We start from the raw sequence: 49898 nt of genomic DNA on the forward strand, positions 1-49898 counted from the left end.
TCGATATTTTCGCGCGTCGGATTCACCGGTCGCTGGATAGCTGGCTGCTCGAGCGCCTGGACGCACACCTCCAGCCATTTTTCGCCAGCAATGCCGATCCCGGCCGCCCGATTAACGTTAAGATCGCAGGCGATCTTCGGGCGGCCATGGCCGCGACCTGGGCGATCTGGCATGCGTCGTTCACCGACGACCCGGCACTGCTGAACCATTTCCTGCGCCTGATGATCTGTGCGGTCGACGAGGACGAACATCGCGACGCGGCACAGATTCTCGTCGGCCCCAGCAAATGGCCCGTGATCCTGCGCGGCACCGCGGTCGCTCTTGCCATCGCCGCAGCCTGGGAGGCCACATCGCCGAAAAGCGCCAGGCCGGGCAATCTGGTTCGCCTTCGCGACGGCGACAGCGAATGGGCCGGTCATGGATGCGCGGCCGACATGATCAACGGTGACGAGATGTCATTGTGTGCAGCCTCTTTCATGTGGCAAACCCAGTTCGTCATCCTCGTCGTCAAAAGTGCCATCGAGGTCAGCCGAATCGCCGAACGGCCGTTCGCGCAAATCGACGCCGAGCAGCCAGGGCTCAGCGATACGGATGGCTCTGGTCCGGTGATCATGTCAATCAGTCGCGATTTCATCGACGCGGCTGCGGCGGGGTTGGCCGAGCTACGCACCCTACTGGCAACGGCGGAGGCGCGGCACTTCAAGGCGCTTGAAAAGACGATCATGAAAGGTGCGGCATGACGGATAGTGAGACTCTGTCACCTGGACTGGCTGATTTCGCTGACCGGCTGCGCGACGCGGCACTGAAGCTCGATCTCAAGGTCGAGGATCGGCCCGAATTGGCGAGCGCGACCTTCAACGGCGGATCGGCCAAATCGACGACGCTCAGTCCGACCGATCTGCCGGCGGAGAGCCATGCGATGCGGATCGATCGCTTCAATATCGTGCTGGGCATCCTCCCCGACGTTTCCGCCATGGAAGCGGTGCTCGAGACGCTGCGGCGCTACCGAAATCAATGCGTCGTCGCGCGCTCGTTCCTTGGGACTAATGAGACGCTAGACTTGCAGCTGATGCTACTGGGGCCACGTGCGAGCGAGCGGCGGGAAGCCTGGCGCGCAATGGCGTTGATGGTTGAGCGCGATGATCGCGTCGCACGCAAGCTTGCGTGGCTGCGACCCGAAGATCCGCTGAATGATGAAGAGAGTTTCGCCGACTTCCTCAAGCGAACTTTCCTCGCCCGACCATGGGTTCATGCCGAAGGCCAGTTCGAGGATGTGGCGCTCGATGAGCTGAGCGGCTCCAGTGAGACCACACCGGGTCTACCGCGGACGACGGCGTCCGAATGGGAGCGGATCGCGCTCGACGAAACGAAGACGCCGGATGATATTGTCGCAGCGTTAGTCAAATCCTGGGGTCGGAGGAGTCAGGCATGAGTGAGATCTTCCTTTCCCGAATCGCGATCCAGGATTTCCGGACCTTCGGCGACTTCGCGATCGACATTCCGGCGGCGCCCGGTCTTGTTCTGCTTACCGGCACCAACGGCTTAGGAAAAAGCAGCTTCTTCGATGCGATCGAATGGGGACTGACCAACAAAATCCGCCGGTTCGAACCCTACATCAACAAGGGTCGCAGGAAACTTGTCGAGAAGGATTATCTCACGCGCCGGGGCGCTGAGCCGGGGTCACATAGCGTCGCACTGACCTTCTCCGACGGCGACACTGTCGAGCGCAACGCAACCGGCGGCACGACGATGGCGAACATCGTCGCGCAACTTGCGCGGCCAGACCGCCGCACGATTAACGATCTTGGGACCTATCTCGCCCTCACTCATTTCCTCGGCCAGGCGGCGCAGCAGCGGTTCACCAGCCGCGACCCGCAGGACCAGTGGCAGGCGCTCAAGGGGCCCAGCGGCATCGATCGGCTTGAGCGCATCCGCGCGGGCCTGCGCGGGCGGGCAACCATCGCTGCATTCACGCGCCGCCTCGACGCTGAACAGGGCGTCGTCGCCACGCTCGATCGGGAGATCGCGGACTGGCAAGGATGGATGGGCCGCCTTGAGCGGCTTCGCGCTGCCGCCCGCGCCACCGGCGTGCTGACCGCCGACGAAGTTGCTGCGCGGATCGACCAGATCGAGAATGACCTTCAGCAGCTCGCAGCGGGTCAGCCGCTTTCCGTCACGAGCGAAAGTGTCGGACGGCGCCTTGCCGCGCTCGGCGATCGGATCGGAGAAGCCCTGCGAACGACCGGCGAACAAAAGGCAGCGCTGGAGGGGCTATCGGCGCTTCCGGCGCAGTTCCTAGTTAGCCAGGCCGAAGGTCGGCTCGATCATCCAAGCCTCGTCCGGCTGCGCAACGCGATAATTGATACACGGGCGCGGCTCGATCTGGCGTCACCGCTGGTCGGATCGACCGGCGCAGCAGTAACTGCGCAGACCGCAGCGATAGCCACGATCAACCAGAACATCGCCGTGCTTGACGCCGCGCGTACTGATCTCGCACGCCGTGCCCAGCTTGCTGAGTTGATCTCAACCGAGCAGCAGGATCGTACGTCGCTAACCGAGGCGATCGCGGCGCACCGCACGACAATCGTGGAAGCCGACGCGAAAATTAGCCAGCATGGCGAGGCCAGTGCCGAAGTTGCGAGGTTGCGGAGTCTCGCAACTTCGGCACGTACGCTAAAAGAGGCGATGGCGGAGTGCCTCGATCTCGAAGGCAAGTCCGCGGCTGCCAAGTCCGCGCTGGCGCAGGCACGCGAGGCCGCCGCACACGCCGCATCCGAACTTGTCCCGCTCGAGACGCAGCTAGCCGATCTCGAAAGCAAGATCGCCGAGGCCGAACGCGAACGCGCCGAGGCTGATCGCCACGCGTCGGCGATCAGCGCGGCCTTATCGCAGCTTGCCAGCCATATCCATGAGGACGATAGCAACTGCCCAGTGTGCCAGACGTCCTTTGAACCAGGCGCGCTCAAGGCGCTTGCCGATGCTGCGGCGTCGGGCAGCGACTATCGCCTCGCGCAAGCCGATGACGCGCTGGAGGTCTTGCGAAGCACTCGATCCGCGCTCAGCGATGAAATACGTCGCCTCCGCGAGGTAGTGGCGGCGGTCGACGGGCTTGAACGGGTCGCGAGAGCAGCCGCTGATGCGGTGACAAATGCACGTGCTAGCATTGCCAAAAACCTCGCCACAACCCCCGAGAGCGACCTTGCCGCGCTTGTGGCAACCCGTACACGCGATGCGGATGCCAGACTTGCAGCGGCTGAGGCAGCCCTGGAACAGCTATCTGCAAACGCGGCGGCAGCAACCGAACAGCGATCAAGCGTTGCGGCTGATCTCGACGAACTGATCGCGCGCGACAATCACCTCGGCGCAAGGCTGGTTCAGTATCAGGCAGAGGATAAGGCCTGCGCCGATCGCATCGCCGCGCGCAATCTGTCGAACGCGACGATCGGGGACATTGACACCAAACTGACGGCTGAGCGCGAGCGCGGCGAAGACGCGCGGGCTCGTCTGGCGCAGCTGAGCGAGGCGGCGACCAACGCGTCTGCTGATGTCCAGCGCGAGCAGGCCGCGCTCGACCTTGCGCAGCGCGACCTTACCGCAGCCGAGGCAGCACGCACAACCTCGGAACAAGCAGCGCAGCAGATGCAGCAGCGCTGGACGCGCGCTGGTCTCAACGACATTCCGAGCCAGGCTGAATATGACCGCGGGCTCTCCGCTATTGACGACGTGATCGGGAGTTTGCGGTCACTGGCCGAACGCCAACACGTCCTAGGCCGCGAAAATGAGGATGCGCTTCTCCAGAGCGAAATCGACGAGATCCTCGCTTCGATTCGGGCGAACGGAGGCGATGACGGCGTTCGGGATCCGGCGGCCCATCTCGCCGCGCTAAAGTCCAGGCTTGAGGCAGCGCGGGCGGCGGTTAGACTCACGACCTCGGCACGCAGTGCGGTGAATCGGTACTCGGAGGACCTTCAGAAGCAGGCAGACGATTTCTCGGCGCGCGTGCTTGACCCACTCAATACCGTGATCGACGATTTTAATGAGGCGATGCTGAGCACACCTGGTGAAAGCATTCAGTTCAAGGCCGACACAAGGGTCGATGCGACCAGCTTCGGCATGGCTTTGCGCTACCGCGAGAAGGTCGAGAATGCGATCGAGACGAAGAAGGATTTGCCGCCTCAAATCGTGCTCAGCGAGGGCCAGCTTGCCGCGAATGGTTTCAGCATCCTGTGCGCGGCGAGTACCGCCTATCCTTGGTCCCGCTGGCGCGCCCTTCTACTCGACGATCCGCTGCAGCATAATGACATCATTCACACCGCCGCGTTTGTCGATGTGATGCGCAATATGGTCGAATTGAACGGCCTTCAGCTGATCATGTCGAGTCATGACCGCGGCGAAAGTGAGTTCATCGCACGCAAATTCGATGCGGCCGGCCTTCCCTGCTCCACGGTCTTATTAACAGCGCCGTCGGACAAAGGCGTAGTCTGGAACCCGCCAGAACACAACAAGGCCGCAAGGCTGACACTACGTAAGGATGCACGACCCCCGAGTGTCAGCAATGCCTGACGGAAGTGAAGCGAAGATTTCTATGGCTAGAGCGTCACGGCTGATCGAAACGGCTTCGTTCTAAGCGGTAGCTTTGAAGCCGTATGGCGCCGCGAGACTTCGATCATTCGAGCAACCGCGTGAGGTTCGACAAAAGCAGATTCTGAGTTTGGGCATGGGGGAGCCCGAGCAGTTGGCCAAGTGCTCCCACGGCACCCCGAACGTTTCCAGGTTCGATAGGTCGACCGTTGTCTTCGAGGAACGGACCGTCCGTCTCTGTGAGCAGACGCTCCGGCGGGATGGCCTTGATCAATGCTTGTCCGCGATCCTTTTCAAACATCGATTGGTTCACTGAGAAATAGCAACCCAAATTAGTCGCCCTCCGCAACTCCGATTGCGATCCAGAAAACCAATGAAGCACGGCCGTGCCCCTGTTTGGTGGTAGAAGTTCCTCAAGACTGTCCAGCACTCTAGACGCGGCTCGCACGCTATGTATCGAGAGTATTTTTCCGCCCTGCTGGGCGCACAGGACCAGTATTCTTCGGAACACGTCGGTCTGTCGAGGCAAGCTTTTATAGAAACGCGGACCTGCGTCCAGACCAACCTCGCCCACGTATCGCGTTTCCTTGAGCAACCCCTCAAAGAGAGGTAGTTCAGTCCACCTCTCCTCTGCCAGATGAGGATGCAATCCAAGGGCAACGCGAACGCAATCTGTTTTCGACCCAAAAATCTGATTTTGACGAAAGGCTTTGGGTGTCGTTGTCACCGCCAAAGTTGCTACCTGATCTGCCTGACAGCGCCGATAAGCACCTTCGGGATCTGGATAAAGATCGAGGTGGCAATGAAAATCTACATATCTCGCGTGCATCTTCGCTACGTCGGCCCTGCAGTCACAGATCGCAACAGCTGCGCCACTTCTGCCATTCCTCTTTCGAAGACACCGACAAATTGTGGAATCTCCTGCGGCGCATCGCTTAGTGATCCCGGCACGTGGACAAGCAGCTTTGCGGCAACAGGATTAGTCGCAACCTTCGCCATCATCAACTGGAAAGATCGGACGTGCTCGCCTTCGGCGGCACGCGTATCCAATTTGCGTGCTGTCAAACTGGGAACCGTATACAGCGTCGGATCGCTAGTTCCCAAGCCAAATTCTATGGAGGCCCGCCGGATAAGGCAGGGAACGCAGGTTCCGCAGTGCCTGGGTGAAAGCCTTTTGTAGCGCGCCTTGGCTGGGGATGAGCAGGACATCGATTGGCCCACGATCTTCTGGAGGAAGGTCAGGTCCTTGCATCCTGCCAGCATCTCGCCTTTGGTCATGTGGCGGTAAGGATTGATCAACTCGACCGAAAGACCGAGCCTGCTCAAGAGTTCGTTGATCCTCGCCATGTAGAAAGGATGGGTGGTCCTGGTGCTGAGCGACCCTAGTCGAAGAGGATCCAGTGGAACATTGAGCCCGATGAGGCCATTTTCAGGGACGAGCACCTTGGATTTTGAGCCCAACGCCGAGGCCGCCAAAACCGCAAGAGCAAAAAACAGAAACGATCGACCACGCTGGGTATCTTCAATTTCACATGTATTCACATGATGCTTGTCAAAGCCGAGTCGGACCCTGACAGATTTGATCTCCTGTCTCGGGTAGTGCTTTTCTAAGAGGTAAAGTAGGGCACTTTGCGCCTTGCTTGTCTCACTGTCCCAATAGTGGCTGACTAGAAGTGGTTTCGCACCAGCTGTAAGTTGGTCAATAGCTCCGACCAGACTATCTAACCCCCCAGAAAAAAGAGAAACGTTGTTGAAAGTCGCGAGAGCGAGATTGGTCGGGGGCTGCGCAATCACATCGAATCCTGTCGGACGGCTGCGAAAAAACACACGCCAGAGGTCACCCGTCAGGAATTGCAACAACCTCTCCAGTAACGCGGCTTGGTCGTCCCACAGGCTAGTATTGGAGACAGGCACAGCGAGATCGATCTCTCTCGTCCAACCGTTCTGAGAGTTCACTGCTCGTGAGACTCGCGTGTCTGCGGCGTTTACCAGCGCAGACAGTATGACAAGGTCGATGGCCAGTTCCTTGGGCGTGAGACCCAGCACGCGTAGCGAGTCAAGCGCGCTGCCAATGCCAAAATCGAGCCGCCGGAACGTGTCGACGAACTGGATGTCGACCGGAGTTGAATCGGACTGAGCAATTGGAACAGGTCCACTATCTAAGGGACCCATTCTGCCGATAAATGTGAAGCGCCTCATTCTTCGTCCTCGAATGCCTGCAGTAATTCGAATGTTCGCTGGTAAATGGAGGTGACAAAGCGTTCGATTTCGGCCGGCGGAAGCGCTGCGACCGACTGACCCTGCGTGGTGAAAGCGTCCCTGACGCTCCCATGGACGAAGTCCTGCAGCGTGGCCTCGATCCGCCTAACTGCCGTAGGGTCGGTTGGAAAGCGTAACGCATTCGCACCGAGCTCACTAAAGATCTTGGTTTCAATCGAGCGACTGATTGTTCCGAGAAAAACCGCCTCCAAGACCGGGGCTGGCAGCGCGTCAAACGGCACATCGATCTGCGCTGAAATGTCGGCAATGGTCTGGAGCATCGCATCGCGCGCAATCGCCTCGTCTATCGTTCCGCCGTCCTGGCAGAGCACATCGGTCAACGCCACGAAGACATCGACAGCTGGCGCGCCTGCCAGCCCCTCGAGATTAAAGGGTCTCAGTGCCTCGGCAGCCCCTTGCTGAGCAAACTCTGAAGCCAGGGTGCCGAGACCACTTGCAGTCCGAACGGAGGGTCCCATCGCCCGTGTCGCGGCTTTGGCCCCTCCGACCGCTCGAACGAACTTCCCAGCGCCACGCCTTATCCCGCGTCCGCCTCCTCCCCCGCCCCCTCCAGACGAAACGCCTCTTGTGAAGTCACCTCTAGCCGAACTCAGCGACTCGCCGGCAGTTGCCGGCGGCAATGCGGGACGTGGCGAAGCCGGTCGCGGAGCGGGTGCTGTCGGTTTCAACGGCGGCGAGTTAGGATTTCCCGGAGCCCCGGGACTCGGCGGCTGAGGTGACTTTGGCTGTGGCGCGGACGGCGCACCAGGCGGGGGCGATTCGACCCAAGTTGGAACCAAACCTCGTCGAGAGCCTGGGTTCTTTCCAGACGTTCCCATTATCTCTTCTTCCCAGTTTTTGCGCCGCCGATTGTTAGCCTTGCCACTGACGATAGAGATTTATTCGACGTCTGCTCCGACCAGGTTTGAAGTAACGCCTGAAAGTCCTTTGCTAATGTCCCTTGGACGGTGGGTCCCCAGCCGGTAACTATCCAACCACCAACCTTCGCGCTCGGCAGCCGGCCGAGAAACGCCATCAACGGTGCCCGCAATTCGATGCGTGCTTCGCAAAGGGTGGATAGTCCGTCGGCTGACACCGGGCGCACGCTAAGGTCGTCGGTCGTCTCCAACTTTGATGTCAGGCCCGCGAATACTCGCTCGGCGTCGCCGCTGCTGAGTGCGCCAAGCTCGGCCGCCGAAACCGTTGCGACCGAAAGTTTGGAGGAAGATAGCTGTTCAACAAGAATCTCGATCGGTCCAGCAGTGCCGGCCACGCTAAACGTCGCACGCCTGTCTCGGCTGACAAAAAGATATGGACGCAAGTCCACTCCGGTGAGCGGAACCTTGATATTCGCCCACCGCTTGGCCCACTCGATGTTAGGCCAGTCCTTCACGACGCTTTCGTCGTAGTTCTTCCCAACAGCCTTCTTGTCCGGTTTATTTGAATTTTCGAGCTCGGCGACAATCTCCGAAGTGCCGTCTGCCTTCAATTGTAATGCGATTGCGTCAAATATTTCCGGAGCAAAGCGCTCGGCCAACATCAGCTTGGCTAGGAACGACTGGTTCAGATCTGCTGCAAATCCTCTCGCTTCGGCAATTGCGATCCGCAGATTGAGTGTGTTCACGAACCGCTTGATTTGGCGAGGGTTACCGCGCGCGCCCTCCGTCAACATCGGAGTGATCTGGTTTGCAAGCTGCAAGGATGCCTCTAGTTCCGACGAAATTGCGCCGAGACCCTTGGTAATGGCCTCTCGATCAAAACCTTCATTCAACCAGGGACGTTGCAGTGCCTTCCGGGCAACTTCTACCAGCTTCTGAAAGCCTTCCCCGGCCGGATCTTCACCGCTGTTAAGAAAGAAAAGGAGCGCTACGTAGATCCTTGTCTCTACCTCTCCCAGATTTGGCATCCTGAACGGAACTTGAATCAGCTTTTCAAGGTAGTTCCGGGCATAGCTGCCTGTGACGCTTGATGCGGGCAAGTCGGGAAAATGGTTGCGAACCGAATACTCTATCATTCCTTCGTCGGCTGCCACGACAAAGGCGGCGCGGGGAACGAAGAGAAAGAGGCGAACTGCCTCAAGTGTAGCGATGGCGGTTGGCGGCAGGCATCGATCGAGATCGTCGATAAGGACCACCAATCGATCAATATCAGCAGCGGCGAGCAGGTCAGTGAAATCCTGCCTGAAGGCGTGCATCCTCTGAGGGGCGGTTGCCTCCGGAGCATTTTTGAAATGCGCGGCCGCGCCATCAAGGATGCTGTTTAGAATTTCGCCCGAGATAAGATCTTGCGGATTGGCGATTGCCTTCTGGGCGACGCTGCTAAGTCCTTGGATGAGGTCGGCATTCGGAAGACCTGTCGCAAAAGTCAGGGCCGCCCCCCCGGCGGAGCGCGCTACCTTGAACCAATTGACGGTTTTTAAGACTTCAACAGCCTTGTCTTTAACCTTCGTGACCGTGGAGCGCTTTTCTACCAACGCCGCGACGATGGACTCGATCAGGACGGCCTTCGCGTCCTCGTAGCCTTCAAACAGCCAACCGTTGAAGCGAACACATAGCGTGCGATCATCGTCCTTGAACGCCTGTTCGATCATTAAGAGCGTACTGGATTTTCCGGCGCCCCAGTCCCCGTGAAGCCCCAGAGTTAGTGGTTCACCCGACTTTTCGCGGATCAAGCGCACAACTGTTTTGGCGACAGCCTCGTAGTAGAGATAGTCGACCGCAGTTTCATTGTCGGTAATAATCATGGTCCCCCCAGACGCATCTATTCTGATTAAATAAAATCGGAACATCAACCGCTGATTTTAATTTCATGCATCCATAACTATGCATCGGACGCACTTCCATGTCCGGTCGTTGCGGGTATTCTGGAAGTCAATCTCTTGTAAATGAGGACAAGCAGGATCGAGTAATTGTAACAGCGGGATCCATTCACACTATCCCCCACGCCCGAAACCTCCCCCTCCCCGTCATCTCCCTGAGGCCCAATTCCAAAACAATCCGCCGCGCCGCCTGCGGCGTCACCTCGAGCGTCTTGGCCACCATTTTCGCCGACACCAACGGTTTTGCCATCACCAGCTCGATCAGTTCAGGCAGCTTTGAAGACGTCCGGCGGCTGTCCAGCTTCCGCTCCAATAGGGTGCGGGCCAGCGCCAGCCGGTCATGCTCTTTCATGCCGATCTCGGCGGACGCCAACATCCCATGAGCGATGGCGACCAGCCGGGTCTCCCCGTTGCGATGGCGGCGCCGATCGACCGGAATGGTTTTCAGGCCGAGATTGATGGCGGCCAGATGAGCCCCGGTGGTGATGCCGGCTTCCCGCAAGATTGAAGCGGACAACAGCCGACCGAGCCAAGGCGCGTGCTGTAGCACGAAAAGCTCGTTCCAGGCATCGAGGGCGACGATCGCCTGCAGCACCGCCGGCAGGTCTTGTACCTGCCGCAATACGCCGCGCCATTCGTCCAGCCGCGCGTCCTCGTCCCAGTCGAGATCATAGATCATCGGATCTTTGTCTTGGTCGCCGCCACGCCCAGGCCGCCTTGCGTTCTCGATCGCCGCTTCCGACCGCGCTAGCACCGCATCGATCGCGGCGTAGTCGACACCCGGGAGGTTCTCGACGTCATCGACATCGTCCCCCTCCCCTTCCGGATCCGACGCGTCCGCGCGCCGAATGCCGCCGGCCGTCTCTCCCTCGTCTGCACCGGCCGACGTGATGTCCGACGTTCGTCGCAAAGTTCGGATACCCTCTGCAGACAAGGCCCAGGCCGGGAGCTGAGCTGCGAGGCGCCGGCGGGTGCGCAGCACGTCGCGGGCGATTGTCAATTCGTGGGTGGGTGTGCGAATATCCCTGATATCGTCGTGGAGGACGAGGTCTTCGAGATGGACCAGTTCGCCGTCGATCCACAGCGAAGCGCAGGCGTCGGTGAAGTGGGATCGTTCGACGAAGCCCGCGCCGACCGGCGAGCGGGCGATCCGCTCGTCGAGACGTGTGAGCGTGATTGCTGCGTCGAAAGCCGGCCGCATCAAGGTGAATATGCTGGTTTTCGCGAGATCGTAAGCCATTGAAATCATGGTAAATGATTTCTTATACGAACTCTATATGAATATTACGGTTCCTCACATAGTACGATTGCTGGTTGGGCTGCTAACCATCGATAAGTCTTCATTATCGGAGGTGATTGATTTCGAGTCGCAAATCAGAAAGAATCCGGTAAATCCACGGCCGCTCGGCCGTTAAAAGCCGCCGATCCGGAGTTTCTCTGTGGCCAAACCGTCCATTTCCAAGCCCGCAGTCGATCGCCGCGCCGACGAACTCGACACCATTGCCAGCGTCCTGCCGATCGACCGGCGCGACGAACTGGCCGAACTACTGACCGACCAGGATGTCGAAACGCTGCGCCACCTGGTCAACGAGGGCATGGGCGAAAACACCTTGCGCGCCCTCACCTCCGACCTTGCCTATCTGCAGGCGTGGTCGCTGGCCGCAACCGGGGCCTCCCTCCCCTGGCCGGCGCCCGAGGCGCTGCTGCTGAAATTCGTCGCCCACCACCTCTGGCAGCCCGAACAGCGCGACATCGATCCTCAACACGGCATGCCGGCAGATGTCGAGCAAAGTCTGCGCGAGCAACGCTTCCTTCGATCTTCCGGACCGCATGCGCCCGACACGGTGCGCCGGCGGCTTGCCAGCTGGTCGACGCTGACGAAATGGCGTGGGCTGATCGGCGTCTTCTCCTCCCCTTCGCTGAAGTCCGCGATCCGTCTTGCCGTGCGGGCGACACCACGGCCAAGGAAACGCAAAAGCGCCAAGGCGGTCACCGGCGATGTGCTGGCACAGATGCTGGCCACCTGTGCGGGCGACGGCCTTCGTGACGTCCGTGATCGAGCAATCCTGATGGTGGCTTTTGCCTCGGGCGGTCGCCGTCGCAGTGAGATTGCCGGTTTGCGCAGGGAGCAGTTCTCAGTCGAGCCGCCAATCACCGTCGAGGGCGGCCCTCCCCTGCCCTCTCTCGCCATCCATCTAGGTCGCACCAAGACGTCGGGCTCCGAGCATGACGAGGTCGTTTATCTGACCGGTCGACCCGTGGACGCGCTGAATGCCTGGCTCGTGTCTGCCAAGATTGAGACGGGGAGCGTTTTTCGCAAGGTCGATCGTTGGGGCAATGTTTCGAAGCGGGCGCTGGAGCCGAGTGCAGTCAACCAGATCGTCAAGCAGCGGGTGGCGATGGCGGGGCTGGAGCCTGGGGAGTTTTCGGCGCACGGATTGCGGTCGGGATATCTGACCGAGGCCGCCAACCGCGGCATTCCGCTCCCTGAGGCGATGGATCAATCCCGTCATCGCTCCGTCCAGCAAGCTTCGAGCTATTATAACAACGCTACTCGGCCCAGTGGCAGGGCTGCTAGGTTGCTTTGATCGGGGAATCAGTGGTTGATGGACATTTCAGCTAAGAGACTGATAAGTGCAGAAGCAGCTCCACCATGCCTCGGCTGAGATGACCCGCCGTTACCAGCGCCGGCACAATCGCTTCCGCGTCAACTTGACGAAAGCAGCTGGGCTTTAGCCTCCTCCCCTGCCGACGAGCCGCTCAGACCTTTGAGCCGTGACGGGAGCGCTCCGCGATGCTGGAAAGATCGACTTTCTTGCCAGCCACATCCGCGACGATCTTCAACGTGCCCCCGAGGGATTCGACATAATCGCGCAGGGTCGACAGCTTCATATCGGCGCGCTTCTCCAGTCTTGAGACGTTGGTCTGCTTGAAACCGGTCCCGGTGGACACGTCTTCCTGCGTCCGTCCGGCGAGTGCCCGCAGTTCACGTAGATTGTGCGCCGTGACGAGCTCGTCGGCGCGCTTTGCTACAGCGCGCTGTTCATCCTGAGGCAGCGTCTGTATCAACTTATCGAGATCATCCATGTCTCTTCTCCAACTGGCTCAAATGCTCGTCATACCGTTTATCCGCCAGATCGATCAGCCGTTTATAGAAGAGCTTCTGGCTTACACCGCTCTTCGCACCGCCGCAGAGGACCACGGCCTTTCGCTGCGGATCGAAGGCAAAGGCGAACCGCCATTGCACCTTCAACACCTTGACGCGCAGCTCTTTCATGTTCGCGTGTTTGGAGCCTTCGAGGGTGTCGACCTCAGGTCGCCCCAATCGAAAGCCCTTCTCGCGAAGCAGCACCAAATGCGCGAGCAACTCGACCCGGACATCGGCTGGAAGGTCTGTGATCTCGCCTTTGAAGCGGTCATGAAACGCGACCTTCCATTCCGTCATTTCATATCCTGAATGATATAGATACTTTGGGATATATAGCCCATATCTCCCTTCAGGGCAATACTAACCGTTTCCTTCGGAAACGCGGACAAATGATCCTTATCCAAGGAATCGAAGCTGAAATTGGGCCTTTTGCGACGGTGCCTTCTCCGGCCATCTGTCACGAGTAAGGGTGCAGGTCACACACAGCGGAAAACCAGCTTAAGATTTGATCTGGGGCGCTACTCCCTTAAGGAGCCAACCCCACGTCCGGTCGAAGTGTGTATCGATAGCTTCCTTGGTGTCGAAGTTGCCGCTCCCCATCATTGCCGATGACGTGGGCAGCGCGACCAGACAGTGGATCAAATGGCCGGCGATCGCGTCTGCGTCACCATCGGCAATCAGTCGGGCATCTTGTGCCTCAACGACGGCGTGGACCAATCGGGACATGATCGGATCCGGTTGGGGCGGAATTGCTGCATTCTTCTCGAATACGACGGCTTCGCTGAAGGTGATGCGCTTAAAGGCGATTAGATCGGGCTCCATGTTGATGTGCAGAAGCTCCCGCAAGAGAGCCTGCAGCCGCTTCAGTGCATCTCCTTCCATGGGTGGCAAGTCCTCAAGCCGTGCCACCGCGCGCTTGTGTGCGTGCTCAACCACGGCCTCGAACAGAACGACTTTCGAGGGATAGCGCCGATAGACGGTGTCTTTGCCGGCCCCGCAGTGCGAAGCGACCTGCTCCATCGATGTGCCCGCAAACCCCCTGCTGGCGAACAGCGCTGTCGCTGCCTCTATGATCCGTTCCGCCGCCGCATTCTGCATTTCCCTCGAGGGGCGGCCTGATCTGACGATCGTCTCCGATTTCCGCAATGTCATTGTTTCTCCCTTGCCGTTCTCCCGGCGACTTCTTTGGAGTTCGTCGCCGGAATTGCCAACAATAAAGTCGACAAACATATTCATGTTATCTGGACAGGACGGTCCCGTTTGATTTAATAGCTTACCAGATACTGCAAGCTGCGACCATGGGGGCGTTTCGTGAAGCACAGCAATTTCCTAAAACAGATACTGATGGCATCGACCTTTCTTCTCGTCGTCAACCAAGCCTGGGCTCAGGATCAGAGCACACAGTTGGCGCCTATCCTCGTGTATGGCGACGGCACCATTGACGACACGTCCGGCAGCATCGTCGTCAAGTCGGCACGATCGGCTACGAAGACCGTGATGTCCGTCGCAGAGACACCGCAATCCATCACGACCATCACGCGCAAGCAGATCGAGGACCAGAACCCTCAAACAGTCAGTGAGGCGCTGCGTTATACGGCCGGCGTCCTTTCCGATCGGGATTCGAATTCCCGCTACGATTCCGTGTTTCTCCGTGGCTTCGGCGCATTCGGTACTGCCACAAACTATGTCAGCTATCTCGATGGCCTCAAGCTGCAGCGAGGGCAGGCCTTCGCCACGCCGTCCATCGATCCGTTCTTCCTGGATCATGTGGAGGTCCTGAAGGGGCCGTCTGCCCTTCTCTATGGCCAGATTAGCCCCGGCGGCCTCGTCAATCAGGTTAGCCGAGAGCCGTCCGAAGTTCAATCAAACGAGGGGCGGCTTGAGGTCGGATCAGACGGGCGCGTTCAGAGCGGACTTTATTCCACCGGGCCTCTCACCTCCGATGGCACGGTGCAGTACGGGCTTGGGCTTATCGGCAGGTCCTCGGGCACGCGCTACGACGACGTCGATGAGCAGCACTTTGGCGTGATGCCATCGCTGAAGTGGGAGCCGGACGCAGACACATCGCTGGTGATCTCCGGCTATTATCAACGGGATCCGGAAGGCGGATATTTTAATTCCCTGTATCCGAAGTTTCTGGCGCCTGCAGGCTATGCCGGCTTCTTGGCGCGCGACCTCAATGTTGGAGATCCAAACTATGACGCTTTTGAGCGCACCCAATACGGCGTTGGCTATAGATTCGAGCACAGTTTTGATGAACAGGTGACCGTGCGTTCGAACTTCCGGTATTCCGGCGTTGAGACAGACATGCAATCGCTCCAAATGAACGGCCCGATGTCGGCAGCCGGTCTTATCCCACGTTGGGCTGTTCATTCCATCGAAGACGCGCGTGGTTTTTCGTTCGATAATCAGGCGGAGTTCAACTTCGAGACTGGCGCCGTCAGTCATACGCTTCTTGCAGGCCTCGACATCCAGCGCTCCAGCAGTGGTTGGGAGTATCTGCTCGGCGGCGCGACATCGCTTGATGTCACCAACCCCGTTTATGGTCAGCCGGTCGGCCCGTTCATGACCGCGATCGATAGCGACCAAACGCTTCGCCAGACGGGTATCTACGTTCAGGACCAGATCGAAATCGGCAGCCTGCGCGGTGTCTTCGGCGTCCGGCAAGACTGGGCAAACCAGGATACGGATAATCGCCTCACCGGCACGTCAACCGAGCGATCCGACAGCGCGACGAGCTATCGGGCAGGCTTGCTCTATCTATTCGATAACGGCATAGCGCCCTACGTTAGCTACTCTACCTCATTCGAGCCGTCGACCAGCGTGGGAGCCGGCGGCAGTCCGCTAAAACCGACGGAAGCGGAACAATACGAGGTGGGTATCAAATACCAGCCGGCAGGGCTGGACGCCGTCTTCACCCTATCTGCCTTCGACATCCGCCAACAAAACGTCGTTTATTACAATGCTTCAACCGGCTTCAACGAACAGCAGGGCGAGATCCATTCGCGCGGCGTGGAATTTGAAGCCAGAGGCAACCTGACCAGCAATCTTGAACTGATTGCTGCAGTGTCTCTGCTCGACACGGAAGTTTCCGAATCCGGCATCGCGTCGATCATTGGCAACCGTCCGCAGGCCGTGCCGCGCTACTACGGTTCACTCTGGGCAAATTACACCATCGACACCGGCGCGCTGGAAGGTTTGAGCATTGGTGGGGGCGCACGCTTCGTCGGGTCCAGCTACAGCAATGACGCAAATACGGTGAAGGCGGAGGGCTACACGCTGCTCGACGCAGCGCTGCGCTACGATTTTGGCGCGAAGAACCCTAGCCTGAAAGGGCTTCAGGCAACACTCAATGTCACGAACCTGCTCGACAAGGAATATTACTCCTCCTGCAGTTCCGAATATTATTGCCAGTACGGGAACGGGCGTACGGTGCTGGCCGGTCTCAGATACAAGTGGTGAGGCGGCAGTGACTCTGACAAGACGTCTCTTTTGCACCTCCATTGCCGCCGCCGGCATCCTCTCGGGGTTCCGGCCCGTGGCGGCGGAGGCACAACCACTGACAGTGACGGATATGGCCGGGCGCGAGGTGCGACTTCCCGCGCTGCCTAAACGAATCATACTTCTTGAGGCACACGATCTCCTGACCATGTCCCTCCTGCATGCCGATCCCGCCTCGCTCGTCGTCGGCTGGGCGGCTGTCGATCGAATCGATAGCGAGCACCTGCAAAAGCGCCTTCTCAACGGCCATCCGGTCAGCACCGTCGGCAAGCAGTCTCCCGATACCGTCTCACTGGAAGGATTGATCGGCCTCGCGCCAGATCTCGTTGTCACGACCGCCTTCATGACGCCGCAGGGTGATGCCGACCCAATGGTGGAAAGGCTGAAGCAATTCGGTATCCCGGTGGTCTACAGCGATGCATCGAGCAATACCATTGCCGGCGCACAGGCCGCCGATCCTATTTCCGAAGTCAAGAACGCGATGAAGATGTGGGGCGTACTCCTCGGCGCATCGGCAAAGGCGAATGCGTTCATCGCCTTTTATGAACGAGAATTGGCGGGGATAACGGCGCAGCTTGCAGGCACGACACCGGTCACGACCTATCTGGAGGTCCAATCCACCCTCGACGATTGCTGCTGGGCGGCAGGGCGGAAGGTCTGGGGCGATCTTCTGGCACTTGCCGGTGGACAACCCTTGCCAGGCGTGACCGCGCCCTGGTTCGAAAAGCTCTCGCTCGAATATCTGCTGTCCACGCCCCACGACGTTTACATCGCCTCCGGCGGTGGATGGGCCTCGGGCAGCCGTCCCGCGATCGGACCTGGTATCGACCCCGCTTTGGGACGGCAAGGACTACAGCGGTTGATCGACGGAAGGCCTGCCTTCGACCATTTGCCAAGCGTTCGCGCAAAGCGCGTTCATGGGATATGGACCGGGCTGATCACCAATCTTCCGCTCAACATCCTGTTCATAGCCCAAGCCGCAAAATGGCTGCACCCCGAGCAATGCGTCGGTCTCGACCCTGCAGCCATCCTCGATCGCATCAATCGCGATTTCGCGGCATTCCCCATCGAGGGACCGTTGTGGGCCTCGATCTGAGTTCAAAGAGAAATCCGGATGTCACTGATCAGTAACAAACGATATCGCGCAAGCGCCACGGTGCAGTTTGCAAACATCAGCAAATACGTGGAGCCGATCGTTGAATCGATCGCGACCCACGACATGACTGTTGAAGAAGCCGATGGCATTCATCATATCCGCTCACCGTTCGGCACTGCCACGTTCGAAGCGAACGGAAACGGCTTCCGGCTGACGGCGGAAGCCCCGGACGCCGGTGGTCTCAATCGGCTAAAGCACGCGCTCGTCGGGCCAATCGGCTTTATCGCCGCCCGTGAAAAGCTGGAAATCCAGTGGCAAGGCGATCATGCCGAACCGGCCCTGCCCGCCGATCTGCGCATCCTGCATGTGAGATCCGTCGAGGACATTGCGCCGCGCCTCCGCCGCATCGTGTTTCGGGGAGAAAACCTCGAACGGTACGATCGCAACGACCAGTTCCACTGTCGGCTCATCTTCCAGCCGCGTGGCACAGCCGAACCGCGATGGCCGATGCTTGATCATCGCGGCCATGTCGTCTGGCCGGATGACAAGGCTGTTCCGACACGGGTCTACACGATCCGGCATATCGACGTAGAAGCCCGGGACATCACTATCGACTTTGCCCTTCACACCAACCCCGGTCCGGCAACCCGTTGGGCCATGGACGCGCGGCCGGGTGACCTTGCCGGCATCCTCGGTCCGGCCGCTAATGGTCCCAAACCCGCAGAGTTCTACGTACTGGTCGGCGATGAAACCGCTTTGCCGGGTATCGCCAGGATCCTTGAAAACCTGCCCGCCACCGCGACCGGCCATGCGTTCATCGAGGTGGACACCAAAGCAGACGAGTTGCCACTTCGCTGTCCGTCCGGCATGGCGGTCGCCTGGCTGCATCGCAACGGCGCCGATGCCGGCACGACGACGCTGCTGGAGGATCGCGTCCGCACGATAAGATGGCCCGAGCAGCTCGATGTAGTCTTTGTCTGGGGCGGATGCGAGCACCGAGCGTTCAGTGCTATTGATCGGCACCTGAAGAAGGATATCGGGATTTCCCGCGATCGCTTCGTGCTCTACTCGCACTGGCATAAGCATCTCAGTGAAGAAGAAATCATAACCGCAGGAGCAGAGGCATATCTGCCGCAGTGAAGGTCATGCAGTTGCGATCGGCCCTCATATTGAATGACCTGTAGCAAAGTTCCTGATTTTCTTACAGGGCGTCAAACGTCGTTTGACGGACGTTCCCATGTTGACGGCGCTACTGGTTACGGCGTGGTCGGAGAGTGCTTCAAGAACATCGTCCATCTGCTCGATCGTATGGGCCACGAGGCGTGGCATAATGGATCGCCGCCGCTGATCTTGTCGGATTCGACAAATTCCGGACGCTCCTGAATGAGCCGTTCGACGAGGCGGCTTCCCCTTCGCTTCCCACAATTTTTAATGTTCGACGAAATCCGACGTTCAAAGCCCCTAACTCCCAGAATTTAAATACAAATTTGCCAAAAAAAACGGCTGACAAGTCACCTTGGTCTTAAACGCCTCAAACCAAACGTATTCTTCTACCCAACGTCGGTTATGCAGTGCCGGCATCACGCAGTCCTTCGAACTCCTTGGTCATTTGCCTTCGTAAGAGCCATCAGCATCGGTCCGAGCGAAAACTCGCCACGCTCGGAGCGCCTGGTGAGATCTCGAAGATAGCCGCCAGCAGACGTTATAAAGTTCGATCGTTCGAGAATGCAGGCCATGGCCACCGCGGCATTTTCCGACCCCATCGCGTCGCACGCCTCCTCGTAGGCTGACGGACTGACGCCCAGCATGGAGCGCACCACCACGGCAGCCTTCATGAGCTCGCGCCAGTTTTCTATACGTCCGCCGGGACCATAGTCGGCAATCTGCGGGCAGGCCCGAAGTACCATCCCGAGTGGGAAAGCCTTTATTGGCTCTGGCTTGCCCTTCATTCCCCCGTTCGCCGCGCTCTTGGCTTGAGGTTCGTCCTCCAAGCTTCCGTCCTGCTCTTTTCTAGAGCTAGGTTCAAGTTCATAGATAGATTCGGTATTTGAATTCTGTATGTGCCGGTCATTCTGGTTGGCATTGCCATGCATATTCTGAGATTTTAGCTGCATTTCCAGAATGTTGAGGATCTCTGCCCGAAGCATCTGCATTTCATCGAGTGCGAGTTCAAGCCGGCACCTCTCCGGAGAGCGTGGAAGGCGCGCAAGAATGTCGACATAGACCGCTTCTACCTGCCCCCAGTTACCGGGGGCGCCCTCCTCCACCGCAGCTGAGATGAGCTTGCGCACGTCTCGCCGGCAGATTGTAAGAGCTTCTCTTGTCCGACGGAACCGTGTTCTCTCCGAAACGACATCCTGTGCGATTTGCGCAAGTTCATGGGCGCGAGCCAGAAGAGGGGTCAGGTCGAAGCCGTAGGCCTGCTCTACTTCACCGTCACGACTGCGATGTGCGTACCGCTTCCCGTTGGGGCTATCGCGGCGCAAGATGAGCCCGGCCTCGACGAGTGCCGCGAGTTGCCGCCTGAGTGTGCTTTCCGTGATCCCATGAGCGCGAACCGATAGCTGCGCATTGGATGGGAAAACGACAAGCCCGCTGCTCGAATCGAGCTCCCCGTGCGGGTAAAACGTCAGGAGAGCATCGAGAACGGCCAAGGCCCGATCCTGAACTCCAAGACGTTCTCGCGCCTCGCAGACATCGCGAAACACTTTCCACTTTTCAATCCGCGTGTTGTGATCCGGATCCTTGATCGCCATCTGTCTTTTGACCAAGGCAAGCGACATCGACCGCCGCCCAAAGGGCGTCGTCACATCTCCCGTTTGCATTTTTCTCTCACCTTTCTTCAGGCAAAGGAAATCCGCTCACCAAAATGGCGCCAAGACTCTTGACTGTGATTCCGGGAAATGCGATTCTCGATCCTGCTAGAGATGACGAGAGAGGCTTCCACGGTTCGCCGTTTGGGGGCCTTTTTCTTTTGCGGTTTAGTCTCCGTTGGTTTCGTTTTGCGACCCCTTGTACTCCTCGTACAAGCGATCCATGCGAGAAGACAGCCATTCGCTGAAAGGCTTGGCTTCTACATTCGTGAGCTCGATGGCAACCTTCTTCGCTTTGGCGATCATCGCGAAATTCAGCGAGCGATCAGACGAGATCCAGTCTTTTGCTGCGGTTTCGGCTTTGGGCTTTTTCGCGGCCGATTTGGCCTTGTATCGCTTCACGTAGTCATGAAGTTCATCAAACCGCTCGGCTTCAGGAAGCTTTTGAAAGACGGCCGAAGCTGCGTGCTCAACAGCGACCTTGGAGAGGGCAGGGGCAAGTAGCAACTGCCGGAGGCTGAGCCACCGGTCGCGCCCAATTTTCTTCGATGCACCCAAGGCCTGAATGACTGGCGCTGGCACCGCCTCGACGACAGCAAGCATCTTCGACAGCATCGCCTCATCGATGGCGAGCGACGAACGAACCGTTTCCTTGTTCATTCCAGACGCGATCAGGTTCTGAGCAAAGTAGGCGCGTTCAATGAAAGACAGGTTTGAACGGGCTGCATTTTCCTGTCCCTGTACGATCGCCGAGGTAATATCGTCGAGCTTCTTTACGATCGCCTTTACCGGAACTCCGAGTTCGCGAGCCACCCTGAGACGACGGTGACCGAACACAACCATGAATCGCTTGGCATCCGTGGAACTGGGGCGAACAAGGATAGGTGTCGCCTGACCTGATTCCTTGATTGCCTGGAGCAGTTCCTGAAACTCTTCTCCGTCGTCTGAAAGGCGGTCGGCCACGAAGGACACATCAATCAATCGCGGATCAAGATCCACGATCACCTCACCTTCCATGAGCTTCTTGGTGTTCTCGGCCATATCTTCAATGGAGCGAACAACCGTCTTGGCGGCTCCTGTCATGCCGTAACCGGGTTTTGTAGGCGTCTGGTTTGCCGAGATCGACGCCATATCCAGTTTGGCGAAAGGATTTTCACGGGACATAGTTGCTCTCCCAACCTGTTGTCAAAACCGGTAACTTATTGACATCCATTTGCAAAACGCGGAAAAAAACGGCTGACAAGTGCCTCATTTTCTACCCCAGACACCGTGGATGAGCTCAACGATTTCCGCGTTAGCGGCGTTCAAGCTCTCCATTGCCCTGTCGTAGGTTGCCCGAACAAACTCACCGCGCTCAACCTCATACAATGTCTGCTTCTTTATCGAAGCATCGGAAATCGCAGTGGACTTCAGAACGTGGTTTCTCAGCATCTGCTGTGCGAACATCGACTGCATGAACCCGACCATCTGGGCCTGCGGAATATCCGTGGGCTCAAAGCGGGTGATAAGATACCGGAACCACTGAACACGCATTTCGGCCCCAGCCTCCGCAACCGGCCCCATGATCCCCCCGAGCATCATGAGAAACTGGCTCATCGACATGATGTCCAGCATTTGAGGATGAATGGTGATAAGGATCCCGGTCGAAGCCATCAGGGCGGTAATCGTCAAATAACCCAGTTGAGGAGGGCAATCGATGACGACTACATCGTACTTGTCATCCACCTGCCTCAGAGCGCTGGCGATCCGCATATAGAAGAGTCGGCCATCCTCCCCCTTCTTGGAGGAAATCGCCAGTGGCACGTCATATTCGTATTCCTGCAGAACCAGGTTAGCGGGCACGACATCCAGTCCAGGAATGTTGGTCGGCTGGATGACGTCTGCGATTGACTTCCGGTCGTCGTCAAATCGAAGAGCCTCATAAAGAGAGGCAGTATCATCAAGCTCCGGCTGGATCCCGAAAAGCGAAGTCAGTGAAGCCTGCGGGTCAAGGTCGATCGCCAGAACACGATGGCCGGTGAGGGCGAGATATTGCGCAAGGTGCGCGGCAGTGGTCGTCTTGCCGCTTCCGCCCTTGAAGTTGACGACCGATACAACCTGCATCGGCTCTCCTTCCTTCCGCCTAGGCACGTAGTATCTCTTGTCTGACTTCTTGTTGGCCTCGAGATAATCCCGAAGCTCGAGCATCTGGTCAGCCGTATAATATCGGCGTCCACCGATGGACTCGATTTCCGGTCCTTTCCCATCAGAATGGAGTTGCCTCAGGTGCGTCTGGGTGACACCCATGAAGTCCGCAACTTCAGCAAGCTGAAACTTGCGCAGCCCCTTGCGAGCATCAGGCGGGTACTGCTGGCTGCGCAACATATGCAACGCGCTTGAGATCTTCGCCCCTTGCTCGGCAATCTCAATATCAAATCTGTTGGGCAGCATATTGCTCATTTTGCGAACTATTTCCCGGAGGTCGTCAGTTTCGAAAAAATGGCTCGAACACCATCATTTGAGAAACTATCTCCCGATTCCATGGATGCCGCAAGGGATTTAAAGTTAACGGAGCGTTAAGACGCGAGAATCTGCTCGGATCCGCCTGTGAAACTTTACCTACAGAATCAGTATGTTAATTCTATTCCCAGTGATTTCGTTCACTATCCGTTTTACTGTGAATCCTACAAAGCGCTCTGGCGCTGAGTGCATTCGAAAGAGAGACGCAACGCAACGACCTCTCCGAGAGGGCGGCGACTCAAGCTTCGACTTGTAGAATCATACAACTGCCGGGGCCTTCGAATCTGTGCTGATTTCCCCACCGTCTAACAATGGCGGAGAAAATCCATGCAGGTTCTCGCGTTTTCAGCACCCCGAACGATTCAAGAGGCTCAACTCCTTCACCTCCACTACCAGCTTCGTGCGCGGGTCTTTTCCGATCGTCTGGGTTGGGAAGTCGATGTTTCGGCGGGGTGCGAGTCGGATGGCTTCGACGCGCTTCGGCCAACCTATGTTCTTGCCATCACTGAGACCGGCCAACTGGCGGGGTGTGCGAGACTTCTTCCGGCGCTCGGTCGAACGATGGTGGCCGATGTTTTCCCCGCGCTTCTACCCGACGGTAAGCTCAACGGTCATGCCGCAATGATTGAGAGTTCTCGCTTTTGCGTTGACACGGCCCTCGCGGAGGGGAGGGGCGACGGTTCCCTCCATGAGGCCACACTGACCATGTTCGCCGGCATCATCGAATGGTGCTTCGCGAATGACTACACCGAGATTGTCACGGTGACCGATCTTCGATTCGAGAGAATCCTTGGTCGCGTCGGATGGCCGCTGCATCGTTTGGGCGAGCCGAAGAAGATCGGCGTGACGATGGCCGTCGCGGGCACACTGCCCGCCAATACGGAGACGTTCCTCAGGCTCCGTCCTTCCAATTACCGTTCTGAACTCAGCCCTCTCAGCCAGGCAGCGTAAGGAGAAATCCGTGAACCAGCTTCGCTCTCATCCCCGGCTTGTCCGCAAACTTCAGGAGGCACTCGGCGATCAGCTTTGCGTCGCCCTGGACGACGCGACCGTCGTCGAGATCATGCTCAATCCGGACGGAAAGCTGTTCATCGAACGCCTCGGTCACGGCGTTGCGCCCGCTGGACAGATGTCATCCGCTGCCGCGGAGATGGTGATTGGCACAGTGGCGCACGCGCTTCAGTCAGAGGTCGACACGGAACAGCCAATTATCTCTGGCGAGTTGCCAATCGGTGGCCACCGTTTTGAGGGTCTGTTGCCCCCAATCGTCGCCAAGCCTGCCTTTACCATTCGTCGCCGCGCGTCGCGCCTCATTCCGCTCGAAGATTATGTCCGCACCGGCGTCATGACCGAATACCAGGCGTCGACGATTCGCAGCGCAATCTCCGCGAGGCTAAATATCATCATTTCCGGCGGGACGGGCTCGGGTAAGACGACGCTGGCGAATGCTGTCATCGACGAAATCGTCAAAACTGCGCCGGACGATCGGCTCGTCATTCTTGAGGACACCGCGGAAATCCAATGCGCGGCCGAGAACGCCGTTCTCCTGCACACCAGCGATACGATCGACATGGCCCGGCTTTTGAAGAGCACCATGCGGCTGCGTCCCGACCGAATCGTCGTTGGCGAAGTTCGCGACGGCGCGGCCCTGACATTGCTTAAGGCCTGGAACACCGGTCACCCTGGTGGTGTAGCGACCATTCACTCGAACACCGCCATGTCGGCGCTGCGCCGCCTTGAACAGCTCACGGCCGAGGCAAGCCAGCAGCCGATGCACGAGGTGATCGGCGAGGCGGTCGACCTGATCATCTCGATCGAGCGGACGCCGCGCGGGCGGATTGTTCGCGACATTATCCAAGTCGAGCGGTTCGCCAACGGACGGTATGAAACCGAAGCCGATCACCTCACCGAAGAACAGGAGGCTCGCCATGTCGCGTAACACGCCATTCATCGCCATTATGCTCCTGGCGGCACCCCTGGTTCTTGCCGCTGCCGCGCCGGCGCTCGCCAGTTCCGGCGGTGGCCTTCCGTGGGAAGGGCCACTGCAGCAGATTCAGGAGTCGATCACCGGCCCTGTTGCGGGTGCGATCGCGCTTGCAGCGGTGGCGATCGCCGGCGGCATGCTCATCTTCGGGGGCGAACTGAACGACTTCGCGCGGCGCCTTGTCTTCATCGTCCTCGTCGCCGGCATCCTGCTTGGCGCCACCAACATCGTCGGCCTTTTCGGCGCAACCGGTGCGTCGATCGGGCTAGCCGATGAGCCGGTCACGTCAATTGGTTCGAACCGCGGAGGGGAGTGAGGCCATGGCTGAGTCCTTGTCCGGCCTGCGGCGTAACCGCATCCATCGCGCGCTTTCGCGCCCGAACCTGCTATTGGGCGCCGACCGGGAGCTGGTGCTGATTACCGGTCTTGCAGCGGTGATCCTGATCTTCGTCGTGCTGACACTTTATTCGGCGCTCTTCGGTATTGCCGTCTGGGTCGTGATCGTGGGCGCGCTGAGGATGATGGCCAAGTCAGATCCGCTCATGCGGCAAGTCTATATCAAGCACATTTCCTACAAGCCCACCTACAAGGCGACCACTTCGCCCTGGCGACGGTATTGAGGAGGAGGCCATGGTAGCTCTCAAGCGCTTCCGGGTGACCGGCCCCTCCTTTGCCGATCTCGTCCCTTATGCCGGGCTCGTCGACAACGGTGTCCTCGTCTTAAAAGACGGGAGCCTGATGGCCGGATGGTACTTCGCGGGACCAGACTCCGAAAGCGCGACCGATCTGGAGCGCAACGAACTGTCCAGGCAGATCAATGCCGTCCTGTCGCGGCTTGGAAGCGGCTGGATGATCCAGGTCGAAGCCATCCGCATTCCAACGGTCGACTATCCGTCGGAAGACCGTTGCCACTTTCCCGACCCGGTGACCCGCGCGATCGATGCCGAGCGACGCGCGCATTTCGCACGTGAGCAGGGACATTTCGAGAGCAAGCATGCCCTGATCCTGACCTATCGGCCACTCGAGTCCAAGAGGACCTCTCTCAGCAAATATATCTATTCCGATGAAGAGAGCCGGAAAAAGTCTTACGCGGACACGGTGCTCTTCGTGTTCAAGAGCGCAATACGGGAGCTTGAGCAGTATTTTGCCAATACGCTTTCGATCCGGCGAATGGAAACCCGCGAAACAATCGAGAGGGGAGGGGAGAGGGTTGCTCGCTACGACGAGCTCCTGCAGTTCGCCCGATTCTGCATCGCTGGCGAAAGCCATCCGATCCGGCTTCCCAACGTTCCCATGTATCTCGACTGGATCGCCACCGCCGAGCTTGAGCACGGACTGACGCCGAAGGTCGAAAACCGTTTTCTCGGCGTCGTTGCGATCGACGGTCTGCCGGCCGAAAGCTGGCCAGGTATCCTGAACAGCCTAGACCTGATGCCGCTCACCTATCGGTGGTCATCGCGCTTCATCTTTCTCGATGCCGAGGAGGCCCGGCAAAAGCTCGAACGCACACGCAAGAAATGGCAGCAGAAGGTCCGGCCGTTCTTCGATCAGATATTCCAGACGCAAAGCCGGTCAGTGGATCAGGACGCCATGACCATGGTGGTAGAGACTGAGGATGCCATCGCGCAGGCCTCGTCGCAGCTGGTTGCCTATGGCTATTACACACCGGTCGTCGTGTTGTTCGACAACGATCGCGAGGCACTCCAGGAGAAGGCCGAAGCGATCCGGCGACTGATCCAGGCGGAAGGTTTCGGGGCGCGCATCGAAACGCTCAACGCCACCGATGCCTATCTCGGCAGCCTGCCTGGCAACTGGTATTGCAACATCCGGGAGCCGCTGATCAACACCAGCAATCTCGCCGACTTGATCCCGCTGAACTCGGTCTGGTCCGGAAGCCCGATCTCCCCATGCCCGTTTTACCCGCCGAATTCCCCGCCCTTGATGCAGGTTGCTAGCGGATCGACGGCGTTCCGTCTGAACCTGCATGTCGATGATGTCGGCCACACGCTGATCTTCGGCCCAACCGGCTCAGGCAAGTCGACGCTTCTGGCTTTGATCGCCGCGCAGTTTCGCCGCTACGAGAATGCGCAGATCTTCGCCTTTGACAAAGGCAGTTCACTTCTGCCGCTGACGCTCGCAGCCGGCGGCGATCACTATGAGATCGGCGGCGACAATGCGGAGGAGGGAAGGGCATTGGCCTTTTGCCCATTGTCCGAACTCAAAAGTGATGCCGACCGGGCTTGGGCGACGGAATGGATCGAGATGCTAGTCGGCCTGCAGGGCGTCACCATCACCCCCGATCATCGTAACGCCATCTCTCGGCAAGTCGGACTGATGGCGAGCGCATCGGGTCGCTCGCTCTCGGATTTCGTCAGCGGCGTGCAGCTGCGCGAGATCAAGGACGCATTGCATCACTACACCGTCGATGGCCCGATGGGCCAGCTCCTCGATGCGGAAGAGGACGGCCTCACGCTCGGTGCCTTCCAAACCTTCGAAATTGAGCAGTTGATGACTATGGGCGAGCGCAATCTCGTGCCCGTGCTGACCTACCTGTTCCGCAGGATCGAGAAACGCCTGGATGGCTCCCCCAGTCTCATCGTGCTCGACGAGGCCTGGCTGATGCTCGGCCACCCGGTATTCCGCGACAAGATTCGCGAGTGGCTCAAGGTGCTGCGCAAAGCGAATTGCGCTGTGGTTCTCGCGACCCAATCGATCTCGGATGCAGAACGCTCCGGGATCATCGACGTCTTGAAGGAATCCTGCCCGACCAAGATTTGTCTTCCGAATGGCGGCGCCCGCGAGTCTGGGACGCGCGAATTCTATGAGCGCATCGGCTTCAACGAGCGGCAGATCGAGATCGTCGCTACCGCCATGCCGAAGCGCGAATACTACGTCGCCACGCCGGAAGGCCGGCGGCTCTTCGACATGTCGCTTGGGCCCGTCGCCCTGAGCTTTGTCGGCGCGTCGGGCAAGGAGGACCTCAAACGCATCCGCGGACTGAAATCCGAACATGGCCGCGACTGGCCGATCCGCTGGCTTGAAACGAGAGGAGTTCACGATGCTGCATCGCTATTCAAATAGATGGCTCGCCTGCTTGGCCGCCGTCGCTCTCACGATCGGAGGCGCAGGCTCAGTGCAAGCCGGCACGGCCACCGGCGCAGCGACCGAATGGACGCAGCTCGCCAACAATGCGCAGCTCGTGGATCTCATGAAAAGCTCCGGCATTCAGGTCGACAATCAGCTGACCCAGATCAGCCAGCTTGCAGAGCAGATCCAGAACCAGCTGAAAATCTACGAGAACATGCTGCAAAACACTGCGCAGCTTCCTGATCATGTATGGGGGCAGATTGAAAGCGACCTCAATCAACTGCGTAGTATTGTCGACCAGGGGCAGGGCATCGCCTTTTCGATGGGCAACTCTGACGACGTTCTTCAGCAGCGCTTTCAGAGCTATGCCGATCTCAAGACGAATTTGCCAGACAACGCGACGTTCTCCACGACTTACCAATCCTGGTCGAACACCAACCGTGACACCATCGCCAGTTCGCTGAAGGCGGCGAGCCTCACGGCCGACCAGTTCGATAGCGAGGAAGATACGATGTCCTCGCTGCGGTCGATGTCCGAAACGGCTGACGGGCAGATGAAAGCGTTGCAGGTCGGCCACGAGATCGCCGCTCAACAAGTCGCGCAAATGCAGAAGCTTCGAGGCCTCGTCTCACAACAGATGACGATGATGGGAACCTGGCTGCAAACCGCACAGACCGACAAGGATCTGGCACAGGCTAGGCGTGAGAAATTCTTCAGTGCGACGGCTCCCTCCACCTCAGGCGGCGAAAGGATGAAGGTGGAATGGTGAGAACGAAAGCACTCCTCATCGCGATCGCAACGATGCTCGCCGCGACAAGCGCCGGCATTTGGTTGTTGATCTCCGAAAAGCAGGAAGCTCAGGAACGTAGGGCGAAGTTCTTCGGCTCGTCGAACGACCACCCCACATCCGGTGGCGAAAAGATGAAAGTCGAATGGTGACAGGATGACCTATACGACGACATTTCATCAGCTACGGGCCGCCATACTCTTCGCCGCCTTTACGGCGGTTGCGGCCCAGCCGGCCCTTGCGCAGGAAGGGTCAGTATTGACGTCGCTCCAGAGCGAGATCACGACTGCAGCGAAGGGGTGGGAAACCACCGTCATGGACGCTGCGAAATCTCTGTTCTGGATCCTCGCAACGATAGAGATCGGCATTGCCGCCGTCTGGCTGGCAATTCAGTCCGCCTCTTTGGATAGCTGGTTCGCCGAACTTGTGCGGCGGATCATGTTTGTCGGATTCTTCGCCTTCGTGCTCGCGCAGGGACCAACCTTCGCCAAGGCTGTCGTGGATAGCCTCTTTCAGATCGGCGCAGGGGGAGGGACGGCGTCACCAGCTGACGTGTTCAACGCCGGTCTCGCATTGGCAACGAAAATGTCGGAGAAGGTGCAGTTCGGCCTCTTCGAGGACAATGCGTTGGCAATCTCGGCCGCGTTCGCGATGGTCGTGACGGTCATCGCGTTTTCTCTGGTCGCTGCAATTTTCGTTTCCGTCATGGTCGAAATGTATATCGGGCTTCTGGCGGGCATGATCATGCTCGGCCTTGGCGGTTCGTCCTATACCAAGGACTTTGCAGTCCGCTACCTGGTCTATGCTTTCTCCGTCGGGATGAAGCTGATGGCGCTCGTCATGATCTCCCGCATCGGCTCCGAAGTGCTGATCGGCCTCGCTAACCAGCCTGATATCGGCGACCAGTTTCAAACCGCTCTCGCCATCGCTGGAATTGCCGTCGTCGTTTTCATCATCGCGATGTACGTCCCGAACATTATGCAAGGCGTTGTGCAGGGCGCATCGGTGTCCGGAGGAATGGAAGCGATCCGCCACGGTGGCCAGGCGGCATCTTTCGCCGCAGGCGCTGGCTTCCTCGCCGCCGGCGCTGCCGGCGCGGGCTTTGCGGCGGCGCAAGCTGCACGAGCTGCCGGTTCATCCGTTGCAGGTGCCGCTCTTCGCGGCATGGGCGCAGGCTTCAGTTCCGGCGCGCAAGCAGCCGGGTCCGCCGCGAAGGAAAAGGCAATCGGCTCTCCCGGCGCCTATGCGGGGTCCATTCTCGGGCTGGCCAATTCCAAGCTTGATGAACAGCGCGGCGGCCATAGTGGACCGAAGTCGCCTCCCGAACGCAACGACAAACCGTAATTGAGACAAGGGAAAATCAATGGCAGCGAACCGCGCCCCGGAGAACCCGTATCTTGCCGCCCGCCAGGAATGGAGCGAACGCTACGGCTCCTATGTAAAGGCCGCCGCCGCATGGCGTATTGTTGGTGTCCTCGGTCTGGTCATGGCCGTCATCGGTTTCAGCTACGCGATGTATCTGAGCACCCAGGTGAGGCTCGTGCCTTACATCGTCGAGGTCGACAAGCTCGGAACCGCAGTCACAGCAGGCTTTCCGGAGCAGATCGAGTATGCCGATGTCCGCGTGGTGCGCGCCACACTCGGCAACTTCGTCACGAGCTTTCGCTCGATCACTCCGGATGCGGTGGTGCAGAAGCAATATATCGACCGCACCTACGCCCTTCTTCGCACGTCCGATCCATCGACGGAGAAGGTCAACGCCTGGTTTCGAGGCAATTCTCCATTCGAGAAGGCGAGGTCTTCGACAGTTGCCATCGAGGTCAACAACATCGTGGCGCTTTCGAACCAGACCTATCAGATCGACTGGACGGAATACGAGCGGGACCGCAAGGGCAAGGAGACCGGCACACGCCGTTTCCGCGGGATCGCAACGGTGACGCTCACCGCGCCACAGGATGAGGCAACGATCCGCCTCAATCCGATCGGCCTCTACGTCCGGGATTTCGACTGGACGGCACAGCTTTAAGGGCAGGGATTCTTTCAATGAAAAAAACGGGATTGATCGCAGCCGCCGGCTGCATGGCCGGACTCTTAGCTGCGGCGGGCGCGCAGGCGCAAAGCATGACGAGCAACGAGGTGAAGGGAACAAATCTATCCAGAAAATGGCGCGGCACGCCGGGACTGGTCACGACAGGTCCGGACGGAAAGGTCATCTTCCTGTTCGGCGAGACCCAGCCGTCCGTCGTCTGCTCGCCCCTCCAGGTCTGTGACATCGAACTTCAGGGGGGCGAGATTGTTCGCGACGTCCTCGTCGGTGACACCGTGCGCTGGAAGGTGGAGCCGGCCACCTCAGGGGCCACAGGCGGACAGGCGATCCATCTCATCGTCAAACCGTCGGAGCCGGGCCTTCTCACCTCAATGGTCGTGACGACATCACGGCGCACCTATCATATCCAGCTCAAGTCCCATCCGAGCCAGTATATGGCGCGCATTGGTTTCGAATATCCGGAAGACGTGTCGACCAAGCTCGCCGACATCAACGCCCGTCTCGAAACGGGCGGCATTCCGGGCGCCGCGCCGGACAAGCTGAACTTTTCCTATTCAATCAGCGGCGGTGCTTCGTGGAAGCCCAAGCGGGTCTATTCGGACGGGGTAAAAACCTACATCCAGTTCCCGAAGTCGATCTCGGGCCAGGATGCGCCTGTGCTCTTCGTCGTCTCGGGTGGTCAAAATCGTATCGTCAATTATCGAATGAAGAACGACATGATGACCGTCGACTATGCGATCGACAAGGCGATCCTCGTTTCGGGAGTCGGTTGGCGGCAGCAGAAGATCACCATCCGGCGGGGAGGCTGAACAATGCGCAAGCCTCTCGCATTCTTCATCGCGGCCGCGCTGCTTTCGAGCTGCCAAACGGCCGACGACGCACTGACCACCAGCTCGACCCCGGTGGCCGTCACGGGACCGGCTGCAAGCGCCATCGCCGGCGACATGGCAAGCCGTCTGGCTGAACAGATCGGCCCGGCCGGTGCTACGACCACGATCAAAATGGAGACGGATACATCGGAGTTCGCATCCGCCCTCGAGGCGGCCCTGAAGGGCTGGGGCTACACGGTCGTCACGGACGGCAAAGTCGCCAAAGACGTCAAGCCGGTCGAGCTTGCTTATGCAATCGAGGGCTTCGACGGACAGGTGCTGGCGCAGGTCTCGACGCCTTCCATCGCTCTGGGCCGCGCTTACACCCCGACGCTGGCGGGTGCTGTGCCGGCCAGTCCCCTTTCGATTATGCAGCGCAACTGACGGAGATTACCATGGTCCAGTCGCTCCAGCTTGGCACCTCGAGCCAAGCCGCCGATCAGCAGGGCATGCGGCGGCTTAACCGCCTGCCGATCATCGTCGCCATCATTGTCATCGTGCTTTTCGTCGGCGTCGTTGTGATTGGTCTGTCCCTGCGCGGACTTTCCTTCAATCGTAGCGACATCGAGAGCGCTTCCAACAGCCCTGCGACCAATTTCGGCGACCAGCTTAAGCGGGGTGTCACGGACGGCATCATCGGTGAGCCCGAAAGGCAGGAAGTGTTTCAGCCGACACCCGTCGTGGTCGAGAAAGAGGATAAGCAGGAACCGGTCGTCGAGCGCCAGTCGGTTGAGCGACAAGACCGCCGGCAAAGGCTCGAGTCGGAAGAGGAGTGGAAGGCTCGCCTGAAGCGAGAGCAGGATGAACAATATATACGCGAAGCTCAGCGCCAACGCATGGCGCGTCTCCAGGCTCGTGCTACGGCGCTCGATTCTCCGCTGAAGGTAGACGTATCCGACATCGATACGGCGGCAAACTCCACCAACGATACTGGCCGTCAGCAAACAAATGTCGCGGCAAACAGTGCATCCGACCTTTATGCCGCCGCCATGAAATCCGGACTGATGGGACAAAACGTCGATCAGAACGGGCAGACATCCAAGGAGGACTTCTTCAATCAGGACATCAAGGACCTCGGCTACCTGCCCAACCAGGTCGTGCCACAGATGTCACCCAATGAATTGAAGCGCGGTTCGGTCATCCCGGCGACATTGATCACCGGCCTCAATTCCGACCTGCCGGGGCGCATTACCGCTCAGGTCAGCCAGAATGTCTACGACAGCGCGACCGGCTACCGCCTCCTTATTCCGCAGGGCGCAAAACTCTTCGGTCGCTACGATTCCAAGGTGTCCTTCGGCCAGGAACGGGTTCTTGTCGTCTGGACGGATCTCATTTTTCCGAATGGGTCTACCCTGCAGATCGGTGGCATGGCCGGCACGGATGCCGAAGGTTATGGGGGTTTCAAGGATAAGGTCGACCGCCATCTGTGGAGGACTTTCGGTTCGGCCGCGCTGGTAGCATTGATCGGAACAGGGATCGACATGTCGATGCCCGAGAGTTCGACGCTCGCGACGCAGGATACCGCCTCGGATGCAGCACGACGGAATTTTGCCGAGTCTTTCGGCCGGGTAGCGGAAGAGACGATCTCGAAGAACCTGAACGTTCAGCCGACGATTCGCATCCGGCCGGGCTACAAGTTCAACGTCCTGGTCGATCAGGATATTATTTTTCCGTCTATCTACAATGGCCGTTAACCAGCTCCGGAACATCAGATTTCCGCTATTTCGGTGCTCTGGCGGGGCTATTCCGCACAGCGAAAATCAGTACGCCTGAAATCTGTCCTTAAACCATCATGTTTTAGTTCGTTAGGACTTGAATACCCGGAAAAGCTGAGTAGACCTATGACCTGAAACGACCGTGGATATGCTTCGCGCAGAAGGTAACTGCGTTTTCGTCGGAACCGAATGGGGGCAGAGAATTCGCAACCATGGTCCGATGCACCGAACGGCTCGGGTTGGCCGAACGGTGGCACCCTGTAATTCGCGGCGCCAGCAGGGCGCGACGAGGGAGGTTCGCAGCTGCGCAGTAGGAGAAAAGTCAGTGGACAGTGACCTTCGCTCTCTCATCGATATGACAGAAGCCGCGCACGATGAACGTATGATCAAGAGTGCTCTGAAGACATTTGCGCACGCATGTGGCTTCGAGCGTTTTGCGTATCTGCAAACTGAGGGGTTGGAAATCCGCACATTCAATTCCTATCCGGAGGAATGGCAGGGCGTCTACCTCGAAAGCCAGTATTCCCGGATAGACCCGGTCGTGTGGGAAGCAAAGACCCGCATGGAAATCTTTTCGTGGACGGCCGACGATTGGCCCGCTCGGGGGGCCTCCGAACTCAGGCGCTTTCGGGATCAGGCGATCGATCACGGCATTCGCAGTGGAGTGACGATACCTGTCGAAGGAAGTTTCGGCTCCACGATGATGCTGACGTTTGCATCCTCGGCACAGACGGCTGACATTTCAAAACTGCTGGAAGCGCAAAAAGCGATCCGGGCGGTCCTGGCGATCCATTACCGCCTGAAAATGCTTGCTGCGACTACAATTGTTCCGCCTAAGCGGTTGCTTTCACCAAGAGAGGCAATGTGCCTGAAATGGGCGGCGAAAGGAAAAACCGCACCCGAAACCGCCATCCTGACGGGGATCAATCCAAGGACAGTGCAACACTACCTGGATAAGGCGCGAGAAAAGCTAGAAGCGGCGACCGTTCCGCACCTCGTCGCAATCGCCAAGGATCACGGCCTGCTATAACGTCAATCATCGACATCGGGAGCAACCTCAGGGACGTAGCCAAGCGCGTCGATGATTTCCGACAGCACCTCCTGTTGGGCTTCGGATCTTTTCTGACGCGCGACATACTCGTCCTGCAGGCTCTTTAGAACGGCAGCGGAAACCGACGGATCGGCGCTGGCGCGAGTCCATTCCTCATATACGGCTTCGTCGGCGGCAAGAAGGCGACGGTGTTCCTGGATCTCAGAGACGGCCAGTGCCTCCAGTTCAGACTTTTGCATCGAACTGTAGCGGGGTTCGCTTTCGTTTCTGTCGCCGCTGGTATCGGATGAGCTTTGGTCGTTCATCCGCTTCTCCTCAATTTCATTTTCTGACCGGGCGCAACAACGCCTTCGTCCGCGTTATAGAGTTTAGGCCATAAGTGCACGGCCTGTCTTCCAGACCATACACATTATATCCGGAGGGAGTGGATGATCGACTCGGGGATCAATATCACATGGCTCACGGAATCGGAACTATCGTTCCTGGAACGATCATTCCTATTCAGGTCTCGCTTACGTCATGGATCTCAAGGAGATCATGGCGATCAACTTGCGTCGGATACGTCATGGCAAAAAACTGACGCAGGAAGAACTGGCGGACCGGTCGAGCCTTAGCGCGCGCTATATCGGTGCGATCGAGCGCGCCGATGTTTCCGCCAGTGTTACCGTCCTTGGTCAGATAGCCGAGGCGCTGGATGTTGACCCAGCCGAGCTCGTGACAAAATCTCGCTGACGGGCTTGCTCTCAGTTTTCAGTCGTTTTGACAACCAGCACGGAATATGGCTTACTGTCCTCAGTCCTAGGACAGCGGACACTTAAAATGAAAAGCCAAGATATCGTCATACTCCTCAAGCTCATCAGCCTGCAGGACCAGGAGTTGGAAAAAGGCACCGACCAGTTGCGATCGGAATCGCTAGGCGGCGATCCTTATTCCGTCCGAAATCTGGAAGCTCTGCTCGGCATTAGCAAGACCGAAGTCGGTCAGTCGATCAATCGGAGCATTTCCTCTGGAATTGCACGGAAAGACAGCAAGTCAAACGAACCACGACCGCATCGCAGAAATCTTGTCAATTTCATTATCAATGGGCTGAAGTTCGTCTTTCCTGCACATCCTGGAGCGATGCAGCGGGGCATCCCCACGGCTTTCGCAGCGCCGATGCTCGAAAGCCTGTTGATGAGCGGCGGTAACTACAATTACGTCTGGCCGTATGCCAGCGCTCAGGAGATGGGACAATCCATCGATCCGCTGTTCAGAAGCGTACCCGAAGCCGTTTTGAAGGACGAACGACTTTACGAATATCTCGCGCTTGTCGATGCAATCAGATTGGGAAACCAACGAGAAACCGAACTGGCTAGTGACCGGTTAAAATCGAGGATTCTCGCCAAATGATCACAGTACGCGGCCAGCTACTCGAGATGCTAAAAACTGTGGCAATCGCGCTCGGCGATGACCTGCGCGGTCGGCTTGTCTTTGTGGGCGGATGCACGACCGCGCTTTTCATCACTGACCCGGTGACGCTCGAAGACGTTCGTGCCACCGACGATATCGACCTTATCGTCGATTTGGCAGGGTTTGCGGAATGGGCTCAGTTATTGGAGCTGCTTCGGATGAAGGGCTTTTCCGAGGCCGCCGATGAAACCGTGATCTGCCGTATGCGGCTTGGGCCGCTTAACGTCGATTTCATGCCGGACGACGAAGCTATCCTTGGCTTCAGCAATCGTTGGTACGCTCAAGGCATCAAAACCGCGACGACGCATCCGCTCGCGGAAGGTCTGGAAATACAGGTTTTGACGCCTGCCCTGTTCGTCGCCACGAAGCTCGAAGCTTTTGCAGGTCGCGGAAATGATGATCTGCTTTTCAGTCGTGACGCTGAAGATATCCTGCTCGTCGTCGACGGACGAGAAGCGCTTCTGGAGGAAATTTGGGGCATTGGTGAGGACGTCCGCACCTATATAGCCGAGCGCTTCACCGCCTTGATCGCGCTACCCGACTTTGACGATTTCCTTGAGGGGAATATCAGAGGACCAACGGGCCGCGTGGATATTGTTCGGGAGCGCTTCATTGCTATCAGCCGCTGCGGAAACGGTGGACCCGATGCACGTTGACGCTCAATGGCGTAGCCGTCAGGGCACGAAGACCCATGACAACCGCGATCATGCAGGCATCGCCACCCGGCCGGGAGAATTTCTTGGAATTGTCGCTGATGGTTCCACCACTGGCCAAAGCAATGGAGAATACGCCTGCGCCATCATACGAGCACTGGTCGACTGGTTCGCCGGAACAACGGTGGGCGTGACACCCGATGGCTTGGTCGAGCGGTTGCGGATCATCCAACAGGGTCTGATAGCGGACTTTCCAAGAGGCTCCGCCAGTTATGTCATCCTGCATGCCGCCGAGAGACAACCCGTTCTGGTCCTGCATGCCGGCGACACACTTTTCGGCAAAGTAGCGGACAGGTCCGAAATTCAGTGGCGAACAGAACCCCATACGCTTGCGAATGCCTTGGCAAAGGTGCCATTGCCTGAACTCGCCAAACTTCCCGCACGCCACCGTCTCATCCGCAGCCTCCGTTCCAGGGGGTTCATTGCGCCGGAAGTCACCAACGTCGATCTGACGGCGGATACGCTGTTAGCCGCGACGGATGGGTTCTGGGCGGAACTATCGCAAGTCGACCAGATGTCCTATTTGGACGGCCATCGGTGCGAGAGCATGCGTGACTATGATGACTGCAGTGTTCTTTGCATGAACATCACTGAAACCACCTACCCTGAGACGACGTTCAGCGCCGAGGCTGCGGCAAATTTTTACATTCGCAGCGCGAGCTAGCCCCAGGCTCAATTGTACCGCACTTCCAATTCATGGACTTCATTTGGCGCCGCCTATGCGAGATAGATCGATCCGTATCCCCGCGGTGCCGAGATTGCCGTCGGGCACCTGACTCAGATCAGCGTCGGCATCGGAATGTTCGGGAGCACCTGCGTGCCTATCCACGGCATTTGCTTGGTCGATCGGACTAGCACCACCGGGGTCCTCCACCTGAAACACGCTCACGCCCTCGAACTCACCAGTCTTCCATGCGTAAACCGCATCCTCGAAAATCTGCGGGAAGACGTCTTTGCTCGTGGGGTTGCCATACCATTTCGCGACGATCCTGAGGACCTTGGCAAACATCGCCGTGCCTTTGCGCAGGTTCTGGCAGGGGTCGACCAAATCGGGCTTCAGGTCGGTCGCTTCCTTGACGCCAACGCCTGCGGGTAACTGGGTCAGCCCAACGCGAACCACCGCCTGGCCAGCGTATTGCCGTACGATCGCCATCGCCTCCTCGGCCGATGCCGCTTTCGGAACGAGGATCAGTCGGCCGCCCGATTTGACGGTGACATTGAGGGGATCATCAGAGCCCGCTGCCATCACGAACTGCTCGATGATCGCGGGCTTGAGGGAAGTGTCTGCGCATTCTTTTATCAGGGCGGCGTCTAGCATGGTTTCTCCTGGGCCGTCAGGTGTTGAAGGCAATGACGAGCGGTTTTGCGAAGAGCTTTGCCCATGCGGTGGCAGCGGCGCGCTGAATGGCGACGATCGACGTCCCATCGGTCCACCATCCGTTTCCGACGGCAACGACGAGATCGGGATCGTGGAGCATGGACTGGAGGATCGGCCAAACGATCAGTTGTTCGTAGCAGATCAGCGGCGCTGCCCGGCTGGCACCGATCGAGACGACAGGGTTCGCGAAGAAATTCGCCCTGGCGCCGCCGCTCTCCCCGAACCAGGATCGCCATGGCTGCCACATCGAACCGGGAACCGGCATGCGTTCGCGATACAGGATGCGGCCTCCCTTCCCGTCGATCGCGACGAGGACGTTGTCATAGCCCTCGGCGTCGAGCAGCGCGGCGCCAGCGATGACCGTCGCATCACCCTCGCGAAGGGCGCCTGTCCAAACCCTCTCAACGGTCGGCGTCCAAAAACCGAGCGCACTTTCGGGCAGCACCACGTAGCGGGCGCCACCGTCGGCGGAAGCACGCACCGATGCGATCATGTCACGCTGGCGATGGAGTCCGGCCTCCCGACCGAGCGAAGCGCCCAATTCCAGATCGACGCCGCGCCAGGCTTCCGGTAGTTTCGGGTCAGTCCAGGTAACGGCGGACCACAGCCAAAAGCCAGTCAAGGCGATGGCGACAGCTTGCCAGATGCGGGTTGCGAGGCCTGCAAGGCCAGCTGTCAAAAACCAGAGCCCCCACCATCCCCATCCCGGAAACAGAACACCCGCGGCTGTGACGGGATGCGCCCAGCCCGTGATTCCGAAGGGCGGGATGGACATGATGATGGCTGCGAGGAGATAGCGAAACGGACGCGTGCGCGCGTTCATCGTCCAAAGCAAGGTATGCACCGTGACAAAGCTCAATGATGCACACAGCCAGAGTAGCAGGCCTGGCCAGATATCGGACGAATAGAAGGCGGCGACACCCTGTGGCAGACCACGGGACGCGGCCAGGAAATATCCGGTGGAGACAAGTGCCGCAACTGATCTCGTTCGCGCGATCGACCACAAAACCGGGAACCCCAGTGCAACGGGTAGAAGCAACACGTAACCGCTCCAGCCCACCACGCCGATTGCGATCGAAACGAAGATCAGCAGCGCCGGCCGCAGGTAATCACGGCACATAGGTGAACACCTCCTGCGCCAGCCCGAGAATACCGGAGATCGGCACCGGGCCAAAATATCGGGAGTCATAGGAGCCGGGGAATGCGGAATACAGGAAGACATGTCCTGGCGGTACGATGCCGCTCGGAAAGGGCGTTAACGGCCGGCCTTTTCCATCACGTAGTGCGAGACTGGAAGAGGAAACCACCCGTCCATCCACGCTCACGCTGTCGCCGATTTCGACATGCTGTCCTGCGACGGCGATCACCGTCTTGATCAACGGTGCAACGCCGCCCGGGCAGGAACCGGAACGGAGATAGCCACGCGCTCGCGCCTCCCCCATTTCCGCGGTTGCCAGTGGGCAGATAAACACCAGGTCATTGACAGCAACGGGACGATCGAGCGGAACAATGCGCCACAGGCCGAGGGGCTCGCTCGGTGTCAGATTGACGCGGTAACCACCGGCGACGGCAGTCACCACCAGCAGGATGGCGGCCACCGCCGCCATCGACAGAACCACAATGGCTCGTCGTTGCTGCGTGGTCATCGACCGGCGGGTTGCAGCCCCGGTCATTTCAGCGAGAGCCCTTGGCTCTTGGTTTGCCGCAGCACCTCGGCCTGCTTGAGCGCTTCCGTCGTTCGTTCATCAGCGGCAAGTTGCTGGACCGTCCGCATGGAATTCCACGCGGACTGGACCTCCGCCTTCTGGCCGGCCGTCATCCCTGCTGTGACGGTCTGGAATGTCTTGCCATCAGTGTCTTTCGCCGCCAGAGGCAGGAAGGTTCGTTCCCCGAAACGTTCGGAAACCGCCTTTGCGAAACCTTCGAGTTCTGCCTTCACCATTTTGTCGGCGAGCGCGTATTCGAGGCCAGCCGGAAGATCGTTGCGATCAACCGCATCACGAATGCGTTCGAGCGTTTGTTTGGCAGATGGTGAGAGTGCCGGGATCTCGACCGAAACCTTGAGCCGGACCGCGCGCTCCTCCGTCTCATGTTTGATTTCGGCCTCGGCCCGCTCACGGAGGTAACGTTCAAGATTTCGGGCGAGCGCCGGCACGTTGGCGATGGCTTTTTCCCGGTCCTGCTTGTCGCCACGGCTCGCGAGTAGACCGGTCTTGCCCTTAAGTGCGCCAAAGCTCTCTGGCTCGCCGGCAATCCTTGCCAGCGTGGACTGCGCGACCGACTGGTCCTTGACCATGGCGTCGACATTGATCGCCTTGAAGGCAGCTTCCGGCTTCGCGTAGACGAGTTGGAAGCGGGTCGAGACATCCTCCCATTGCTTCTTGAGGCCGGGATCGGCGGCGAGCTTGTCTTCGACAGCCTGGTCGAGCGATTTGGGATAAGTGGTGATGCCTGATACCATGGGCCTGGCCTCCTTGATTGTGTCCGGGATGGAGTGTTTGGTGCTGCCGCGGACCAGCCCGAGTGCCGCTCCGATGGCAGCTAGACGGGCGCCGAGGTCGGCGAGCTTTTGTTTCTGCCGGACGGTCCATTCGAGGCGATCGCGAGCGACCGTTCGGGCGACGTTCATGAGGTGCAGGCCGCGGGCTTCCGCGAAGTGCAAGGCTTGGCGGTAGAACGACGCCTTCTCGTAATCGAGGGTCGTCTCCTTGGCGTTCCGGCGCGACAGGATCTGGATGAGGCCTCCGGATTTCGCGAAGGAGCGACTGCCGTAGTAGACGGCGAGATCCTCACGATGGCGCGTCATGGCCACATAGGTGAGATGCCGGTCCAACGAGAGGGAAGCAAGCACCTTCACCCGGTCGACGGTAACGCCTTGGGCTTTGTGGATCGTCGTCGCATAGCCGTGGTCGAGGTTGTTGTAGAAGCGCTGCTCGATCGTGACCTGGCGCCGGTGCTCGCCTTCACCAACCTCGGCAACGATCCGGCCGGGTGCAGCCTCAAGCACCTTTGCGAGCATGCCATTCTTGACACCAAGACTGCCCTCGTTCTTGAGGAACACGATCTGGTCGCCGGTCGCGAACATGCGGGTTCCGTCCTCTGTCTTGAACGCAAAACCGTCTGCGACGATACCGCGCTCGACCAGCCTGGCGCGGGCCATCTCGTTGAGCTTTCGGACGTCGCGGCGAAGGTGTGCGAGGATCAGGCTGGTCTTCGAATGATCGTAGTCGTGGTTCCAATCGGCAATGAGGCTCTCGACCGCCTGCGCCTTGAGGTCCAACCCTCTGAACTGCCCATGTGCACGATAGGCATCGACCGCTTTCCCGACGTCGCCGCGCGCTAGGTCGAGCGAAGCGTCGCGCATCCATTGCTGGCGCTGACGATAGATCGTTTCGAGTTCGGCATAGCCGATCCGATCGGCGACCGCACGGAAGGCGGCACCCGCTTCGATCGGTTGAAGCTGTTCCGGATCGCCGACAAGGACGAGCTTTGCCCCAGCCTTGGTGACGGTTTTGACCACCAGTGCCATCTGTCGCGACGACACCATGCCGGCCTCGTCGAGTACGAAGACGGTCTTTTCATCGAGCTGGTTACGACCCTGGTTCCAGCGCAGTTCCCACGACGACAGCGTGCGGGCAACAATGCCAGCTTCCTTCTCCAAACCTTCGGCGGCTTTGCCAGCCAACGCTCCGCCGACAACACGATAGCCGGCCGCCTCCCACGCCTCGCGCGCCGCCTTCATCATCGTGGTCTTGCCGGCGCCGGCGCGGCCGATGACAGCGGCAATGCGCGCGGCCCCAGCGACATGCTCGATTGCCGTTCGCTGCTCATCCGACAGACGGGAATGGCGCGCAAAGGTCGCCTGCAGCACCGCCTCACGGACGCCGTGCGAGGTGCTTCCCGACAGCCAGATCGCGCGATTGGCCATTTCGGCTTCAAGTCGGACCATCTCCCGCGTCGTGTACTTCGCGGGTTCCCGAATACCGGTCGCAAAGTCGATGCGCTCGCGTTCGAGCCGAAACGCTTCCGGACTTTGCAGAATGCGGACCATCAGACTTCGAAACAGCGCGGCATCGTCGATATAGCGATACAGGACCCTCGCGACGTCGCGTTCGTCGAAGACGCTTTTCTCCCGGGTGATCAGGTCGAGCACGATCTCCGGACGGCGCTGGATGCGGCGGGCGTTCTCCCTGCGGCGCTCCTCCTGAAGCTCGATGCGTTCGAGTTTGGGAGTCGAGGTCTCCGACTTGTGGTCGGATTGCTCGGCCTTGCGCTCGATAGCCTTGGTGCCAACACCGAGGTGAATGGTTGGCTCTAGCTCTATTCCCTGCTTTTCGAAGGAGCGACCATCGATGCGGATATCCAGGCCGGCAAGCGCCAGATGTTTGTTCTGGCAGGCAAACCAACCATCGCGAAACGCATTGAAATCTTGCACGCTACCGGCCCAAAGCTCATAGACAATCTTGCCGGCGTCATTTCGGATTGGCTTGCCATCCGGGCTGAGCACCGCGACCTTCTTCGAACCGAAACCGTCTTCGGTCAGCGGCCGCAACGTGGTCATGAGGTGGACGTGAGGATTGCCGGGCGCGTCGTGATAGACCCAGTCCGCGACGATGCCCTGCGCGGTGATGTGGCCCGCCACAAAGTCGCGGATGAGCGCGATGTTCTGCTCGGCCGTCAGCTCGATCGGCAGGGCAATGGTCACGTCCTTGGCGAGCTGCGCGTCGGATCGCTTTTCGAACCCCTCTACCTTGTTCCAGACGGCCTCGGACGCCCCGGACACCGACCGGTCGGCGATCATCGAACGAAGCCATTCCGGCGCGTCGGCAGGGATCACGAACTCCTCATGCAGGAGCCCCTGCTTTCGCGTGTAGTCGATCGTTCGGGCTTCCCGCTCGAACTCCATCTTGGCGCAGTGCCGGTAGGCCGCCGACAGGACGGCGCTGCGGCCGGAACCACGAGCGACGACGCTGACGGAGAAGTGAGGGACGGCCACGGCGGAGTTCTCTCTCGGTTGCGAACGAAATCAATGCGTTCGTCGGGAGCGGCGGCCCCGCCAGGCTCTCTCAGCAACACGCCGCGCCAGCGACGTATAATTGCGCCCTTGGAAGCCGCTCCTTCGGAACGGCCGGGATCATTCCCGAAAGCATCGCCCTTGGCGATTGTAGGATTCACAGTAGTGCGTTCCGCACCCTGTTCCGAAAAACTGGGTTGGAAAGACAAGCTTTCTCACCCAGGAGACGATCGGACATGAAGAAGCCATCCTCGAAAATCCGTGATGAAATCGCCAAGCTGCAGGAACAGCTCAAGCTCGCCGAGACGAGAGAAGCGGAACGGATCGGCCGGATTGCGCTGAAGGCGGGCCTTGGCGAGATCGAAATCGACGAGGCGGAGCTTCAGGCAGCGTTTGAGCAACTGACCAAACGATTTCGCGGAGGCCAAGGGGGAGAAAAGGGCGCTACGACCGGAGGGAAGAAGGGCTCCGGCGACAGCAGCGGACAGGCATCGACCGCGGCGGACGCGTCTGGCCCGGGCGCGGGCAGCGCTGGCGAGGCTTGAACGCATGGCGAGGACGATGACATCCGACGCCCGCAAGAAGGATACGCGCGAAAAGATCCAGCTCGGCGGCCTGATCGTCAAAGCCGGGCTGCGCTACGAGAAGCGCGCGCTGTTGCTGGGGGCGCTCATCGACATCGCCCGCCGCATCAAGGGCGATGATGGCGAGCGATCCAGGCTCACCAAACTCGGCGTGGAGGCATTCGACAATGACGATCAATAGGATTGCGCTCGTCATCGTCCCAACAGCCTTGATGATCCTGACCGTCATCGGAATGACCGGGATCGAACAATGGCTTGCAAGCTTCGGAAAGACCGAGGCCGCACGAGTGGCATGGGGGCGGGCGGGCATCGCATTGCCCTATGTGGTGAGTAGCGCGATCGGAGTTCTGTTGCTGTTCGCGACCGCCGGCGCGATCAACATCAAGCAGGCAGGTTGGGGGGTCCTTGCCGGATGCTGCGGGACGATCCTGATTGCGGTCATTCGCGAGACGATGCGCCTTGCGGCTTTCTCGAAGGCACTCAACGCCGACAAGTCGGTCTTCGCTTATCTCGATCCAGCAACGGCGATCGGAGCGGGCGCTGCACTCATGTGTGCCTGCTTCGCACTCCGCGTTGTGCTCATCGGCAATGCGGCGTTCGCAAGGGCCGAGCCGAGGCGCATTCAGGGCAAGCGGGCGCTCCATGGAGAAGCGGATTGGATGAAGTTCACAGAGGCGGCGAAGCTGTTTCCCGATACTGGTGGCATCGTCATCGGTGAGCGCTATCGTGTCGACAAAGACAGTGTCGGTGCCCGAGCGTTTCGCGCCGACAGTGCGGAGACGTGGGGCGCCGGCGGCAAGTCGCCGCTGCTGTGCTTCGATGGCTCGTTCGGTTCGTCGCACGGGATCGTCTTTGCCGGGTCCGGCGGTTTCAAAACGACGTCGGTGACGATCCCGACAGCCCTTAAATGGGGCGGCACGCTGATCGTGCTAGATCCATCGAACGAGGTCGCGCCGATGGTCTCTGCACATCGCGGCGGAGCGGGAAGGGACGTGTTCGTTCTCGATCCGAGGAAGTCGGACATCGGCTTTAATGTCCTTGATTGGGTCGGACGTTTCGGCGGAACCAAGGAAGAGGATATTGCCTCGGTCGCCTCATGGATCATGAGCGACAGCGGCGGCGCGCGCGGTGTCCGTGACGACTTCTTCCGCGCGTCGGCGCTGCAACTGCTGACGGCGCTGATTGCCGATGTCTGCCTGTCCGGTCACGCGGAAGAGAAGGACCAGACGCTTCGGCAGGTGCGCATGAACCTCTCCGAACCAGAGCCGACATTGCGCAAACGGCTGCAGGACATCTACGACAATTCGGGCTCGGATTTCGTGAAGGAAAATGTCGCAGCCTTCGTCAACATGACGCCGGAAACCTTCTCCGGCGTCTATGCCAACGCGGTCAAGGAGACACACTGGCTTTCCTATCCGAACTATGCCGCCCTCGTGTCGGGAAGGAAATTCGCGACTAGCGACATCGCGGCGGGAAACACGGACGTCTTCATCAACATCGACCTCAAGACCTTGGAGACCCATTCCGGTCTTGCGCGGGTCATAATCGGCTCGTTTCTGAACGCGATCTACAATCGCGACGGGCAAATAGAGGGGCGCGCGCTGTTTCTGCTCGATGAGGTTGCCCGCCTCGGCTACATGCGGATCATCGAGACCGCGCGCGACGCCGGACGCAAATACGGCATCACGCTGACGATGATCTACCAGTCGATCGGCCAGATGCGCGAAACCTATGGCGGCCGCGACGCGGCAAGCAAATGGTTCGAGAGTGCCAGCTGGATCTCGTTTGCCGCGATTAACGATCCCGAGACCGCAGATTACATCTCCCGACGCTGCGGCATGACCACGGTCGAGATCGACCAGGTCAGCCGCAACTTCCAGGCAAAGGGATCATCGCGAACACGCTCGAAGCAACTCGCTGCCAGGCCACTCATCCAGCCCCATGAAGTCCTGCGCATGCGTGCCGACGAACAGATCGTCTTCACCGCAGGAAATGCGCCGCTCCGATGCGGGCGAGCCATCTGGTTCCGGCGCGATGACATGAAGGCATGCGCTGGCGACAACCGGTTTCACCGGTATTAAGTGCCGACCTTGGGGCAGGCTAATCGCGTGCTGACGCTGCTCAACGCTGGCGTCAGAATGAGGCGTATTGTCCTCCCTTCATGTTGCCAATACAGCGCGCCATGCGACGTTACGGCGACAACCAGTCGCTGATGTCAGGCTCGGCAATGCGTCTGCAGCGAGAGGATCGTGACCCCGCGGGGCGGAGACCGCTTGCGGGCTCCGGTCGCAGCGCGACTAGAGCCGTGCGCCTCTGCGCCTCGCCCGAACGCTATTCTTCACCAGAATGAATCGGTCGCACCTTTTGGATTCATATATGTCGTTGGACGTGGCGGCGCTGTGTGACGATCATGCCGGCATGATTTCGCAACCCTACCAGCTCTATATAGAACGAACAGATCCAGCCAAGAACATGGCGCGGTATTATGCCATGGAGATCGAGCAGACGATGTTCGGAGAGGCCTGCCTGACCCGGCGATGGGGAAGAATCGGCAAACGCGGCCAGGAGAAACAGCATGTTTTCGAACGGGAAGAGGAAGCGGTTCGCTTGTTCCTTGATCTGTTGAAGCAAAAACGTGGTCGGGGCTATCAGCCAGCAACAACGCTCCGATATTCGCAGAGCTGACCCCAGTCGACCCCGATCTCTCAATTGGCGAAAAAGGGGCTGCCGAAGCCGCCCCCGGTTGGCGCGCTATTCGCGCCGGTTCCAGTCGGTTTCGAACGACGCCTCGATCTCGACGAAGAACGGGACCTTGACGGCCAGTTTCAGGCCGAGCTTTCCCTTGCGGAAGAAGTGACAGATCACCTTAACGAGGGCGCGGAGCCGGCGGCCGGTGGCCGCGAGGAACTGAGCGAGCTGTTGCATGGTATTTTCTCCTTTCGAAATGCTGTTATCGCGGGGATCAACCGCATGTCGGACAAGGAGGGACGCACCTGAACGGCCGAAACGGCAGTGGAGGACCTGCCGGTGCCTGAATTTTGGCACGCGAGGAGCCGCCGCACGGCGGGGAAAATTCTGGCGCCGGCAGGTTGCGGCGCGACGGACGGGATGCAGCATCCCCATGTCGATGACAGGAGATCGAAAGGAAAGCTGCGGCGGATCGCTCCTCTCCCTGCTGTGGATGGCGGCGGACTGGTAGCCCTGGTGATATGCCGCCCTCAGAAGGGCGGCTCGGCCTCGATGGAACCGTCCTGTTCGGCCAGCATCACGATCAGTTCGGCCCGGGCGATTTCGAGCTCGGCTTCGATCTGGCGGCGCTCAGTGGGCTCAATGCAGGCGTTCAGCTCGAGGCGCAGTTCTTCGATTTGTTGTTCGATCATCGTCATCTCCTTGACGTTTGAGAAAGATGACGCCCGCCGGCGGGGTGGTGGGTCAGGGTCAAGGATCGCGGATGCGACCACCAGCGGCGGTGAATGGGGGAGCCGAAATGCGTCAGCATTTTGGGGGAACCGCTCATCCTTGACGCTGATCCGGCTCCACGGCACGATTGGCTCGATTTGAGCAGACCCCACCTCTCCGTATGGCACCCGAAAAGCAGACAACGGGCTCGACGCCCGTTGTCTGCTTACTCAGAGCGGCCAGTTGGCCCCGCCTTAAGCGGCGGGGCCTCGGTGGGGATCTCAATCCCGGTTGGGGCGGGACCAGATCAACTGATAGCCGTCCTCGCCTTCGACCTCCGTGAGCGTTGCGTAGATCGGGGCCGGGAAGCTCGGGTCGTCCAGCTTGACCGAGAGGTAGTCGCGGTCGCTCTCGCTGGAGCGCTTCTGCCAGGCCGCACCCAGCTCGACATTATGCGGTGCACCGCATAACGTAGATTATGCAGAGAGCGGGATTTTGCGGAGTGTTGGTCGCTGAAGCCTGCTTTAGCCGGTGTTTGCGGTGGATTTTACTCCGCATAATTCCGGAGCCTTCTGTGCCGCTGAGATAGATAGTGCGTCTTAAAATACGGACGTCTTTGGCCTATGCTGGTCCGCAGGATCATTTAGGCGAAAGCTGCAAAGTTGGCGGAAAAGAATGATGCTTGGGAGAACATTGCGCGCATTCGACGGCGGTTAGCCGATCTGAATGACGAGCGGATCGCGCTTGAGCGTGAGCTGGAAGCGTTTGAGCAACAGCTGATTTCCGATAGCCAGGTTGCCGCCGAGAAGCCAGCCTTCGCCGATGCCCCTGTTACCAACAGCTCACCGTCGATGGAGAAGGTGGAGTTATTCCGGCAGCTGTTTGCCGGGCGCCCTGATGTCTTTCCGGTGCGATGGGAAAATAGAAAGGATGGACGCACCGGCTATTCGCCATCCTGTTCCAACGAGTGGGCGAAAGGAATCTGCGGCAAGCCGAAGGTGAAATGTGGGGACTGCCCCCATCAAGCGTTCATCCCGTATTCCGAGGACATCATCGAAAAGCACCTTCGTGGTGGCGATGCCCGGTCAAGCGACTTTGTTGCCGGCGTATATCCATTGCTGCAAGACGAAACATGCTGGTTCCTTGCTGCTGACTTCGACAAGGAAAGCTGGGCGGACGATACCAGAGCGTTGCTGGCAACCTGTCGTGCAAAAGGGATTGCCGCAGCCCTCGAACGGTCGAGGTCAGGAAACGGAGGCCATGTCTGGATATTCTTCTCCGAACCCGTTCCCGCGAAGATCGCCCGACAACTGGGGGCCGCGCTGATAACAGAGACGATGGAGAACCGCCCCGAGATCGGCTTCACGTCTTACGACCGTTTCTTTCCCAACCAGGATACGATGCCACTTGGCGGCTTCGGCAATCTGATCGCGCTTCCTTTGCAAAGGAAAGCCCGCGAAAATGGAAACAGCGTTTTTGTCGATGGCGACCTGCAACCCTACGATGACCAGTGGGCATACCTGTCGTCTTTACCCAGGTTGTCGGCGGACGAAGTCTTCAGGATTGCCGACGAAGCCGAATTGTCGGGGCGGGTCTTGGGCGTCCGGATGCCAGTCGATGACGAACATGCCGATGAGCCGTGGAAGATGTTGCCGTCACGTCGTAGCGAGCCGCGGCGAATTGAGGCTGCGATCCCGCAAAGCATCAAGGTCGTGATCGCCGACCAGGTTTACATCGATAGGACCGAGCTTCCGTCCGCGCTGATTGCGCAGTTCGTGCGCCTGGCAGCATTCCAGAACCCGGAATTCTATCGCGCACAAGCACTGCGATTGCCGACATTCGGCAAGCCGCGGATCATCTCATGTGCCGAACTTCACCCACGCCATGTCGCGCTGCCACGAGGCTGCTTCGACGAAACTGTAGAGCTGATCAGGAGCCATGGCGCGACCGCCATTCTGGAGGATCTCCGCGAAGATGGAGAGGCTCTACCCGCCGGCGTCTCGTTCCAAGGGGAACTGCGACGGCCACAATCGCGAGCCTTTGAGGCCCTTGTCGTCAACGATAACGGCGTGCTCGCAGCCACGACTGCCTTCGGTAAGACAGTTGTCGCAGCTGCACTCATAGCGCATCGGAGCCGCAACACGCTGGTTCTTGTTCACCGCAGAGAGCTTCTCACCCAATGGGTAGAGCGTCTGAGTTCCTTCCTGAGCATCGACCCAAAGCAGATCGGCATCATCGGTGGCGGGAAAAGGAAGCCGACAGGGATCGTTGATGTGGCGCTGATCCAAAGCCTGGTTCGCAATGGCGAGGTCGATGACATCGTGGGAAATTACGGTCATCTGATTGTCGACGAGTGCCACCATCTGTCCGCTGCAAGTTTTGAACTTGTCGCTCGCAGATCCAAGGCGCGATATGTCGTCGGCTTATCTGCCACCGTTGCCCGAAAGGACGGTCATCATCCGATCATCTTCATGCAATGCGGCCCCGTTCGCCATCGGGTCGATGCAAGAGTTCAAGCTGCCGAGCGTGGTATTCGCCACCGTGCCCGCGACCGTTCGACGAAGTTTGAGTTGCCAGCGTCACTCGTCTCGGCAGAGCGCCCGTCAATGCCAGCGATCTATGCGGCCCTTGCGCAGGACCAAGGCCGAAATGACCTGATATTCGATGACGTGTTGAAATCCCTCGAGGCCAAACGTTCGCCCATCCTGCTGACGGAGCGTAAGGATCACCTCGACTATCTGCAGCAGAAGTTCTCGCCGTTCGTGAAAAATCTGGTGGTGCTACGCGGCGGCATGTCGGCGAAGGATCGCAAGCAGGCCAACACGGCCTTGAATGTCGCGGATGATGATGAGCGCCTGATACTTGCGATAGGCCGCTATATCGGGGAAGGCTTCGATGACGCCCGGCTCGACACGTTGTTCCTGACCATGCCGATCGCCTGGAAGGGAACTCTGGCGCAGTATGTCGGCCGTCTGCATCGTCAGCATGATGGAAAGCGGGACGTCCTGGTCGTCGATTATGTCGACAGCACCGTTCCGGTGCTGGCCCGGATGGCCGCAAAGCGACGATTGGGTTATCGCGCGCTGGGCTATGTGATCGAATGAGG

General features: G+C 59.1%; 47 protein-coding genes and 2 pseudogenes (1 of these 49 running past the window's edge). 30 read left to right on the forward strand and 19 right to left on the reverse strand.

Translation table 11 applies throughout. From position 1 onward, the window contains the following. The 3 genes in view from M2360_RS18060 to M2360_RS18070 are tightly spaced (each overlapping or abutting the next) and all read left to right on the forward strand, a layout consistent with a single transcriptional unit that may run on beyond the window. Positions 1-740, forward strand: the 3' end of a protein-coding gene (locus M2360_RS18060; protein WP_280776646.1) for an ABC-three component system protein. Its footprint begins 1765 nt before the window's first position; 740 of the gene's 2505 nt are visible here — the last part of the coding sequence; its start codon lies beyond the left edge, outside the window; the stop codon is at positions 738-740. Further along, positions 737-1432: an ABC-three component system middle component 1 gene (locus M2360_RS18065; RefSeq protein ID WP_280776647.1), complete on the forward strand. Its 696-nt coding sequence runs from the start codon at positions 737-739 to the stop codon at positions 1430-1432. Before M2360_RS18060 ends, M2360_RS18065 begins: the two co-directional genes overlap by 4 nt. Further along, positions 1429-4563: an AAA family ATPase gene (locus tag M2360_RS18070; RefSeq protein ID WP_280776648.1), complete on the forward strand. Its 3135-nt coding sequence runs from the start codon at positions 1429-1431 to the stop codon at positions 4561-4563. The genes M2360_RS18065 and M2360_RS18070 overlap by 4 nt, the downstream gene beginning before the upstream one ends. Before the next feature lie 103 nt (positions 4564-4666). On the opposite strand, the gene qatD is transcribed toward M2360_RS18070, so the two are convergent. From qatD to M2360_RS18095, 5 genes are all read right to left on the reverse strand, one after another. Continuing rightward, the gene (gene qatD / locus M2360_RS18075) at positions 4667-5410 is read right to left on the reverse strand and encodes a Qat anti-phage system TatD family nuclease QatD (RefSeq protein ID WP_280776649.1); all 744 of its coding nucleotides are present in this window, start codon (positions 5408-5410) and stop codon (positions 4667-4669) included. Positions 5411-5415: 5 nt separating this feature from the next. Further along, positions 5416-6780 carry a Qat anti-phage system QueC-like protein QatC gene (gene qatC, locus M2360_RS18080; RefSeq protein WP_280776650.1) on the reverse strand — a complete coding sequence of 455 codons (1365 nt, stop codon included), beginning with the start codon at positions 6778-6780 and terminating at the stop codon, positions 5416-5418. Next, positions 6777-7679: a Qat anti-phage system associated protein QatB gene (gene qatB, locus M2360_RS26800; RefSeq protein WP_348529565.1), complete on the reverse strand. Its 903-nt coding sequence runs from the start codon at positions 7677-7679 to the stop codon at positions 6777-6779. Before qatB ends, qatC begins: the two co-directional genes overlap by 4 nt. Continuing rightward, positions 7679-9583 (reverse strand): Qat anti-phage system ATPase QatA, encoded by a 1905-nt coding sequence (gene qatA / locus M2360_RS18090; RefSeq protein ID WP_280776652.1) that lies wholly within the window; start codon positions 9581-9583, stop codon positions 7679-7681. The genes qatB and qatA overlap by 1 nt, the downstream gene beginning before the upstream one ends. 184 nt (positions 9584-9767) lie before the next feature. Further along, entirely contained in the window at positions 9768-10907 is a 1140-nt protein-coding gene (locus M2360_RS18095; protein ID WP_280776653.1) for an RHE_PE00001 family protein, read from the reverse strand. 190 nt (positions 10908-11097) lie between these two features. On the opposite strand from M2360_RS18095, the gene M2360_RS18100 reads away from it, so the two are divergent. Next, entirely contained in the window at positions 11098-12246 is a 1149-nt protein-coding gene (locus tag M2360_RS18100) for a tyrosine-type recombinase/integrase (protein ID WP_280776654.1), read from the forward strand. 22 nt (positions 12247-12268) lie between these two features. Next, positions 12269-12394: pseudogene (locus tag M2360_RS26805) on the forward strand (integrase); the annotation flags it as partial. A gap of 24 nt (positions 12395-12418) precedes the next feature. Here the strand turns inward: M2360_RS26805 and M2360_RS18105 are convergent. From M2360_RS18105 to M2360_RS18115, 3 genes are all read right to left on the reverse strand, one after another. Beyond that, the gene (locus tag M2360_RS18105; protein ID WP_280776655.1) at positions 12419-12745 is read right to left on the reverse strand and encodes a helix-turn-helix transcriptional regulator; all 327 of its coding nucleotides are present in this window, start codon (positions 12743-12745) and stop codon (positions 12419-12421) included. Continuing rightward, a complete protein-coding gene (locus M2360_RS18110; protein ID WP_280776656.1) occupies positions 12738-13103 on the reverse strand; it encodes a type II toxin-antitoxin system RelE/ParE family toxin in 366 nt (121 codons plus the stop codon). The genes M2360_RS18105 and M2360_RS18110 overlap by 8 nt, the downstream gene beginning before the upstream one ends. 201 nt (positions 13104-13304) lie before the next feature. Then, on the reverse strand, positions 13305-14036 hold the full coding sequence (locus tag M2360_RS18115) for a TetR/AcrR family transcriptional regulator (protein WP_280776657.1): 732 nt from the start codon (positions 14034-14036) through the stop codon (positions 13305-13307). A gap of 81 nt (positions 14037-14117) precedes the next feature. Between M2360_RS18115 and M2360_RS18120 the strand changes: the two genes are divergently transcribed. From M2360_RS18120 to M2360_RS18130, 3 genes are read left to right on the forward strand one after another with little or no spacing between them, the layout of a single operon-like run. Next, entirely contained in the window at positions 14118-16268 is a 2151-nt protein-coding gene (locus M2360_RS18120; RefSeq protein ID WP_280776658.1) for a TonB-dependent siderophore receptor, read from the forward strand. Between the two features lie 7 nt (positions 16269-16275). Then, the gene (locus tag M2360_RS18125) at positions 16276-17403 is read left to right on the forward strand and encodes an ABC transporter substrate-binding protein (protein WP_280776659.1); all 1128 of its coding nucleotides are present in this window, start codon (positions 16276-16278) and stop codon (positions 17401-17403) included. Between the two features lie 18 nt (positions 17404-17421). Then, positions 17422-18543 (forward strand): siderophore-interacting protein, encoded by a 1122-nt coding sequence (locus M2360_RS18130; protein ID WP_280776660.1) that lies wholly within the window; start codon positions 17422-17424, stop codon positions 18541-18543. A 440-nt stretch (positions 18544-18983) separates the two neighbouring features. Here M2360_RS18130 and repC read toward each other — a convergent pair whose 3' ends face one another. The 3 genes from repC to repA form a co-directional block, all read right to left on the reverse strand. Next, positions 18984-20228 (reverse strand): plasmid replication protein RepC, encoded by a 1245-nt coding sequence (gene repC, locus M2360_RS18135; protein ID WP_280776661.1) that lies wholly within the window; start codon positions 20226-20228, stop codon positions 18984-18986. Positions 20229-20384: 156 nt separating this feature from the next. After that, entirely contained in the window at positions 20385-21380 is a 996-nt protein-coding gene (gene repB, locus M2360_RS18140) for a plasmid partitioning protein RepB (protein ID WP_280776662.1), read from the reverse strand. Between the two features lie 84 nt (positions 21381-21464). Continuing rightward, positions 21465-22655 carry a plasmid partitioning protein RepA gene (repA, locus tag M2360_RS18145; RefSeq protein ID WP_280776663.1) on the reverse strand — a complete coding sequence of 397 codons (1191 nt, stop codon included), beginning with the start codon at positions 22653-22655 and terminating at the stop codon, positions 21465-21467. A gap of 387 nt (positions 22656-23042) precedes the next feature. Here repA and M2360_RS18150 point away from each other — a divergent pair, with 387 nt between their 5' ends. The 13 genes from M2360_RS18150 (at position 23043) to M2360_RS18210 (ending at position 34234) form a co-directional block, all read left to right on the forward strand. After that, on the forward strand, positions 23043-23666 hold the full coding sequence (locus tag M2360_RS18150) for an acyl-homoserine-lactone synthase (protein ID WP_280776664.1): 624 nt from the start codon (positions 23043-23045) through the stop codon (positions 23664-23666). A 10-nt stretch (positions 23667-23676) separates the two neighbouring features. Then, on the forward strand, positions 23677-24654 hold the full coding sequence (gene trbB, locus M2360_RS18155; protein ID WP_280776665.1) for a P-type conjugative transfer ATPase TrbB: 978 nt from the start codon (positions 23677-23679) through the stop codon (positions 24652-24654). Beyond that, positions 24644-25015, forward strand: coding sequence for a TrbC/VirB2 family protein (locus M2360_RS18160; protein WP_280776666.1), 372 nt, complete (start codon positions 24644-24646; stop codon positions 25013-25015). The genes trbB and M2360_RS18160 overlap by 11 nt, the downstream gene beginning before the upstream one ends. A gap of 4 nt (positions 25016-25019) precedes the next feature. After that, positions 25020-25319 (forward strand): conjugal transfer protein TrbD, encoded by a 300-nt coding sequence (locus M2360_RS18165; protein ID WP_280776667.1) that lies wholly within the window; start codon positions 25020-25022, stop codon positions 25317-25319. A gap of 10 nt (positions 25320-25329) precedes the next feature. Further along, positions 25330-27780, forward strand: coding sequence for a conjugal transfer protein TrbE (locus M2360_RS18170; RefSeq protein WP_280776668.1), 2451 nt, complete (start codon positions 25330-25332; stop codon positions 27778-27780). Continuing rightward, complete coding sequence (gene trbJ, locus M2360_RS18175) at positions 27758-28555, forward strand: P-type conjugative transfer protein TrbJ (RefSeq protein WP_280776669.1); 798 nt, start codon at positions 27758-27760, stop codon at positions 28553-28555. Before M2360_RS18170 ends, trbJ begins: the two co-directional genes overlap by 23 nt. After that, the gene (gene trbK, locus M2360_RS18180; protein WP_171520588.1) at positions 28549-28725 is read left to right on the forward strand and encodes an entry exclusion protein TrbK; all 177 of its coding nucleotides are present in this window, start codon (positions 28549-28551) and stop codon (positions 28723-28725) included. The genes trbJ and trbK overlap by 7 nt, the downstream gene beginning before the upstream one ends. 4 nt (positions 28726-28729) lie before the next feature. Beyond that, complete coding sequence (trbL, locus tag M2360_RS18185; protein ID WP_280776670.1) at positions 28730-29917, forward strand: P-type conjugative transfer protein TrbL; 1188 nt, start codon at positions 28730-28732, stop codon at positions 29915-29917. Between the two features lie 19 nt (positions 29918-29936). Beyond that, entirely contained in the window at positions 29937-30599 is a 663-nt protein-coding gene (locus tag M2360_RS18190) for a conjugal transfer protein TrbF (RefSeq protein ID WP_222386499.1), read from the forward strand. A gap of 17 nt (positions 30600-30616) precedes the next feature. Then, positions 30617-31429, forward strand: a complete 813-nt coding sequence (gene trbG / locus M2360_RS18195) for a P-type conjugative transfer protein TrbG (RefSeq protein WP_280776671.1) — start codon at positions 30617-30619, stop codon at positions 31427-31429. Between the two features lie 3 nt (positions 31430-31432). Continuing rightward, entirely contained in the window at positions 31433-31873 is a 441-nt protein-coding gene (gene trbH / locus M2360_RS18200; RefSeq protein ID WP_280776672.1) for a conjugal transfer protein TrbH, read from the forward strand. 11 nt (positions 31874-31884) lie between these two features. Next, positions 31885-33183 carry an IncP-type conjugal transfer protein TrbI gene (gene trbI / locus M2360_RS18205; protein WP_280776673.1) on the forward strand — a complete coding sequence of 433 codons (1299 nt, stop codon included), beginning with the start codon at positions 31885-31887 and terminating at the stop codon, positions 33181-33183. 346 nt (positions 33184-33529) lie between these two features. After that, entirely contained in the window at positions 33530-34234 is a 705-nt protein-coding gene (locus tag M2360_RS18210) for an autoinducer binding domain-containing protein (protein WP_171520603.1), read from the forward strand. 2 nt (positions 34235-34236) lie between these two features. Here the strand turns inward: M2360_RS18210 and M2360_RS18215 are convergent, their stop codons facing one another. After that, positions 34237-34560, reverse strand: coding sequence for a transcriptional repressor TraM (locus M2360_RS18215; RefSeq protein WP_280776674.1), 324 nt, complete (start codon positions 34558-34560; stop codon positions 34237-34239). 214 nt (positions 34561-34774) lie between these two features. Here M2360_RS18215 and M2360_RS18220 point away from each other — a divergent pair, with 214 nt between their 5' ends. The 4 genes from M2360_RS18220 (at position 34775) to M2360_RS18235 (ending at position 37081) form a co-directional block, all read left to right on the forward strand. Next, positions 34775-34987 carry a helix-turn-helix transcriptional regulator gene (locus M2360_RS18220; protein WP_104680482.1) on the forward strand — a complete coding sequence of 71 codons (213 nt, stop codon included), beginning with the start codon at positions 34775-34777 and terminating at the stop codon, positions 34985-34987. Positions 34988-35074: 87 nt separating this feature from the next. Then, entirely contained in the window at positions 35075-35644 is a 570-nt protein-coding gene (locus M2360_RS18225; protein ID WP_280776675.1) for a hypothetical protein, read from the forward strand. Continuing rightward, positions 35641-36360, forward strand: coding sequence for a hypothetical protein (locus M2360_RS18230; protein WP_280776676.1), 720 nt, complete (start codon positions 35641-35643; stop codon positions 36358-36360). Before M2360_RS18225 ends, M2360_RS18230 begins: the two co-directional genes overlap by 4 nt. After that, positions 36350-37081 (forward strand): hypothetical protein, encoded by a 732-nt coding sequence (locus tag M2360_RS18235; RefSeq protein WP_280776677.1) that lies wholly within the window; start codon positions 36350-36352, stop codon positions 37079-37081. The genes M2360_RS18230 and M2360_RS18235 overlap by 11 nt, the downstream gene beginning before the upstream one ends. Positions 37082-37120: 39 nt before the next feature. Here M2360_RS18235 and M2360_RS18240 read toward each other — a convergent pair whose 3' ends face one another. From M2360_RS18240 to traA, 4 genes are read right to left on the reverse strand one after another with little or no spacing between them, the layout of a single operon-like run. Further along, on the reverse strand, positions 37121-37735 hold the full coding sequence (locus tag M2360_RS18240; RefSeq protein WP_280776678.1) for a TraH family protein: 615 nt from the start codon (positions 37733-37735) through the stop codon (positions 37121-37123). Between the two features lie 16 nt (positions 37736-37751). Continuing rightward, positions 37752-38915, reverse strand: coding sequence for a conjugal transfer protein TraB (locus M2360_RS18245; RefSeq protein ID WP_280776679.1), 1164 nt, complete (start codon positions 38913-38915; stop codon positions 37752-37754). Further along, positions 38905-39468, reverse strand: coding sequence for a conjugative transfer signal peptidase TraF (gene traF / locus M2360_RS18250; protein WP_280776680.1), 564 nt, complete (start codon positions 39466-39468; stop codon positions 38905-38907). Before traF ends, M2360_RS18245 begins: the two co-directional genes overlap by 11 nt. Further along, positions 39465-42791: a Ti-type conjugative transfer relaxase TraA gene (gene traA / locus M2360_RS18255; RefSeq protein ID WP_280776681.1), complete on the reverse strand. Its 3327-nt coding sequence runs from the start codon at positions 42789-42791 to the stop codon at positions 39465-39467. The genes traF and traA overlap by 4 nt, the downstream gene beginning before the upstream one ends. Positions 42792-43045: 254 nt before the next feature. Here traA and traC point away from each other — a divergent pair, with 254 nt between their 5' ends. From traC to M2360_RS18275, 4 genes are all read left to right on the forward strand, one after another. After that, complete coding sequence (traC, locus tag M2360_RS18260; RefSeq protein WP_280776682.1) at positions 43046-43354, forward strand: conjugal transfer protein TraC; 309 nt, start codon at positions 43046-43048, stop codon at positions 43352-43354. 4 nt (positions 43355-43358) lie between these two features. Continuing rightward, the gene (locus M2360_RS18265) at positions 43359-43574 is read left to right on the forward strand and encodes a type IV conjugative transfer system coupling protein TraD (protein ID WP_280776683.1); all 216 of its coding nucleotides are present in this window, start codon (positions 43359-43361) and stop codon (positions 43572-43574) included. Continuing rightward, a complete protein-coding gene (gene traG / locus M2360_RS18270; RefSeq protein ID WP_280776684.1) occupies positions 43561-45474 on the forward strand; it encodes a Ti-type conjugative transfer system protein TraG in 1914 nt (637 codons plus the stop codon). Before M2360_RS18265 ends, traG begins: the two co-directional genes overlap by 14 nt. Positions 45475-45769: 295 nt before the next feature. Further along, the gene (locus tag M2360_RS18275) at positions 45770-46078 is read left to right on the forward strand and encodes a WGR domain-containing protein (RefSeq protein WP_280776685.1); all 309 of its coding nucleotides are present in this window, start codon (positions 45770-45772) and stop codon (positions 46076-46078) included. 66 nt (positions 46079-46144) lie between these two features. Here M2360_RS18275 and M2360_RS18280 read toward each other — a convergent pair whose 3' ends face one another. From M2360_RS18280 to M2360_RS18290, 3 genes and pseudogenes are all read right to left on the reverse strand, one after another. Further along, entirely contained in the window at positions 46145-46318 is a 174-nt protein-coding gene (locus tag M2360_RS18280) for a hypothetical protein (protein WP_280776686.1), read from the reverse strand. A 293-nt stretch (positions 46319-46611) separates the two neighbouring features. After that, positions 46612-46773: a hypothetical protein gene (locus M2360_RS18285; RefSeq protein ID WP_280776695.1), complete on the reverse strand. Its 162-nt coding sequence runs from the start codon at positions 46771-46773 to the stop codon at positions 46612-46614. 300 nt (positions 46774-47073) lie between these two features. Then, positions 47074-47241, reverse strand: a pseudogene (locus M2360_RS18290) (DUF736 domain-containing protein); the annotation flags it as partial. 213 nt (positions 47242-47454) lie between these two features. Here M2360_RS18290 and M2360_RS18295 point away from each other — a divergent pair. After that, positions 47455-49896, forward strand: coding sequence for a DEAD/DEAH box helicase (locus tag M2360_RS18295; protein WP_280776687.1), 2442 nt, complete (start codon positions 47455-47457; stop codon positions 49894-49896). Positions 49897-49898: the final 2 nt, after the last annotated feature.

The sequence above is a fragment of the Rhizobium sp. SG_E_25_P2 genome, from assembly GCF_029892285.1.
Classification (GTDB): domain Bacteria; phylum Pseudomonadota; class Alphaproteobacteria; order Rhizobiales; family Rhizobiaceae; genus Rhizobium_E.

Excerpts from the sequence above, each read along its gene's own strand:
- qatA (WP_280776652.1), bottom strand. The coding sequence starts at position 9,583 with ATGATTATTACCGACAATGAAACTGCGGTCGACTATCTCTACTACGAG.
- repA (WP_280776663.1), bottom strand. The coding sequence starts at position 22,655 with ATGAGCAATATGCTGCCCAACAGATTTGATATTGAGATTGCCGAGCAA.
- trbI (WP_280776673.1), top strand. The coding sequence starts at position 31,885 with ATGGTCCAGTCGCTCCAGCTTGGCACCTCGAGCCAAGCCGCCGATCAG.
- M2360_RS18190 (WP_222386499.1), top strand. The coding sequence starts at position 29,937 with ATGGCAGCGAACCGCGCCCCGGAGAACCCGTATCTTGCCGCCCGCCAG.
- M2360_RS18220 (WP_104680482.1), top strand. The coding sequence starts at position 34,775 with ATGGATCTCAAGGAGATCATGGCGATCAACTTGCGTCGGATACGTCAT.
- M2360_RS18110 (WP_280776656.1), bottom strand. The coding sequence starts at position 13,103 with ATGACGGAATGGAAGGTCGCGTTTCATGACCGCTTCAAAGGCGAGATC.
- M2360_RS18275 (WP_280776685.1), top strand. The coding sequence starts at position 45,770 with ATGTCGTTGGACGTGGCGGCGCTGTGTGACGATCATGCCGGCATGATT.
- M2360_RS18150 (WP_280776664.1), top strand. The coding sequence starts at position 23,043 with ATGCAGGTTCTCGCGTTTTCAGCACCCCGAACGATTCAAGAGGCTCAA.
- M2360_RS18065 (WP_280776647.1), top strand. The coding sequence starts at position 737 with ATGACGGATAGTGAGACTCTGTCACCTGGACTGGCTGATTTCGCTGAC.
- M2360_RS18095 (WP_280776653.1), bottom strand. The coding sequence starts at position 10,907 with ATGATTTCAATGGCTTACGATCTCGCGAAAACCAGCATATTCACCTTG.
- trbJ (WP_280776669.1), top strand. The coding sequence starts at position 27,758 with ATGCTGCATCGCTATTCAAATAGATGGCTCGCCTGCTTGGCCGCCGTC.
- M2360_RS18105 (WP_280776655.1), bottom strand. The coding sequence starts at position 12,745 with ATGGATGATCTCGATAAGTTGATACAGACGCTGCCTCAGGATGAACAG.
- trbK (WP_171520588.1), top strand. The coding sequence starts at position 28,549 with ATGGTGAGAACGAAAGCACTCCTCATCGCGATCGCAACGATGCTCGCC.
- qatC (WP_280776650.1), bottom strand. The coding sequence starts at position 6,780 with ATGAGGCGCTTCACATTTATCGGCAGAATGGGTCCCTTAGATAGTGGA.
- M2360_RS18285 (WP_280776695.1), bottom strand. The coding sequence starts at position 46,773 with ATGATCGAACAACAAATCGAAGAACTGCGCCTCGAGCTGAACGCCTGC.
- M2360_RS18235 (WP_280776677.1), top strand. The coding sequence starts at position 36,350 with ATGCACGTTGACGCTCAATGGCGTAGCCGTCAGGGCACGAAGACCCAT.
- M2360_RS18230 (WP_280776676.1), top strand. The coding sequence starts at position 35,641 with ATGATCACAGTACGCGGCCAGCTACTCGAGATGCTAAAAACTGTGGCA.
- M2360_RS18130 (WP_280776660.1), top strand. The coding sequence starts at position 17,422 with ATGTCACTGATCAGTAACAAACGATATCGCGCAAGCGCCACGGTGCAG.
- qatB (WP_348529565.1), bottom strand. The coding sequence starts at position 7,679 with ATGGGAACGTCTGGAAAGAACCCAGGCTCTCGACGAGGTTTGGTTCCA.
- M2360_RS18070 (WP_280776648.1), top strand. The coding sequence starts at position 1,429 with ATGAGTGAGATCTTCCTTTCCCGAATCGCGATCCAGGATTTCCGGACC.
- M2360_RS18165 (WP_280776667.1), top strand. The coding sequence starts at position 25,020 with ATGGCTGAGTCCTTGTCCGGCCTGCGGCGTAACCGCATCCATCGCGCG.
- M2360_RS18240 (WP_280776678.1), bottom strand. The coding sequence starts at position 37,735 with ATGCTAGACGCCGCCCTGATAAAAGAATGCGCAGACACTTCCCTCAAG.
- M2360_RS18170 (WP_280776668.1), top strand. The coding sequence starts at position 25,330 with ATGGTAGCTCTCAAGCGCTTCCGGGTGACCGGCCCCTCCTTTGCCGAT.
- repB (WP_280776662.1), bottom strand. The coding sequence starts at position 21,380 with ATGTCCCGTGAAAATCCTTTCGCCAAACTGGATATGGCGTCGATCTCG.
- M2360_RS18280 (WP_280776686.1), bottom strand. The coding sequence starts at position 46,318 with ATGCAACAGCTCGCTCAGTTCCTCGCGGCCACCGGCCGCCGGCTCCGC.
- M2360_RS18215 (WP_280776674.1), bottom strand. The coding sequence starts at position 34,560 with ATGAACGACCAAAGCTCATCCGATACCAGCGGCGACAGAAACGAAAGC.
- M2360_RS18225 (WP_280776675.1), top strand. The coding sequence starts at position 35,075 with ATGAAAAGCCAAGATATCGTCATACTCCTCAAGCTCATCAGCCTGCAG.
- traF (WP_280776680.1), bottom strand. The coding sequence starts at position 39,468 with ATGACCGGGGCTGCAACCCGCCGGTCGATGACCACGCAGCAACGACGA.
- trbG (WP_280776671.1), top strand. The coding sequence starts at position 30,617 with ATGAAAAAAACGGGATTGATCGCAGCCGCCGGCTGCATGGCCGGACTC.
- M2360_RS18265 (WP_280776683.1), top strand. The coding sequence starts at position 43,359 with ATGGCGAGGACGATGACATCCGACGCCCGCAAGAAGGATACGCGCGAA.
- trbL (WP_280776670.1), top strand. The coding sequence starts at position 28,730 with ATGACCTATACGACGACATTTCATCAGCTACGGGCCGCCATACTCTTC.
- traG (WP_280776684.1), top strand. The coding sequence starts at position 43,561 with ATGACGATCAATAGGATTGCGCTCGTCATCGTCCCAACAGCCTTGATG.
- qatD (WP_280776649.1), bottom strand. The coding sequence starts at position 5,410 with ATGCACGCGAGATATGTAGATTTTCATTGCCACCTCGATCTTTATCCA.
- M2360_RS18245 (WP_280776679.1), bottom strand. The coding sequence starts at position 38,915 with ATGTGCCGTGATTACCTGCGGCCGGCGCTGCTGATCTTCGTTTCGATC.
- traC (WP_280776682.1), top strand. The coding sequence starts at position 43,046 with ATGAAGAAGCCATCCTCGAAAATCCGTGATGAAATCGCCAAGCTGCAG.
- M2360_RS18115 (WP_280776657.1), bottom strand. The coding sequence starts at position 14,036 with ATGTTTGTCGACTTTATTGTTGGCAATTCCGGCGACGAACTCCAAAGA.
- M2360_RS18160 (WP_280776666.1), top strand. The coding sequence starts at position 24,644 with ATGTCGCGTAACACGCCATTCATCGCCATTATGCTCCTGGCGGCACCC.
- repC (WP_280776661.1), bottom strand. The coding sequence starts at position 20,228 with ATGCAAACGGGAGATGTGACGACGCCCTTTGGGCGGCGGTCGATGTCG.
- trbH (WP_280776672.1), top strand. The coding sequence starts at position 31,433 with ATGCGCAAGCCTCTCGCATTCTTCATCGCGGCCGCGCTGCTTTCGAGC.